Origin of the sequence: Marinobacter lipolyticus (assembly GCF_018424605.1) — a bacterium.
Lineage (GTDB): Bacteria > Pseudomonadota > Gammaproteobacteria > Pseudomonadales > Oleiphilaceae > Marinobacter > Marinobacter lipolyticus_B.
Window position 1 is genome coordinate 1 of record NZ_QTKT01000003.1, and the last position, 56,516, is coordinate 56,516.

At 60.8% G+C, this 56,516-nt stretch carries 58 protein-coding genes (1 of these 58 running past the window's edge); 41 read left to right on the plus strand and 17 right to left on the minus strand.

Annotated features, from left to right (window positions below; translation table 11 throughout):
• Positions 1–378, minus strand: a 378-nt coding sequence (locus DYI22_RS04710) for a transposase (protein ID WP_228300844.1), incomplete at its 3' end; no start/stop codon positions are given.
• A gap of 970 nt (positions 379–1,348) precedes the next feature.
• Positions 1,349–2,392 carry an IS110 family transposase gene (locus DYI22_RS04715; RefSeq protein ID WP_213476895.1) on the minus strand — a complete coding sequence of 348 codons (1,044 nt, stop codon included), beginning with the start codon at positions 2,390–2,392 and terminating at the stop codon, positions 1,349–1,351.
• A gap of 260 nt (positions 2,393–2,652) precedes the next feature.
• On the opposite strand from DYI22_RS04715, the gene DYI22_RS04720 reads away from it, so the two are divergent.
• From DYI22_RS04720 to DYI22_RS04730, 3 genes are all read left to right on the plus strand, one after another.
• Entirely contained in the window at positions 2,653–2,877 is a 225-nt protein-coding gene (locus tag DYI22_RS04720) for an addiction module protein (protein WP_213476896.1), read from the plus strand.
• Entirely contained in the window at positions 2,874–3,167 is a 294-nt protein-coding gene (locus tag DYI22_RS04725; RefSeq protein ID WP_213476897.1) for a type II toxin-antitoxin system RelE/ParE family toxin, read from the plus strand. Before DYI22_RS04720 ends, DYI22_RS04725 begins: the two co-directional genes overlap by 4 nt.
• A gap of 406 nt (positions 3,168–3,573) precedes the next feature.
• Positions 3,574–3,990, plus strand: coding sequence for a GNAT family N-acetyltransferase (locus tag DYI22_RS04730; RefSeq protein WP_213476898.1), 417 nt, complete (start codon positions 3,574–3,576; stop codon positions 3,988–3,990).
• Positions 3,991–4,013: 23 nt separating this feature from the next.
• On the opposite strand, the gene DYI22_RS04735 is transcribed toward DYI22_RS04730, so the two are convergent.
• Positions 4,014–4,172 (minus strand): type II toxin-antitoxin system CcdA family antitoxin, encoded by a 159-nt coding sequence (locus tag DYI22_RS04735; protein ID WP_416234553.1) that lies wholly within the window; start codon positions 4,170–4,172, stop codon positions 4,014–4,016.
• A 212-nt stretch (positions 4,173–4,384) separates the two neighbouring features.
• On the opposite strand from DYI22_RS04735, the gene DYI22_RS04740 reads away from it, so the two are divergent.
• From DYI22_RS04740 to DYI22_RS04760, 5 genes are all read left to right on the plus strand, one after another.
• On the plus strand, positions 4,385–4,888 hold the full coding sequence (locus tag DYI22_RS04740; RefSeq protein ID WP_213476899.1) for a hypothetical protein: 504 nt from the start codon (positions 4,385–4,387) through the stop codon (positions 4,886–4,888).
• Positions 4,889–5,169: 281 nt separating this feature from the next.
• Positions 5,170–5,427, plus strand: a complete 258-nt coding sequence (locus DYI22_RS04745) for a type II toxin-antitoxin system Phd/YefM family antitoxin (RefSeq protein ID WP_213476900.1) — start codon at positions 5,170–5,172, stop codon at positions 5,425–5,427.
• Positions 5,415–5,717 (plus strand): type II toxin-antitoxin system RelE/ParE family toxin, encoded by a 303-nt coding sequence (locus DYI22_RS04750; protein ID WP_213476901.1) that lies wholly within the window; start codon positions 5,415–5,417, stop codon positions 5,715–5,717. Before DYI22_RS04745 ends, DYI22_RS04750 begins: the two co-directional genes overlap by 13 nt.
• 420 nt (positions 5,718–6,137) lie before the next feature.
• Complete coding sequence (locus tag DYI22_RS04755; protein WP_213476902.1) at positions 6,138–6,626, plus strand: GNAT family N-acetyltransferase; 489 nt, start codon at positions 6,138–6,140, stop codon at positions 6,624–6,626.
• A gap of 24 nt (positions 6,627–6,650) precedes the next feature.
• Positions 6,651–6,926, plus strand: coding sequence for a hypothetical protein (locus tag DYI22_RS04760; RefSeq protein WP_213476903.1), 276 nt, complete (start codon positions 6,651–6,653; stop codon positions 6,924–6,926).
• Here the strand turns inward: DYI22_RS04760 and DYI22_RS04765 are convergent.
• Positions 6,910–7,101 carry a type II toxin-antitoxin system Phd/YefM family antitoxin gene (locus DYI22_RS04765; RefSeq protein ID WP_213476904.1) on the minus strand — a complete coding sequence of 64 codons (192 nt, stop codon included), beginning with the start codon at positions 7,099–7,101 and terminating at the stop codon, positions 6,910–6,912. The genes DYI22_RS04760 and DYI22_RS04765 overlap by 17 nt on opposite strands.
• Positions 7,102–7,151: 50 nt before the next feature.
• Between DYI22_RS04765 and DYI22_RS04770 the strand changes: the two genes are divergently transcribed.
• The 7 genes from DYI22_RS04770 (at position 7,152) to DYI22_RS04800 (ending at position 12,960) form a co-directional block, all read left to right on the plus strand.
• Positions 7,152–7,628 carry a hypothetical protein gene (locus tag DYI22_RS04770; RefSeq protein ID WP_213476905.1) on the plus strand — a complete coding sequence of 159 codons (477 nt, stop codon included), beginning with the start codon at positions 7,152–7,154 and terminating at the stop codon, positions 7,626–7,628.
• A 96-nt stretch (positions 7,629–7,724) separates the two neighbouring features.
• Positions 7,725–8,351 carry an FMN-binding negative transcriptional regulator gene (locus tag DYI22_RS04775; protein ID WP_213476906.1) on the plus strand — a complete coding sequence of 209 codons (627 nt, stop codon included), beginning with the start codon at positions 7,725–7,727 and terminating at the stop codon, positions 8,349–8,351.
• 118 nt (positions 8,352–8,469) lie between these two features.
• Positions 8,470–9,903, plus strand: a complete 1,434-nt coding sequence (locus tag DYI22_RS04780; protein WP_213476907.1) for an AsmA family protein — start codon at positions 8,470–8,472, stop codon at positions 9,901–9,903.
• A 205-nt stretch (positions 9,904–10,108) separates the two neighbouring features.
• Entirely contained in the window at positions 10,109–10,747 is a 639-nt protein-coding gene (locus tag DYI22_RS04785) for an esterase/lipase family protein (RefSeq protein WP_213476908.1), read from the plus strand.
• A gap of 67 nt (positions 10,748–10,814) precedes the next feature.
• Entirely contained in the window at positions 10,815–11,657 is an 843-nt protein-coding gene (locus tag DYI22_RS04790; RefSeq protein ID WP_213476909.1) for a peptidylprolyl isomerase, read from the plus strand.
• Positions 11,658–11,664: 7 nt separating this feature from the next.
• On the plus strand, positions 11,665–12,579 hold the full coding sequence (locus tag DYI22_RS04795) for a lipase secretion chaperone (RefSeq protein WP_213476910.1): 915 nt from the start codon (positions 11,665–11,667) through the stop codon (positions 12,577–12,579).
• Between the two features lie 90 nt (positions 12,580–12,669).
• Positions 12,670–12,960 (plus strand): YkgJ family cysteine cluster protein, encoded by a 291-nt coding sequence (locus tag DYI22_RS04800; RefSeq protein ID WP_213476911.1) that lies wholly within the window; start codon positions 12,670–12,672, stop codon positions 12,958–12,960.
• Positions 12,961–13,027: 67 nt separating this feature from the next.
• Here the strand turns inward: DYI22_RS04800 and DYI22_RS04805 are convergent, their stop codons facing one another.
• Together DYI22_RS04805 and DYI22_RS04810 are read right to left on the minus strand one after the other, a co-directional pair.
• Positions 13,028–15,088: a TRAP transporter large permease subunit gene (locus DYI22_RS04805; RefSeq protein WP_213477291.1), complete on the minus strand. Its 2,061-nt coding sequence runs from the start codon at positions 15,086–15,088 to the stop codon at positions 13,028–13,030.
• Positions 15,089–15,114: 26 nt separating this feature from the next.
• On the minus strand, positions 15,115–16,179 hold the full coding sequence (locus DYI22_RS04810; protein ID WP_228300822.1) for a hypothetical protein: 1,065 nt from the start codon (positions 16,177–16,179) through the stop codon (positions 15,115–15,117).
• Between the two features lie 244 nt (positions 16,180–16,423).
• Between DYI22_RS04810 and DYI22_RS04815 the strand changes: the two genes are divergently transcribed.
• Complete coding sequence (locus DYI22_RS04815) at positions 16,424–16,696, plus strand: HU family DNA-binding protein (protein WP_213476912.1); 273 nt, start codon at positions 16,424–16,426, stop codon at positions 16,694–16,696.
• Positions 16,697–16,752: 56 nt separating this feature from the next.
• Here the strand turns inward: DYI22_RS04815 and DYI22_RS04820 are convergent, their stop codons facing one another.
• The 8 genes from DYI22_RS04820 to gshB all read right to left on the minus strand — a co-directional run bounded on the left by DYI22_RS04820 (position 16,753) and on the right by gshB (position 23,646).
• A complete protein-coding gene (locus tag DYI22_RS04820) occupies positions 16,753–17,712 on the minus strand; it encodes a putative solute-binding protein (RefSeq protein ID WP_213477293.1) in 960 nt (319 codons plus the stop codon).
• A gap of 276 nt (positions 17,713–17,988) precedes the next feature.
• Complete coding sequence (locus tag DYI22_RS04825; protein WP_213476913.1) at positions 17,989–19,296, minus strand: dihydroorotase; 1,308 nt, start codon at positions 19,294–19,296, stop codon at positions 17,989–17,991.
• Positions 19,293–20,306 (minus strand): aspartate carbamoyltransferase catalytic subunit, encoded by a 1,014-nt coding sequence (locus DYI22_RS04830; RefSeq protein WP_213476914.1) that lies wholly within the window; start codon positions 20,304–20,306, stop codon positions 19,293–19,295. The genes DYI22_RS04825 and DYI22_RS04830 overlap by 4 nt, the downstream gene beginning before the upstream one ends.
• 24 nt (positions 20,307–20,330) lie before the next feature.
• On the minus strand, positions 20,331–20,840 hold the full coding sequence (gene pyrR / locus DYI22_RS04835) for a bifunctional pyr operon transcriptional regulator/uracil phosphoribosyltransferase PyrR (protein WP_213476915.1): 510 nt from the start codon (positions 20,838–20,840) through the stop codon (positions 20,331–20,333).
• Between the two features lie 8 nt (positions 20,841–20,848).
• Positions 20,849–21,274 carry a Holliday junction resolvase RuvX gene (ruvX, locus tag DYI22_RS04840; protein ID WP_213476916.1) on the minus strand — a complete coding sequence of 142 codons (426 nt, stop codon included), beginning with the start codon at positions 21,272–21,274 and terminating at the stop codon, positions 20,849–20,851.
• Entirely contained in the window at positions 21,267–21,833 is a 567-nt protein-coding gene (locus DYI22_RS04845) for a YqgE/AlgH family protein (protein WP_213476917.1), read from the minus strand. Before DYI22_RS04845 ends, ruvX begins: the two co-directional genes overlap by 8 nt.
• A complete protein-coding gene (locus DYI22_RS04850; protein WP_213476918.1) occupies positions 21,830–22,696 on the minus strand; it encodes an energy transducer TonB in 867 nt (288 codons plus the stop codon). Before DYI22_RS04850 ends, DYI22_RS04845 begins: the two co-directional genes overlap by 4 nt.
• Before the next feature lie 2 nt (positions 22,697–22,698).
• Positions 22,699–23,646: a glutathione synthase gene (gshB, locus tag DYI22_RS04855; RefSeq protein WP_213476919.1), complete on the minus strand. Its 948-nt coding sequence runs from the start codon at positions 23,644–23,646 to the stop codon at positions 22,699–22,701.
• 295 nt (positions 23,647–23,941) lie between these two features.
• Between gshB and pilG the strand changes: the two genes are divergently transcribed.
• The 12 genes from pilG (at position 23,942) to DYI22_RS04915 (ending at position 40,719) form a co-directional block, all read left to right on the plus strand.
• Positions 23,942–24,334 (plus strand): twitching motility response regulator PilG, encoded by a 393-nt coding sequence (gene pilG, locus DYI22_RS04860; protein WP_008175635.1) that lies wholly within the window; start codon positions 23,942–23,944, stop codon positions 24,332–24,334.
• A 32-nt stretch (positions 24,335–24,366) separates the two neighbouring features.
• The gene (pilH, locus tag DYI22_RS04865) at positions 24,367–24,729 is read left to right on the plus strand and encodes a twitching motility response regulator PilH (protein ID WP_213476920.1); all 363 of its coding nucleotides are present in this window, start codon (positions 24,367–24,369) and stop codon (positions 24,727–24,729) included.
• A gap of 20 nt (positions 24,730–24,749) precedes the next feature.
• On the plus strand, positions 24,750–25,295 hold the full coding sequence (locus DYI22_RS04870) for a chemotaxis protein CheW (RefSeq protein WP_213476921.1): 546 nt from the start codon (positions 24,750–24,752) through the stop codon (positions 25,293–25,295).
• 90 nt (positions 25,296–25,385) lie between these two features.
• Entirely contained in the window at positions 25,386–27,461 is a 2,076-nt protein-coding gene (locus DYI22_RS04875) for a methyl-accepting chemotaxis protein (RefSeq protein ID WP_213476922.1), read from the plus strand.
• A 27-nt stretch (positions 27,462–27,488) separates the two neighbouring features.
• Positions 27,489–28,388, plus strand: a complete 900-nt coding sequence (locus DYI22_RS04880; protein WP_213476923.1) for a CheR family methyltransferase — start codon at positions 27,489–27,491, stop codon at positions 28,386–28,388.
• An 11-nt stretch (positions 28,389–28,399) separates the two neighbouring features.
• A complete protein-coding gene (locus DYI22_RS04885) occupies positions 28,400–35,944 on the plus strand; it encodes an Hpt domain-containing protein (RefSeq protein WP_213476924.1) in 7,545 nt (2,514 codons plus the stop codon).
• Entirely contained in the window at positions 35,944–36,996 is a 1,053-nt protein-coding gene (locus DYI22_RS04890) for a chemotaxis protein CheB (RefSeq protein WP_213476925.1), read from the plus strand. The genes DYI22_RS04885 and DYI22_RS04890 overlap by 1 nt, the downstream gene beginning before the upstream one ends.
• 11 nt (positions 36,997–37,007) lie before the next feature.
• The gene (locus tag DYI22_RS04895) at positions 37,008–37,469 is read left to right on the plus strand and encodes a chemotaxis protein CheW (RefSeq protein ID WP_213476926.1); all 462 of its coding nucleotides are present in this window, start codon (positions 37,008–37,010) and stop codon (positions 37,467–37,469) included.
• Positions 37,470–37,551: 82 nt separating this feature from the next.
• Positions 37,552–38,043, plus strand: coding sequence for a Fur family transcriptional regulator (locus DYI22_RS04900; protein WP_213476927.1), 492 nt, complete (start codon positions 37,552–37,554; stop codon positions 38,041–38,043).
• Positions 38,036–38,830: a zinc ABC transporter ATP-binding protein ZnuC gene (znuC, locus tag DYI22_RS04905; RefSeq protein WP_213476928.1), complete on the plus strand. Its 795-nt coding sequence runs from the start codon at positions 38,036–38,038 to the stop codon at positions 38,828–38,830. Before DYI22_RS04900 ends, znuC begins: the two co-directional genes overlap by 8 nt.
• Entirely contained in the window at positions 38,817–39,629 is an 813-nt protein-coding gene (locus DYI22_RS04910; RefSeq protein ID WP_213476929.1) for an iron chelate uptake ABC transporter family permease subunit, read from the plus strand. The genes znuC and DYI22_RS04910 overlap by 14 nt, the downstream gene beginning before the upstream one ends.
• A 73-nt stretch (positions 39,630–39,702) precedes the next feature.
• Positions 39,703–40,719, plus strand: a complete 1,017-nt coding sequence (locus DYI22_RS04915; protein WP_213476930.1) for a PAS domain-containing protein — start codon at positions 39,703–39,705, stop codon at positions 40,717–40,719.
• 5 nt (positions 40,720–40,724) lie between these two features.
• Here DYI22_RS04915 and DYI22_RS04920 read toward each other — a convergent pair whose 3' ends face one another.
• Positions 40,725–40,970, minus strand: a complete 246-nt coding sequence (locus tag DYI22_RS04920) for a CDGSH iron-sulfur domain-containing protein (protein ID WP_213476931.1) — start codon at positions 40,968–40,970, stop codon at positions 40,725–40,727.
• A 130-nt stretch (positions 40,971–41,100) separates the two neighbouring features.
• Between DYI22_RS04920 and DYI22_RS04925 the strand changes: the two genes are divergently transcribed.
• From DYI22_RS04925 to arsJ, 4 genes are all read left to right on the plus strand, one after another.
• Complete coding sequence (locus tag DYI22_RS04925) at positions 41,101–41,871, plus strand: metalloregulator ArsR/SmtB family transcription factor (protein WP_213476932.1); 771 nt, start codon at positions 41,101–41,103, stop codon at positions 41,869–41,871.
• Positions 41,871–42,896: an ACR3 family arsenite efflux transporter gene (gene arsB / locus DYI22_RS04930; protein ID WP_213476933.1), complete on the plus strand. Its 1,026-nt coding sequence runs from the start codon at positions 41,871–41,873 to the stop codon at positions 42,894–42,896. The genes DYI22_RS04925 and arsB overlap by 1 nt, the downstream gene beginning before the upstream one ends.
• Positions 42,897–43,039: 143 nt before the next feature.
• Positions 43,040–44,044, plus strand: a complete 1,005-nt coding sequence (locus DYI22_RS04935) for an ArsJ-associated glyceraldehyde-3-phosphate dehydrogenase (RefSeq protein ID WP_213476934.1) — start codon at positions 43,040–43,042, stop codon at positions 44,042–44,044.
• A gap of 1 nt (position 44,045) precedes the next feature.
• Positions 44,046–45,260 carry an organoarsenical effux MFS transporter ArsJ gene (gene arsJ, locus DYI22_RS04940; RefSeq protein WP_213476935.1) on the plus strand — a complete coding sequence of 405 codons (1,215 nt, stop codon included), beginning with the start codon at positions 44,046–44,048 and terminating at the stop codon, positions 45,258–45,260.
• A 150-nt stretch (positions 45,261–45,410) separates the two neighbouring features.
• Here arsJ and DYI22_RS04945 read toward each other — a convergent pair whose 3' ends face one another.
• Positions 45,411–46,493, minus strand: coding sequence for a patatin-like phospholipase family protein (locus tag DYI22_RS04945; RefSeq protein ID WP_213476936.1), 1,083 nt, complete (start codon positions 46,491–46,493; stop codon positions 45,411–45,413).
• A gap of 174 nt (positions 46,494–46,667) precedes the next feature.
• Between DYI22_RS04945 and DYI22_RS04950 the strand changes: the two genes are divergently transcribed.
• On the plus strand, positions 46,668–47,738 hold the full coding sequence (locus tag DYI22_RS04950; protein ID WP_213476937.1) for a GGDEF domain-containing protein: 1,071 nt from the start codon (positions 46,668–46,670) through the stop codon (positions 47,736–47,738).
• A 9-nt stretch (positions 47,739–47,747) separates the two neighbouring features.
• Here DYI22_RS04950 and DYI22_RS04955 read toward each other — a convergent pair whose 3' ends face one another.
• Positions 47,748–48,668, minus strand: coding sequence for an alpha/beta fold hydrolase (locus DYI22_RS04955; protein ID WP_213476938.1), 921 nt, complete (start codon positions 48,666–48,668; stop codon positions 47,748–47,750).
• 199 nt (positions 48,669–48,867) lie between these two features.
• On the opposite strand from DYI22_RS04955, the gene folE reads away from it, so the two are divergent.
• The 8 genes from folE to DYI22_RS04995 form a co-directional block, all read left to right on the plus strand.
• Entirely contained in the window at positions 48,868–49,431 is a 564-nt protein-coding gene (gene folE, locus DYI22_RS04960; RefSeq protein ID WP_213476939.1) for a GTP cyclohydrolase I FolE, read from the plus strand.
• Positions 49,432–49,466: 35 nt separating this feature from the next.
• On the plus strand, positions 49,467–49,727 hold the full coding sequence (locus DYI22_RS04965) for a hypothetical protein (protein WP_213476940.1): 261 nt from the start codon (positions 49,467–49,469) through the stop codon (positions 49,725–49,727).
• A gap of 29 nt (positions 49,728–49,756) precedes the next feature.
• On the plus strand, positions 49,757–50,197 hold the full coding sequence (locus tag DYI22_RS04970; protein WP_213476941.1) for a CoA-binding protein: 441 nt from the start codon (positions 49,757–49,759) through the stop codon (positions 50,195–50,197).
• A 182-nt stretch (positions 50,198–50,379) separates the two neighbouring features.
• Positions 50,380–51,606, plus strand: coding sequence for an HD-GYP domain-containing protein (locus tag DYI22_RS04975; protein ID WP_323132875.1), 1,227 nt, complete (start codon positions 50,380–50,382; stop codon positions 51,604–51,606).
• Positions 51,607–51,679: 73 nt separating this feature from the next.
• A complete protein-coding gene (locus DYI22_RS04980) occupies positions 51,680–53,929 on the plus strand; it encodes a putative bifunctional diguanylate cyclase/phosphodiesterase (RefSeq protein ID WP_323132876.1) in 2,250 nt (749 codons plus the stop codon).
• Positions 53,930–53,980: 51 nt separating this feature from the next.
• Positions 53,981–54,295: a hypothetical protein gene (locus tag DYI22_RS04985; protein ID WP_213476944.1), complete on the plus strand. Its 315-nt coding sequence runs from the start codon at positions 53,981–53,983 to the stop codon at positions 54,293–54,295.
• 87 nt (positions 54,296–54,382) lie between these two features.
• Positions 54,383–54,814, plus strand: a complete 432-nt coding sequence (locus DYI22_RS04990) for a MerR family transcriptional regulator (protein ID WP_213476945.1) — start codon at positions 54,383–54,385, stop codon at positions 54,812–54,814.
• Positions 54,815–54,820: 6 nt separating this feature from the next.
• Positions 54,821–56,516, plus strand: partial view of a heavy metal translocating P-type ATPase gene (locus DYI22_RS04995; RefSeq protein WP_213476946.1) — the 5' portion only. 908 nt of this gene lie beyond the right edge of the window; only the first 1,696 of its 2,604 coding nucleotides appear in the window; its start codon is at positions 54,821–54,823; its stop codon lies off the right edge, out of view.

Consider the following 56,516-nt stretch of genomic DNA (forward strand, 5'->3'; position numbering starts at 1 on the left):
CATCGAGCCCATAGCTCCTGCTTCTGCTGATGGGTCAGCCCTCTGGTCTTTGATACTTGCTGCGGCATTTTGAAAGCCCCGATAGTTACCAGTGTGCATTATGTTGCATTGACCGGTTGAATCTACCGCGGCCTTTTTTAGTATGTCGCGTTCCTCCGTCACCCGGCGCAGTTCGGCCCGCAGCTGACGAAGCTCATCCTGCTGCTCCGTAATGTGCTGGTGCTGGCTTCCAGGATCGCCATACAGCTTGATCCACTTGTACAGACTGCCGGAGGTGATCCCGAGTCTCCGGCACACGTCGGATACCTTGTAGCCGCGCTCCGTGACCTGCTTCACCGCCTCGATCTTGAATTCTTCGGAGTATCGCTTTGCGCTCATCATCAACACCTGTAGATTTGCGTTTAGTGTAACGCTACCAGGCGTCTACTGTATCGGGGGCTTGCCAGCCCCAGCGGCCAGTTCATACTATGGTGAACTGGGTTACACGCACAATGACCGGTGCTGGCTTCTGGAACCGGGGGTGACCATTGGCAATTAACAAGTCAATTAAGTTCGTTCCGGCCTGCGGCCTACACCGGACGCCCCTGTCGGGGCGCCGCTTATTTTCGGCGTTAACTGTTTATGAGCTGGATAGAGAAACTCGACCATTACGGCGCCAACTTTCTGATAGATGAGCTAGTTTGGCATCTCAAGGAAGGGAGGGTGCCAGCTTCCGTCTCAATGGAAAGTTCACCCGTGCGTACCGGTGTTGTATTTCATTTTGTAGATGGAGGCACCGCATTCTTGACGGTCCCGGAACGAGCATTAGATGACCATTGGCGTGAGGCGCAAGATATCTCCTCGAAATTTAATGAGCTACGAGGCCTCCGTTTTGAGGCCAGTTAACACATATGAGCCTTCTCGGAATCAACAGGCAATAGTCATTTTTTTGGCCGCGCCAGCGGCCAACCTAAATCCATGAGCGAGAACGCCTGCTTCGCTAGTCTCGTTTGGCTGTCAGGCACTTACAGCAAACACATATAGGGGCTCTCTTACATGGCTTTAGGCCATTGCCTGACCGGTCGTTCCATCGGTGGGTCAGGGGCACCAGACATTCATCGGTTAACCGGTCACTGGCACTATTCAAGGTGGCGGGCTGCACGGCTCCAGTTAGTTCCAGGCTCAGGACCGGTGTAAGCGCACTGGCTCATGGTATTAAGGCACGCCCACGGGCTGGCTAATCAAAGCGTCTGGTTTCAACATCGGTGACAGAAAACCGCATGGGTATCGAATACCAGTCAGCAGACTCGCAGTCTTCAACGTCGTCCTTTCTGATCCAGTTAGACGTCATGCTCAGCCCGTGGCGTGACTAACCTTTCAGGAACCGTTGTTCATCGAACACCCGTTTGTCTTTGAGCATGAAGTACACCGCTCGTCCCAACTTGTGGGCCAGGGCCGATAGGGCCTTGGCCTTGTTCATCCGCTTCTGAAGTTTCTCAACGTAGCGCTTGGCCTTGTCGTTGTTACGGATAAACAGCACCGCTGCTTCCGAGAATGCCCACTTCAGATGGGCGTTGCCGATTTTGTTGCCCTGGGTACCGTAGACCTTGCCGGCGGATTCGGCTTTGCACTTCACCAGACGAGCGTAGGACGCGAACTTCTGAACGGATTCGAAGCGTCGAATATCTCCGACTTCATAAAGAATGGTCAGCGCCAGGATGCGGCCGACTCCGGGAATGGTTTTCAGCACGCTGAGTGAGGCTGGATCGTGCTGCTTGGCTTGTTGTTCCAGGTGCCACTCGAGCTTTTTGAGCTCGTGTTGATAACAGTCGACGATCGCAAGATCCAGGTCGACGTTACGCTGGACGTCTGGATCGCTAAAAGCCGCGGTCAGTTGTGATCGGCCACCGGGGTTGTTGAGGTTGGCTTTGCTGGGCGGCAGATTGTACTGACTCAAGGTATTCACGGCGTGAGCCTTGAGCATGGCCCCATGCTGGACGATGCGGGTGCGTCGGCGCAGCAGGTCGCGAGTGGCCCGCATTGCTTTGGGATAGACGTAGGCCACCGGGAAATTACCACCACGCATAAGCATCGCAATCTTGAAAGAATCGATGCGATCGTTCTTGGTCTTGCCACCGTGGATGGCCTTCATATAGAGCGCATGGCCCAGGATAAAGTGGATGCCATGGTCTTCGCACAGGTCTGATATCCAGTACCAGCAGTGCATGCATTCAACGCCAACCACAAGGTCATCGCGAAAGGGTTCGAGCAAGGCCAGTAGGGGTTCCGGGCGGGCTTTGATTTCCTTGTGCAGCAACACCTCACCCTGCTGGTCGATGATGCAGACGTACAGGCTGCGGGCGTGCAGATCGATTCCACAATAATGGCGGTGGGTGCTATGGTAAAAGTTCATTGAGTCTTCTCCCTTGTAGTGCTTGGTCGCCTTCCAGCTTAGCGGGCAACCGCTGGGCTGGGGAGAAGGCTCAATCAGTATCAAAGCAAATCAGTCTGACGGCTTTTCCGTTGCTCGTTTTGCGGTTTAACGCTACGCTACCGCAAAACAATCAACTACAAAGCCGCAGCTGTTTGCGGCGTTAAAGCAAAAACCGCGTCGTGGCACCCGGTACTCATCCGTGTCAAAATTGAATAATAAGCGAACGATAGGTTTCTTCCATGAATCTCCAGAAAATTGAAAATGAGGCCCTACACCTCTCTAAAGAGGAGCGAGCCCAATTGATCCAGCGACTGGTATTGAGTCTGGAGTCTCCGTCAGAAGAAGAACTCAGGTCAGATTGGTTGCTCGAGGCTCGCCGTAGAGGCGAAGAGCTCGATAATGGCTCAGTTCAAGCCGTGTCCGGTGAAGATGTCATGAGGAAGGCTAGAGCACTGATCAAATGAACTATTCTTTTCACCCGGCAGCGGAAGCCGAATTCCTGGAATCAGTTGGTTATTACGAATCAAAGGTTCCGGGATTGGGTGGTGCCTTCATAGAGGAATTTGAGGCCCTGGCCAACTTAATTGGCGAGTCTCCAAAAGCCTGGCAAGCTGAATTGTCGCCAGATATTCGTAGAGCGCCCCTTCACAGATTTCCCTTGTCTATCATTTACCGAGAGAGCCCGGATGGTTTTCAGGTTCTGGCTGTTGCCCATGACCGCCGGCGTCCGCAGTACTGGCTGGGAAGGCTTTAACAATCGGCTGCACAGCGACCGATTTTCCGCCGCTTCGCGGCTCCAAACCGGCGCGTGAGCCAAGCGTTAAATTGCAGGAATGTCATGCGAGTAGGGACCTATATTTTCATTGTTAATGGGCTGCTAGGCGCGTGTTTCAGCTTCATTGCATTGTCTGGAGCTGCGCTTCCCTATCCGGACCCAACGCCGGAGATGTTGGATCAGCAATCAAATAGCGTTCAATTTTGGGGCTACTCCCTGCTCGGAAACTTTTTACTTATCATCAGTGGTGGCTGGGGGTAGTGGCGTTTTCGCCGCAAGAATTAATCAAGTAGTTGTGGTCAGCTTGGGACTGCAACTTAACCAGGCGCATCAATACGCGACCGATGGGCGCTGTTGTGCGCGGCGTTAATTGCCAAGGAGAGGTATGGCTATCAGCTTCCAGGTGAATCACCCCATTACCACTGACCAGTTCATCGGTTTGCTGGAGAGTTCGACCCTTGGGGAGCGTCGGCCAATTCACGATCGAGACTGTGTGGAAGGGATGATATCCAACTCCAATCTCGTCGTAAGCGCGTGGGATGATGATTTGTTGGTCGGCATCGCTCGCAGCGTCACGGATTTTCACTATGCCTGCTACCTGTCAGATTTGGCAGTTCATCAGAACTACCAACGATCAGGAATAGGCAAACGATTACAGTCACTGACCCAGGAGCAACTGGGGCCACTCTGCAAATTGATACTCATCGCGGCACCTGCAGCCAATTCGTACTATGGTCAGTTTGGTTACACTCACAATGATCGCTGCTGGGTTCTGGATGCGGGGGTGACCATTGGCAATTAACAAGGCCCGGCACGCGACGTCTACTACATTGCGGCTTCGCGTTTCGAAAGCTCTTCTTTCAGAGCTCGTTCCAGGCTGGCAGACAAGTTAATGTTCAGTTCCCGGGTTTTACGCAGAAGATCGCTGTTGATTGAGAGGTTCACTGCTTTTTTGGGGGCGGCTGAGTTATAGAGTTCGGCCATGAGGGCCTCCCAGAAGGTATAGAATACAAAGTTTAATCTTATGCGCACGCAAGCATTTGACCAATGGCTGTTGTCGGACGTGCCTACGCTGGCGCTCCGTCACGCCGCAAATCTGCGCTTTGACGAGCAAAGGACATATGCGATTTCTGTGTTTTTACCCCATCAGCTTTTTTCTCTTCGTTTTCCCTGCGGTGCTTGTCGCGGCAGAGAGCTTGGACGAACGCTTATTCTCTGAACTGCGACTAATCAACCAGTCCATGAATAAGTTGGCTTCGGAAAACGAGTTGTTTATCAAAGAGCTGGACAGAGAGCGTTGCATGAAAGCAGCGCCTCAAAGAAATGCTCCAATGAGTCCATCCTGCGAGGAGCAATCACTGAAGCATTTGGCCACCTTGGACGATAGCAATCGAAAATCAGAAGTGTATGTGCAACAAATGGTTGAAGGGTGGGCCAAGGTCTACGGAATGTTGCGCGTCGCACACATGCAATGTGACCTAAATAGCATCAATTTTGAGGCGGTGCCGGCTTCTCTGAGAGCGCAATCTAGATTAGTCGAACTAGATCCGGACGATGTTCTCTTGAAGTACATTGAGGCATCTGAAGGCACATTGGATGAGGATCTCAATGAACTTGATTGCGATGCGATCAAATCGTTTACTGACACTGTTCAACAGATAGTTATCGCGGCACGTCGGGCACAGGAAAGAATGCGTTAGCCTGTGCAGGCACGGCAATTCGAGCTAAGGGCCTTGCTGATGAATCCTTACTCGCAGAATTATCAGACGAATTTCGGGAGCAAACGGACCCCAAGCGGTTTGGTTGGGAGTAAAGTGCCGAACCAAGTGTTCCCGTTTGTTCCGAGCCAGACGATTCTCCACCGGACAGCCTTGTCGCCGCTTCGCTATGCCAAAGCCACTGATAGCTGGCGCTAGCTGTGATTGCCCCACCCACAAAGTGATACTATAGTGGCACTATCAATTTAAGTCAGGGTGAGCCCATGAAAGTTGAGCTTGTTACAAATCTTAAGCGCCAAGCTACAAAAATCCTGGCAGACCTGCATCTATCTAAAGAACCGGTACTGATCACTGAACATGGCCAGCCATCGGCTTATCTTGTTGACGTGCAGGATTACGAGTTCATGCAGCGTCGGCTTGCGCTGCTTGACGGGCTCTCACGAGGAGAGCGTGCTGTACTTGAGGGAAGAACGTACAGTCAAAGTGAGGCCAGGGAGAAAATGAGTAAATGGCTGAAGTAATCTGGACTGAGCCGGCCCTTCAAGAGTTGGATGCCATTGCCGAGTACATTGCTCTGGATAATCCTACGGCCGCTAGTCATCTGGTCCAGGAAGTTTTCGAGAAGACCGAGCGTTTGGAGGACTTCCCCCAATCCGGGCGGATTCCTTCAGAGCTCCCTAACTCAGTATACAGGGAAATAGTTGTTCCACCGTGTCGCATTTTTTATCGTGAGGATGAGAAGCGGGTTCTTGTCCTCTATGTCATGCGAGACGAGAGGCAGCTTCGTGCGTACATGCTTGGGAGCAGCTAACCAAGCCCGTGAGCCGGGCGTTATGAGTCTTGAGCTATGAGTATGGATTGCCCAAATTGTAGCAAGCCAGCTACCAGTGCTATTGCTAAATGCTTTGGGCAAGTGGGGTCGATTTACTGCAAAAGCTGTAAATCGAATTTAGGTATCCCGCTCGCCAGAAATATGAAAAATGTAGTCGTCGGGCTCATTCTGTTTGTCTTCAGTTATGTCATATCAAGCAGCTTGCTAGGTGCGTCAGCTCTATCTTCTTTGTTGTTGATATATTTGACCTTTAGGGAGCCTTTCGTTGCATACGACTCATAACCATGCCAGTCACGGCGACAGCTACTACATTGCGGCTTCGCCTCCATTCCGTAGCAGCGAGTGCTGAGCGGCGTTAGGCACCCGAGTTATCCATGAATAGTAGACAGGGAGTAGTCGATGGTAATCAGGGACGTGTGTTTTCCCTCGGATAGCAGGGAACTCCGACAGTTAATTTATGAGTACGCTGATTGGCTTGGCATTGATCTTTCTTTTCAGGATTTTGAAGGAGAGATGGCCAAGCTAGAAACACTCTATACTCTACCAAGCGGGCAATACACGTTCGCAATGATGGGTTCTGTTGTCGCTGGGGGTGTTGGTTTCAGGAGAATTGACGAGCATACGGCAGAGGTAAAGCGCTTGTACGTCCGTCCGGACCATCAGGGGAAATCTATCGGCTGGTCACTTATGGAAAACCTTCTGCTGAAACTGAAAAGCTTAGGCTATGACCGGCTCGTTCTGGACGCAGTCCCTCCCACGAGAAAAGCCCAGGCCTTGTACGAGAGAATGGGGTTTACCGAAATTGAGCCCTATTTCCACAACCCGGTACCTGACACCAAGTTCTACGCATTTGATCTCCGCAATCAAGCTGTAGAGCAAAGTGCTTAACAAACGCGGTCAAGGGAGTTTTCGGTGAGCAAAGAAGAACTTTCCCCAGAGGACCAAACCTACTACAAGCGTTTTGAGGTCAAGCCGCTACGAGTATTGCTGTATTTCCTGGCAGTGGTTTACTTGGTGCTTGTCTTTGCGGTTGGTGGTGCTCAGTTCAGCGGAGGTTTTTTCAGCGGGGCGGTCGGGAGCTTTATTCTGATTCAAGGGATCGATCTCGCTAACAGGAGACTTACCGTAATTGGTGGGTTCCTGACAGTTGTGAGCGTCTTACAGACGATATCTATGGCGTTGTTATGAAGTGCGCGCGCAGAAGGTATGCAGTTTCTTGCAGCGCCTCGTAGTCCTCCAGGGAGATCATTACAACAGACTGCGCCTTGCTCCGGGCGATGATCACCGAGGAATGGTCCTCACAGACCTGCTCCATGGTTTTTGCTAGATTGGTTCTGGCAGCTGTGCAGCTAATGGCATCCATAACGCCCCTCCTGTTCAGGATGTTGATCATGTTCAGGATGCCATACGCCTATGGATGTAAAAGTTGGCCGCACAGCGAATGCCCTTTTCGCTGCATTCCAAGGGCGCCGCTGCGCTTCACTTTATGCACAGGAAACGAGTTTGATCAAAAAGCTGTTCACAGAAAAACTCTACGTGAAAATCTCGCGAAATCATTTTGAGATCGTAAAGGTCTCAGGTGATCTTGTTGTCGAGGTTGTTTCTTCACCGGAACCCTTCAGCACATCTCGACTTCTGATAGGGGAGTTCCGATTAGCCGAGCACCATTTGTCGAAAGGCATAAAGAAAGTTTTGCCCAGGCAACTTCTCAAAAAGAGCCCGGAAATACTGATGCATCCGCTTGAGATGACGGAGGGTGGATTGTCTGAAGTAGAGACAAAAGTCCTGCGGGAAATCGCTCTTGGTACTGGGGCACACAAAGTGGAAATATGGTTGGGGGAAGAACTTACACCCCAACAAGCAGCACAAAAATTGGAAAATGCACAATAAGGCCAGTTACCGCGATATCTACTCCGTTGCGGAATCCGTAATGCATGGCTAATCAACGGGTGAAGTCCAACGCACTCTACTCAGGAGCATAAAAGGATGTATATCCCGAATCACTTCAAAGAAGACGACCAGGAAAAGCTTCAACAGTACATTCGCGATTATAGCTTCGGGATGCTCGTCATCGCCGACGATAAAGGAATTGAGGCCAATCACGTTCCCTTTCATCTGAGTGCTGGTGAAAACGGCTGTCTTGGTACTCTTCAGTGTCATCTGGCTCGCAATAATCCCGTCTGGCAGCGCATGCAGGGCGGAGCTTCAGTGCTTGCGGTTTTTCAGGGGCCAGATGCTTACGTTTCACCCTCATGGTACCCGACCAAGGCTGAGACAGGCCGGGTCGTCCCCACATGGAACTATCTGGCTGTCCATGCACAAGGTAGCGCCCAGATTATTCAGGATCCAAACTGGTTGAAGCATCATCTCCATCAGCTTACAGACCAACATGAAGCGCAAATGGCCGCTCCTTGGTCTGTTGGTGATGCGCCAACGGATTTCACTGATCGTTTGGTGCAGGCTATTGTTGGTGTAGAGATTAAAATTGAAGCTTTGACGGGTAAGTTGAAAGCCAGTCAGAATCAGCCAGAGAGGAATCGAACCGGTGTCAAAGCTGGCCTGGAGACCGGAGCAGGAGCGCATAACCGTGCCATGGCCAAGCTCATCAGCTAACCATGGGCTGTAAAGTCCCCGGGTGAACTGGTCCCCGTGCTCTGAGCTTGTATTGCAGGTACCTCGTGTTTCCCGACTCGATGCAGCCCACACAGGAAAGGAGAAGCCAGGCTCTGTCATGGCCCACACACTGATGACTACCCACAGGGGAAAGGCGGCTTTGATCGCTCTGGTGTTGGCGGCGCTGTTGCTGGTGGCCATCCTTGTTGCCTGGCTGGCAATCGATACCGGCCAGATACGGTCGCGGCTGGCGGTGGGGCTCGGTGAGGCGCTGGGCATGCAGGTGCAGATCCGGCAGCCTCTGGAACTGAACCTGCTGCCGCGCCCGGGGGTTACCGTCGAGGGCCTGGAAGCGAGCAAGGATGGGGAGGTTGTGGCAACAGCCGCCAGTGTGCAGGTGGGCTTTGCGTGGTCCCGCTTGCTGACGGGCAATCTCCAACCGGTGACTTTTCACATCCGGCAACTAGAGCTGGCCGTGGAGCGCTCCGCCGCCGGCGAACTGAACCTCCCGATGCAGCAGGCCGGTGAACTCGACCCCTTGTCGCTGGACAGGGCGCAGGTGTCCGATGCCCGAATCACCTACCTTGACCGGTCCAGCGAGCGGGAGTGGCGGTTTGAGCGGTGCGCGCTGAATCTACATGACATCCGCCATGGCGGTGGCACGCAGCAGCAGGTGCTGGAATCGCTGGCCGCCGAGGGTGAGATCCGCTGCAATACCTTCAGCCAGGACCGTTTCCGGGTAGCCGACCTGCTGGTGCGGATACGTGGGGAACGCGGCGCCTTAGAGCTCGATCCGGTGTCCGCGACCGCCTTCGGGGGCGACTTCTCCGGGCGGATCAAAGGCGACTTTTCCTCTGAAACCCCGACCTTCAGTCTGGACAGTACCCTGTCCGGTTTCGAATTAAGCACCTTCATGAACGTGCTGAACCCGGATCAGCAAGCCACCGGCCAGATCGATATGGAGTTGGCCCTCGAGGCCCGTGGCGGAAGCTGGCAGGCCCTCCGGCAAAGCGCCGCCGGCAGCTTCGGTATGCACTCACGCGAGCTGACGTTCAAAGGCTACGATCTGGATGAGGAGCTGAAGGATTACGCCGAAACCCAGAGCTTCAACCTGGTTGATGTTGGCGCGGTGCTCCTGGCGGGCCCCGTCGGCCTTGCGGTTTCCCGGGGCTACGAATTCACCGGCTTGCTCGGCGACTCCGAAGGCACCACCACCATTGAGCAGATGGTGTCGGAGTGGAAGGTTGACCAGGGTGTCGCACAGGCCAGCGATGTCGCCTTCCGCACTCCCCGGCACCGTCTGGCACTGCAGGGCGCCCTGGACTTCGGCAATGTCAGCTTCGAGAACCTGCGGGTGGCGGTGGTCGACGCCGACGGCTGCGCGGTGGTCGAACAACAGATCACCGGCCCGTTCCACGATCCCGAGATCCAGAAGCCCAATGTGCTGGTCGCGGTCACCGGCCCGATGCTCGATCTGGTTCAGCGCGGGGTGCGGGCAATTACCAACCGCGACTGCGACACCTTCTACAGCGGATCGCTGCCCCATCCCTGACGCCGGCACTTCGTGAAGCCCGTCACACTTCTGTGCCCCCTCCCCCATACGGGCGATGGCTGCTCCCGCCGCAGCCGGTCTAAATTTGACCACCTGAAATGGCGTTGAAGCCCCGTATGCGGGCCGCCGTACCCATTCCAGAGTTGTTGATCCAGAGCCTCAGAACACACACGTGTTCACAACAAATACAACAAAGGTCAACCTTATGAACAATCCCATCAGAAAGCTGTCCATGCTGGCATTGCTGGCATCCCTGCTGTTCGCCGGCTCTGCGCAGGCGGCCTGTAACGCAGACCCGATCGTGTTCGTACACGGTTATTCAGGCTGGAAATCCCAGTTTGACGTGATGATCAACCGCTTCAAGAACGACGGCACCCCCGCCTGCGCCTTGTACAAGTTCGGGTACAACAGCCTGGGCAAGAGTAACAAGACCAGTGCCAGGGAATTGAAGTCGTTCGTTAATAACATTCGGCCGAACCACGGCTGGCGCAAAGCAAAGATCATCGCCCACTCCAACGGTGGTCTGGTCTCGCGCTGGTACCGGGTGTTCGAAGGCGGCTCTGCCGCAACCAGCCGCCTGGTCACCCTCGGCACGCCCCACAAGGGTACCGCCTGGGCCTACGGCTGCTGGAGCCCGGCCTGCTCCGAGATGCGTTACAACTCGTCGTTCCTGCAGTCCCTGTCCGGGCGCGGATGCGACGTGTCGCTGTGGTCTGCCCTGGATGAAATCATCATCCCGCAGAGCAACGCCAAATGCGGCAATAGCCTGCGCACCTCCAGTGTGGGTCATCTGACCCTGATGATCTGGAAAGGTGTCTACGACGACGTCCGGCGCTTCCTGTAAGCCGTCGTTGGCCGTGCCTGATTGGAACCATCAGGCACGGCCAACCCTCCTCTCCTCGAGGCATTCCATGAAACACACAATGCTGATGCTGACGCTCTCCCTGCCGCTGGTGTTCTCCGGCCTCGCCCAGGCAGATGAACCGGTGAGTGCCGCCAGCCATGACAACATCGGCGATCCGGACGTGTTCGCCACCGTCAATGGCACCACACTAGGCACCAACCTCTACCACTTCCTGTTGGGTACCCGGGCCGCGGAACATTCGGAACGACTCGCCTACGACGATGGCTTCGATGCCGAGATGAACCGCCAGCAAACCGCCAAAGATCTGGTGATGACGGAGGTTCTGGCGCAACAGGCAACCCGGCTGGGGATGCACGAGTCCGAGCGGGTAAAAGTGGAAATGGCGATGGCGGAGAAAACCCTGCTGGCGCAGCTGTATGTGAAACAGCTGATGGACACCATAGCGATCGACGAAACCGAGATACGCCGGCACTACGACCAGCAACGTGAACAGGCGATGTACCGCTTCATGATCTGGCGCACGCCCCATCAGGCCCACGCGGTGGAGCTCCTGAACGCACTGAAGGCCGGCAACGACCCGGGCGCCAGCGGGGAGGATATGATTGAAACGCCCTGGTTGCGGGATACCGATATCGCCCCGGAAGTGAACGACCTGGTGCGGCAGCTGGGCGTGGATGAGTTTGCCAGCGAGCCGGTGTTCCAGGACGGCTACTGGAAAGTGGTGCAGGTGATTGACAGTCAGGTCATGGCGAAGCAAAGCTACGAAGAAGCGAGGGACATCATCAGAGCAGAACTGGTGAGTCTGAAGCTGGACGAAAAACTTGCAGAACTCGCCGACAACGCGGCGATCGTTTTTAACGATCAATACGCGGTGCGGCCAACGAACTGACCCGAGCATGGCAACTACAGTCCGGTCAAAAGGAATACTGCCTGGCCTCGCCCTGCTCGGGGCCGGCGTCGCATGCCTGCTGTTTGCCTATGTCTTTGTTGCCGGGCCGACCAAGAACGACAACTCATCGGCAGCAGCTCCGGCCATTCAGCCCGAGACAGCTGCGGCAGCCCCTGCCGAGCCCCCGGAGCGAGACGCCCGCGTTGAGGCTGGCCCTACGGGTTTTGCGGCGGCTCCGGCCTACCGGGCCCCGGATGATACAACCCCTGAATCCCAAACCCAGTTGCAGGAAGCGGAACTGGAACACCTGCGTGAGGTGTTTCAGAACAGCGTCGCCCCGTCATTCCAGTACGATTTCCAGTTGAATCGCGAGGGGCGTTCGGCCATTGATGCGTTCGTTGCCAGCATGCCGGAAGATCTTGGCAGCGCCGACCTGGACACCCTTTCAACGATGATTGAAAGCCAGCTTTCCACTCCCGCGGCGGCGGATCTGGCGTTCATCATCACCCACCAGTATCGGCTTGAGCGGGAAGAGGCCCGCCTGATGAAAGAGATCGGGCCGGTGACCACCATGGCCGGCCAGCAGGAAGTGCAGGCGCAGCTTGCCCAGTTACGGGAGGAGTGGTTCGGGCCGGAACTGTCCGGCCGGCTGTTCGGGGAGGCCGAAGAAGGCCAGCCCGTCGCAGCGGACGACAACACCGGCGAGGCGCCGCAACCGCGGAGCGAGGAACAGGCCGAACTGGCGTCGATCGAAACCCAGTGGCAACAGCGATACCAGGCCTTCCTTGCGGAAAAGCACTTCATCGACAACGCCGGCCTGGACCGCACCGAAAAAGACCGACAGATCGAGGCCTTACTGCAACAGCACTACGCCCCCGACGAACTAGAGGCGGCCCGCGCGTTTGATCAACTGGAACCGTAGCGGCACGATAATCCCCACACGTGCGGCGCGTCGTTTTGATAGGATGGCGGACTACCAAGCCCATACCGCGCCTGAGCCGATCCTGCATCCATGACGATTCCCCTGAAAGACATCACCTCCCCGGAAATTTCCTGCTCAAGCTGTCAGGCGTGTTGCTGCCGACTGGAAGTGATGATCATCTCCGACACCGGTGTTCCCGAGCGCCACATTGCCTTCGATGAATGGGGCGGGGAAACCATGAAGCGATTGGAGGATGGCTGGTGTTCGGCACTGGACCGGGAAACCTTCCTGTGCACGATCTATGAGAACCGCCCCTGGATTTGCCGGGAATTTGAAATGGGGTCCTATGAGTGCCGGGAAGAACGGGCGGAACTGCTGTAGGTACGCCGGAGCCGTGGTATCAGAAAACCGGCTCCGGAATACCCGCTAACCCACGCCTCACGATCAATCAGGCGTAGAACAGCAGCGGTACAAACGCCACCAGCACCAGCGAGATGCCCATGGCAATCAGCGGCATGATGATGCGCTCATGGCGCTGGTAGAAGGTGCCCTCTTCCTGCTGGGCCGCCAGCACTTCCGCTTCCCCCACTACCTGTCGGGTCAGCAGGTGGTTCAGTGCCACCGGTGGGCTCAGGTAGCCCAACTCGAAGGCAACCAGCGTGACCATCCAGAAGTGAACCGGGTGGATGCCGCTGCTGTAGGCGATGGTGGCCACGGTGGCGGTCACCAGGATGACTGCGCCGAAGGCGTCCATGATCATGCCCAGAATCACCAGGATGACCACCATCAGCAGCATCGCGGACCAGGCGCTGTCGAAGGCCTGGGGGAAGGATTCCATGATGTGGGAGCGTTCGATCACCCCGCCAATACTGACCGACAGGCCCAGCAACAGCAGCAGCGCGCCGATTTCCGCAGTGGTGTCGTTGGTGGCCGAGCGCATGCTGCGTTCCAGCCCCTGATGGTGGATCTCACCACGGGTACGGCCCTTGCGGCTCTTCAGGGTTACGTGTTCGTACACCAGCAGCGCCAGCATGATCACCGGCAACAGCCGCGGCGCGGAGAATTCGTCCATCTTCACGTCCAGCGCAAAGCGGTACAGCAGCACCACGCCAGCAATAACCAGGGCGTAGGGAACCAGCGGTCGCAGCGCCTGCATCATGGCCGGGAAGGCGTGGGACGATGGCGCCAGGTTGAACTCGCTCTGGCGGTTCACAGTCAGCGCCACGAAGGCAAACATGGTGGCGGTCAGGACAAACACCCAGATGCCCCAGCCGAACAGTTCGTCGGTGGTCACTTCGCGGTTGAGGTACGCGATCACGACCACCAGCAGGCAGGGCCGGAGCACCACGCCCAGGGAGCCGGACATGGCCGTGGCGGCCAATGCCAGATGGCGACGGGCACCGGCTGCGCGCAGTTCACTGTAAATCACCGCCCCGGCGGCAATGACGAAAATCCCCGAAGCGCCGGTGTAGGCGGTGGGTATGGCGGCGACGAGCACCGCCACCAGCGCGAGCATTTCCGGCGGCATTTTCCAGGGCCGGAACACATTGAACACCAGCGTGGCCAGGCGGGTCTGCTTCAGCATCATCCCTACCCACACATACAGCCCCACGTTGAGGAACATGTCGGACAGTTCCATCATCTTGCCCAGGTAGATACCAATGCCGGAGGCGTGGCCAATCAGCGCAAAATAGGTCCCGGAGATCAGGCACATCACGGTGTACAGGGGCACTGCCAGGAATGCCCGGTTCAGGCTGCCACCTTGCGGCAAATCCTCCGGCACCCGCATCAGGCGGTAGAGGCTGGCGAGGGTCAGGCAGGCAAAACCGGTGATCCACAGGTTGTGGAGCAGCATTTCCTCGGCGGACATCAGGGTGTCGCTGCCCATGCTCGATTGCCGGAAGATCACGCTGGAGCCCAGCAACATGGCATTGGCGATGGTCTGCAGGGTATGGGAGACGGTGTAATCCAGACGGGTCTCCATGGCGCGCATGGCGATGTGATGGCGGGTGAGCGTGGCGGTCACCGCGCACAGCATCACCAGGATCACCAGAATGAACCGCTGGGACTCCAGCCCGAACGCGATCAGGTCCGCCACGAACAGCTCCACCGCGCGGTAGGCTTTTACCCCCGGGGTGAGCTTGTCCTTGAGGATTTCGTAGCTGGCGTAACTGGCCTGGCAGTTGGCCACGGAGCGCTCGATGGCCAGGCGCACGTCCGCCGGGTCTTTCTCCACCGAGCCCAGCAGCGCAGCCATGGGGTCGTCGGAATTATCCTGCGCCAGCTCCTGCTGAACCGCGGCGTCGATGTCCCGGTTGGGATTACAGGTGGGCTGAACCGGGTCTACCCGTAGCTTGTAGTAGCCGCTCCACAGCTGTTCCCCACCCCGCAGCATCTGATTGTGGATGTCGCTGCTGGTGGAGAACAGCACCACCGACAACAACAGCAGACACGCGGGCAGAGAGGAAAACCACTCCAGCCCGCTGCGACGAAAACCGACCTGAGACACAACTGCGCGTTCTGATGACATAGTGGTTACAGCAAATCGTCCAGATCCATGGTTTCGACCGCGTCGGCCTTGTCATCCCAGAAGGTGCCCAGCTGGCCCATGGGGGTGCGGTAGCCGTTGTGCTCGACCCACAGCCGGTCGGAGATCGCCACGATCATCTGGGTGGCCATGGCATCCACAAAGCGCCAGTTGTCATTGGACGGCGTCTCGTCGAGGGATTCGGCATGGCTGCGGATGACCTCGCGCAGGCGCTCGTTGTCGCCCTTGTTCTGGGCGGCAATGGCGTGGAACACGTGGCTGATGCGTACGCCGGCCTCTTCGCCCTGCTCATCGGCAATCTCGAGACGCTGGAAGGGGTCCTCACCCTCCGGGGTGGCGCCGGGAATCATCGCCCAGACCGTGGCCCGCAGGGCCATGGGAGCGCCCCACCACTTTTCGTTGTCGAGGCAGCTGGTGGCACGGGCCACCACGGAACCGACGTTCTTGGGCACGCCGATGGACGAGGTGGACTGGATCTCGGCATTCAGCGCCTGCAGGCCGGACAGCAGACCCGCCAGGTAAATGAATTCATCCAGGTCGTCGTCGAAATCCGGGCACTCGCCGTTGCCAGGTTCGCCGTAGAAGGTGTTGTGGTGCTGCCAGCCACGGAAGTAGCGCTTGGCGGCGGTGGCGTGGGCGCGTTTCTGGCGGATCATGGCGTCTTCGGCGGTGTCTGCGTTCATCGCGCGCAGCGCCGCCAGCCCCTGCAGCTCGTATTCCCGCGCCTGCTCTTCGGCACAGCCGCCGGCGGACAGGTACAGCATGACGGCGAGCTGGTCCGGCTCGCTGGTCACCCGGCCGAAAGACATCAGCAGCGGGGCGGTGGCTTCGCTCATGGCACAGCCCATGGCCAGGTCACTGCTTTCCAGCAGATAAGGCACGGTGTGGTTTTTCGAGAACCCCTGCATGACGTCGCCGGTGGTCTTGTACATCACGTGATTCACCGCGCTGCACCCGCTCAGCGCCACGCTGGCCACCACGGCTGCAGTCAGGCCCCGCAACTTGGCCATTCCGGTCAACCGCTGACCGGCTGCGTTCTGGAGTTCTGTCATAACGTCTGTACCTCGTATTCTTGTTGTTCGGGTGCCGCCCGCCCCCTGTTACATTCTGTAACCTGAAGCGCATTATGGCGGACAACCCCGTGTTTTTATGCGAACCGCACCGCAATTGCCGGTGAAGACCGGCCCCACCGGTGCCTTGGGGGTTTGCACAATTGTGCAGGAACCACTATAGATGGATTCAGCCAGCGGCCCGCGCCGCCGGTGCACGACCAAAAACGACAATAAGGAGTACCCGATGCGCAAACCTGAACTGGCAGCCGCCGTTGCCGACAAGACCGGACTGACCCGGGAGAAGGCCAGCGAAGTGATCACCGCCTTCACCGATCAGATTTCCGCCGCCGCCTCCCGTGGTGAAGACACCACCCTGATCGGCTTCGGCACGTTCAGTATCCGCACCCGCGATGCCCGGGACGGTCGCAACCCCCAGACCGGCGCCACGATCCGCATTCCCGCCAGCAAGACGGTCGGCTTCAAAGCCGGCAAAGGTCTGAAAGACGCGGTCAGCTGATCGAATCGGGCCCGCGACCGCGGGCCCTGTTTACCGTTCTGGCCGCTCGCGACGGGTCAGGACGCGCATTCCGACCGGGCACCGTCCACCCGACACCGAATAGCCTTCATCAGTTTGATGGCGCGCTCGTCGTAAACCCCATCCTCAAGCAACGACAGGCGCACCTTGCGCAACATCTTGTCGTACTCCGCCATGTCTTCCTGGGGCAAGTGCATCCACACATCTTCGGGAATCTCGGCTTCCGCCTGGGCAATGATTTCGTAGGCCTCGTCGATGCGCTTGATGGACTGGTCGCGCACCATCTGGCCAGCCGCGTCCGGGAAGCGATCGCGGTGGATGATGACCTGGAAGTTCATGTAGGCCAGCGCGTACTTGAAAACGCCACCGTTGGGCGTCACACCCTTGTAGAGTTCCAGCGGGGTATAGGCCACCGCCGGCGCATAGGCCAGATCCACGCTGCCGTTGTTGAACTTGCCGGCAAAGTTGGCGGAGTTGGAGCCCACCACCGAGGCACCCACGTGGCGCACCATGCGCACCGAGGCGCTGTCGAAATCCAGGGTGGCAATGCGCTTGCCCTGCAGCTTTTCCACTGAGTCGATGGCGCGATCGCGGGTGTGCAGGTAGACCGCACCGCCCGGGAACACGCCCGCCACTTCGTAGGGGCCATCAATCAGGAACGGACGGGCCTTGGGCTGGCTGAGGGTGTTGTACAGCAGGCGCATTTCCTCTTCGCCGGGCACGGCGCCCATGGCCTCGAGGGTGCCGGTGAACTTGTTGAACTCGCGGGCACGGGTGCCGGTGAGCAGCACGGCGTCGCACTGGCCGGCCTTGAAGTCTTCGGCGGCCACTTTTTCATCCGTGTAGGCGCGCAGATCCAGCTTGATGCCTTCCTTCAGGGCCACCGGCTGGAAGGTTTTGGTGATGGCAAACAGCGGGCCGTTGGCGCCCACGGGATCAAACACACAGAAGCTGCGTTCGAGCGGTGCTTCCTGGGCCTGGCTGGCCGGCGCAAACATGAGGCTGGCGCACAGCGCGGCGGCCGCGGCCACCCTGTGCGGGAGGTTAGCTGATTTCACGGGGATGACTCCTGAATTATTATTGTCAGACGCCGGTCACTTCCGGGTGCACCTGTCACGTCATGAGGTCCTTGGCCGAGGTTAGGTCGGTCCCCACAAGAATACGTTGGCACAGGTGCCTGCCTTCAAGGGCTTTTCAGCAAAAAGGTGAGAATCTGTGATGGGTTCGACAGAGGCGGGGCAACCTCTGCCGCATTTCCGGGCGCAGCGGCTGGCTCAGCGGGATTCCGCGCCCCAGGCCACCTTGCCGTTACACAAGGTCAGCCTGACCACACCCGGCAGCGCCTGCCCCGCCGAGGGCGCATGGCGACCGGCCGAGATCAGCGAGTGCTGATCCGGCGTCCAGGTGGCTTGCGGATCAAACACGCACAGGTCTGCAGCGGCACCTTCACTGAGGGTGGCGGTTTCGCCCAGGATGGCCGCCGGGCCGCTGGTCAGGGCCGCCAGCAAGGTGGTCAGCGTCAGTTCACCACGGTCTACCAGCAACAGCCCCATCGACAGCGTGCTCTCGATGGTGGACAGGCCCGGCTCGGTGGCCCCCAGGGGTGCCTGTTTCGCGGCGGAGTCATGGGGCTGGTGCTGGCTGACGATAGCGTCGATCACCCCGTCACGGACGGCAGCGACCAGCGCCTGCCGATCGGACTCGGACCGCAGTGGCGGACGTACGTGGAAACGGCTGTCGAAACCCGCCAGCGCATCCTCGGTGAACAGCAACTGGTGCATGGCGACGTCGGCGGTCACGGTAATCCCGCGCGCACGGGCAGCCGCCACCATCTCCACGCTACGGGCACAGGAGAGCTGGCTCAGGTGCAGGCGCACGCCGGTTTCCTCCGCCAGCAACAGCATTTCCATGACGGCCGCGGTTTCCGCGACTTCCGGGATGCCCAACAGGCCAAGGCGCGAGGCCACCAGGCCATCGTGGGCGTAACCGTCGGCCGCCAGCGCCTGATTCTCCGGGCTGAACATCACCGTCAGCCCGAACGTCTGGGCGTAGGCCATGCAGCGACGCAGGATGCGGGCGTTGCGAACTCCGCGGCTGCCGTTACCAAACGCGACACAGCCGGCGGCGGCCAGCCCGGCCATATCACTGAGCAACTCCCCTTCCAGCCCCCGGGTGATTGCGCCCACCGGCAGCACGCGGATGGGTGAACGGGCCTGGGCGACGTCGCGGATCAGATGGGTGACGGCGCCGGAGTCGTTGACCGGCGAGGTCTGCGGCGAGGCGCACACGGTGGTAAATCCACCGCGCGCCGCCGCCCGGGTTTCCGAGGCAATATTGCCTTTTTGGCCGTTGCCGGGCTCCCGCAGGTTGCAGCACAGATCCACCAGCCCCGGCGCCACCACGGCACCGGCGGCGTCAAAGGTGGTTGCGGCGTTGGCGTGTTCAGCGGCCTTGCCGATGGCGGTGATGACGCCATCGGCGACCACCAGCGAGGCGTCGGTCAGCCCGTCGCTGCCCGGCAGCACCAGCCGGCCGTTGATGATTTTCAGGGATTGCCCGGGGGTGTTGTTGAACTCTGTCACGCCTGCTTACTCCCGGCCTGTTGCTGATTACGTTCCGATACCTGCCCGCCCATGGCCATCGACATCACCGCCATGCGGATGGCGATGCCATTGGTGACCTGGTCCAGAATCACCGACTGGGGGCCGTCGGCCACCGCGGATTCGATCTCCACCCCACGATTGATCGGCCCCGGATGCATCACGATGCACTCCGGATGCGCCAACGCCAGCTTGTCCTGATTGAGTCCGTAGAGGCGATAGAATTCCCGCTCGCTCGGCAGCAGCGCACCTTCCATCCGTTCTTTCTGCAGCCGCAGCATGATCACCACGTCGAGGTCTTTCATGCCCTTGTGCATGTCGTATTCCACCGTGCAGCCCAGGCTTTCCACGTCCCGGGGCAGCAAGGTGCCGGGGGCAATCACCCGCACTTCCGCCGCACCCAGTTCGTTGAGGGCGCGGATCTGGGAGCGGGCCACGCGGGAGTGCAGTACATCGCCCACAATGGCCACTTTCAGACCTTCGAAGCCGCCCTTGTGCTGGCGGATGGTGAGCATGTCGAGCATCGCCTGGGTGGGGTGGGCGTGGCGACCGTCGCCGGCGTTGATGATGGCCACCCCCGGGGTCACGCTCTCGGCAATGAAGTGCGGCGCACCGCTCTGGGAATGGCGCACCACGAACATGTCGCTGGCCATGGCTTCGAGATTGAGCAGGGTGTCGGACAGGGATTCGCCCTTGGAGGTGGCGGAGGTATTGATGTCCAGATTCAGCACATCCGCCGACAACCGCTTGGCCGCCAACTCGAACGTGCTGCGGGTGCGGGTGCTGGATTCGAAAAACAGGTTCACCACCGTGCGCCCCCGCAACAGTGGCACTTTCTTGATGCTGCGCTCACCCACTTCGATGAACGAATCGGCGGTGTCGAGAATGTCCGTCAGCAGGGCGCGGTCGAGGCCATCGAGGGTGAGAAAGTGACGCAGCTGACCATCCGCGGTCAGCTGCAGGGATCGGTTGGATGCTTGGTTTACAGTCATGGGTCGCCTGTTTGCCTGATGGTGTTACTGCCCGGTTTCCTGCAGCTCGATGTGGAGCGGATCGGGACCACGGAGCTTCACCCGCTGATGACTTTCCAGCGTGAGCACCTTGCCCACCACATCCGGCTGGATCGGCAACTCCCGTGCGCCAAGGTCAACCAGGGTGGCGAGAATGATACTGGCCGGGCGACCGTAATCGAAGATCTCGTTCATCGCAGCGCGAATGGTGCGCCCGCTCATGATCACGTCGTCGATCAGGATGATGTCGCGATCCTCGGTGCTGAACGGCAGGCTGGACGGCTTCACTTTCGGGTTCAGGCCAATGCGGCTGAAGTCGTCCCGATAGAACGAGATGTCCAGCTCGCCGAACGGCTCCTCCAGCCCCAGACGCTTGCGCATCACGTCTGCCAGCCACACCCCGCCGGTGCGGATACCAATCAGCGCCGGCGACGTCACGCCGCGGTCGGCAAGAATCTCACGCAGACCGGCTTCAAGCTCGTCCAACAGCCGGTTCATATCAAGCAATGCGGTCATTTATTTCCTCACTGTTGGCGAAACCAGGTTTCCAGAATCAGAACGGCGGCGCGGTCGTCTACGCCATGGCGGCCGAAGTCACGGCTGCCGCCGCTGGCCATTACCTCACCCTTGGCTTCGAAGCTGGTCAGCCGTTCATCCACCATCTCTACCGGCACGTGGAAGCGGCCGTGCAGCCGCTTGCCGAATTTGCGGGCGCGGGCGCACATGTCGTTCTCGCTGTCGTCCATATTCAGCGGCAGTCCGACCACCACCAGATCGGGCTGCCATTCCGCCAGCAACTGGCCGATCACCTCCCAGTCGGGGATACCATCACGGGCAGGTATCATGGCCTGGGGCTGGCCGGTGCCGAGCATCTGCTGGCCGGTGGCCACGCCGATGCGGCGGGTGCCGAAATCGAACGCCATCACCCGCTGGTTCGCCGCCTCAGGCATGGCCGATGGACTCGCTCAGCTGGTTCAGATCGATACCGATCAAGGTCAGTACCGCCTTGTAGCGGTCCTCCCAGGGGGTGCGGAACAGGATGTCGGTGGTGGCCGGACAGGTGAGCCAGGAGTTACTGCCCAGCTCGTCTTCCAGTTGCCCCTCGCCCCAGCCGGAATAGCCGAGGGCGACCAGAAATTCCTGCGGGCCCTCACCGCCGCCAATGCCTTCGAGAATATCCCGCGAGGTGGTTAGCATGACATCGTCGTTCACCTGCGCGGTGTTGTGCCAGCTGGTGCCGGGGTTGTGCAACACGAAGCCGCGCTCGGGCTGCACCGGGCCGCCGCTGAACACCGGCAGGTCAAGTTCGCCACCGTCCATATCCAGCTGTTCCAGGATTTCGCCCAGGTGAATGTCCAGCGGCTGGTTGATCATCAACCCCAGCGCGCCGTCGTCGGAATGCTCGCACAGGTAGATCACCGCGCCGTGGAAGCGCGGGTCCTCAAGATAGGGCGACGCCACCAGAAAGTGGTGTCGCAAGCTGTGGGGAGAGTGTTTCGATGCCGTCATCCTGATGTCAGCCCCCGCCGCTGGAAAGACCAGGTTCGAATGATTTCCAGTTCATCCACGTCATCCCGCATGTCGTCCGGGAAGGGCGCAAACGGCGATGCCATGCGAACGATGCGGATGGCCGCATCGTCCAGCACGGTGCTTCCGGACGACTGCAGGATGGCCACTTCCTTGATTGTGCCATCCTTCTTCAGGGAAACCAGCATTCTGAGCGTGCCGTAAATGCCGGCCCGCCGGGCTTCCGTGGGGTAATTGATGTTACCCACCCGGGTCACCTTGCTGATCCAGTTCTGCACGTACCAGGCGTTGCTTGACGCCAGGGTGGAGGCGGCGGTTACCCGCATCACCCGCGGTTTCTTGGCGTAGGCCCGGCGCTGGGCATCAAACCGCGCCTCCAGACTGGCAATCTCCAGGCTACGCTCCATCAGACTCTTTTTCTCACGCACCGGCAAGGGTTCTTCGGTGGTTTCCTCGGCGCTTTCCGGCTGACGCACCTGCCGGCGGCTGTCGCTCTCGGTCTGTACCACCACCTGCTCCTGGCGGGTGACCGGTTCGGTACGGGACGGCGTCTCCGGCTGCACCTCGGCGATCTCCGGCTGGCTGACGTCGGTGGGCTGGGGCGAGGTCATTTCCTGCGCCTCTTCCAGCGTCCCGCTGCCCTGCTGGCTGGTCTGGGCGAGAAAATCCGCCTCTTCCGGATCGGTCTCGTCGTCAAACTGGGACAGGGTGATTTCCATGGTCTGCGCCGACGACTGCGGGGATTCCGGCGCAAAAGTAATACCCAGCACCACCACCGCGTGCACCGCCAACGCCATGAACAGCGTGAAGGAGAACCGATCGAAATCGCTGACCTGACCTGCCATGGTTACTTCAACCGCTTCTCGATGGCGTCCATCAGCTGACCGGCAATGTCGATGCCGAACGCCGAATCCAGTTCACGAATGCAGGTGGGGCTGGTGACGTTGATTTCGGTCAGATAATCGCCAATGACATCCAGCCCGACAAAGATCAGGCCCTTTTCCCGGATGACCGGTGCCACGCGCTCGCAGATTTCGCGGTCCCGGGCGGTCAGTTCGCGACCTTCACCGCGACCGCCGGCCGCCAGGTTGCCGCGGTTCTCACCGTGGGAGGGAATTCGGGCCAGCGCGTAAGGCACCGGTTCGCCGTCGATCAGCAGGATGCGTTTGTCGCCGTCGCTGATTTCCGGGATGAACTTCTGCGCCATCGCCTGGTGGGCGCCGTGCTGGGTCAGGGTTTCGATGATCACTCCCAGGTTGGCGTCGTTTTCCTTGATACGGAAAATCGAGCGGCCGCCCATACCGTCCACCGGTTTCATGATGACGTCGCCGTGCTCGGCGTAGAACTCGCGGAAACGGGCGGAGGAGCGAGTGACAATCAGCGGCGGCGTGAGATCCTCGAACTGGGTGGCAAACAGCTTCTCGTTGCAGTCCCGCAGGGTGGCGGCCGGGTTCACCACCAGCGCGCCCTGTTGCTCCGCCGCCTCCAGAATGAAGGTGGCCATCAGGAATTCACGGTCCACCGGCGGGTCCTGGCGCATCAGGATGACGTCGAGATCTCCCAACGCCCGATCCTGGGAAGCGCCGAAGGCGTACCAGTTTTCCGGATCCAGGTGCACCGTCAGGTCGCGGGTGTGGGCGCGCGCCTGACCGCCCTTCAGGTACATGTCCGGCAGCTCCATGTATTCAATTTCCCAGCCGCGCTGTTGCGCCGCCAGCAACATCGCCAGCGAGCTGTCTTTCTTGAAGTGGATCTTCTCGATGGGGTCCATCACGATCCCGAGTCGGACTGTCATAAGGCGTCTTGTGCTCCAGGGTTGAAAAACACGAACCGGTCAGCAGAGTGCAGGACATAGAAAGTGCTATGCTGTGACCACAGATGGTATTGTACCCGAGCTTTGAATGCATCCGGAGAAATCCACTGTGTGTAACGTGATTTTGCGGGCAGAAGTACATTTGGTCACAAAGTAGTACTTTTTATCCGGCGATCGATCCTCTATAAATGAGCGGGTTTTATAGAACAACCTTGGGGTTTGTGTTAAAACCCCGGTTTAAAATAATGACAGTCGCAGAGCGCAAGGCAGTTGGACAATGGATGACAACTTCGAGAATCTGAAGATTATGGTGATCGACGACAGCAAGACCATTCGTCGCACCGCTGAAACCCTTCTGAAAAAGGTCGGCTGTGAGGTCATCACCGCAACTGACGGCTTTGACGCTCTGGCGAAAATCGCCGATTCCCAGCCGGACATCATTTTTGTCGATATCATGATGCCACGCCTGGACGGCTATCAGACCTGCGCACTGATCAAGAACAATTCCTCTTTCAAAAAGACGCCGGTTATTATGCTCTCCAGCAAAGACGGTCTGTTCGATAAAGCCAAGGGCCGTATCGTCGGTTCCGACCAGTACCTGACCAAACCGTTCAGCAAGGACGAGCTACTCAACACCATCCGCCAGTACGTTCCCCAAGCGGAACAGTAAATCTGCCGAAGTAAAGAAACATTGAGGAAATCATGGCCCGCATTCTGATTGTTGATGACTCCCCCACCGAGGTTAAGAAAATCTCCACCATTCTGGAAAAGCACCAGCACGAAATTCTGACTGCTGATAACGGTGCTGACGGTGTCGCCAAAGCCCGCGCCGAAACTCCGGACCTGGTGCTGATGGACGTAGTCATGCCCGGCCTGAACGGCTTTCAGGCCACCCGGCAGCTCACCCGCGCGCCGGAAACCGCCTCTATCCCCGTGGTTATCGTGACCACCAAGGATCAGGAAACTGACCGTGTCTGGGGTACCCGTCAGGGCGCCAAAGGCTATCTGGTCAAGCCCGTCAACGAAGATGATCTGATCAAGACCATTAACAGTCTGATTGCCTGATCCCCAACCGTGGAGTAAGCATGTCCGCCCAGGCCGCCCCTTTTGCCGTTCTGACGGATATCGCCCAGCGCAGCCGGTCCATGGCGGCCGGTCTGCCGGAGCAACAGGAAGCCGTTGAGCTTTGGAACGGCATCGGTTTCGTTCTGGCGGGCGAGCGCTACGTGGCGCCCATGGGTGAAGTCACTGAAATTCTCCATGTTCCCCGGTTTACCCATATTCCGGGGGTTCAGCCGTTCATGATGGGCGCCGCCAACGTGCGTGGCCGCCTCCTCCCCCTCGTTGACCTCGCCGCTTTTTTCGACATTCCCCGCTCTTCACGCAGCCTGCGTGAGCGCCGGGTACTGGTGGTGGAACAGGGTGACGTATTCAGCGGACTGGTCGTCGACAGCGTGTCCGGTATGCAGTATTTCGCCAGGGACACCTTCGTGGCGTCGCCCGAAGGTGTCCCTGGCAGCGTTCAACCGTTCGTGAATGGCGGTTATGAACGGAACGAAGAAGTCTGGAAAGTGTTCTCCGCCGCCGATCTGGTGGACGACGAGCGGTTTCTGGATGTCGCGCAGTGGTAAGGATGATGACAATGGCAGGAGCATCATCCCTGCTGCCAAAGCCCGCAGAAGCAAACTTGCCAATATAATGAAAAGGCCGGGAGCCAGAAAATGAAAAACACAGCCGGAAGATTCAGTATGGGACAGGGAGGCAACAAGCTTGTTGCCGGCCTGATTGCCGCACTGATTGCACTCACCGTCCTGCTTGTTGTGGTTCTGTTCATAATCAACAAGGACAGCCAGAACGACCAGGAATACATCGCCCACGCCTCCGAGCTGAGGGTGCTGTCACAGGAAATCGCCAAGAACGCGACCGAAGCCGCCGGTGGTACCGCCGAGGCCTTCGACCAGTTGCGTCGTTCCCGTGACGAGTTCCAGCAGCTGTGGTCGTACGTGGTGGACGGTAACCCGGAAACCGGCCTGCCTCCCAGCGAGATTGCCCAGGAAAGCAGTGTTCAGGCGAACTGGAACGCGGTTCGTGACAACGCCGACAGCATCCTGTCCACCCGCGACGCGGTGCTTGGCCTGCACGAAGTGGCGCGCACCCTGAACGAAACCATCCCGCAGCTGCAGGTCGAGTACGACGATATCGTACAGATCCTGCTGGACAACGGCGCGCCGGCGGAACAGGTGGCACTGGCCCAGCGTCAGTCACTGCTGGCCGAGCGTATCGTGCGTTCCGTCAACAACGTACTGTCCGGTGACGAAGATGCGGTTATCGCGGCTGACCGCTTCGGCCGCGACGCCAGCCTGTTTGGTCGCGTTCTGCAGGGCCAGATGGAAGGCAACCCGGCCATGGGCATCTCCCGCGTGGATGACGAAGACGCCATCTACGGCCTGGAAGCGGTTGGCGAACTGTTCGAATTCGTTTCCCAGAACGTCGATGCCATCCTTGAAGCTTCTCCCGACCTCTTCAAGGTACGTACCGCCGCTTCTGACATTTTCCAGAACTCCCAGATCCTGCTGGACGACCTCTCGGTCCTGGCCAATCAGTTTACCGGGCAGGCCGGCTCCCGCCTGATCGGCCCGACCCTGGCCTTCATCATCCTCGCCGGCATGGTGGGTATTGTTGTCCTGATCGGTGTGGTGCTGTACCGCGAAGCCCAGGAGCGACTGGCAACCACGCAGGAACAGAACGAGCAGAACCAGAACGCGATCCTGCGACTGCTGGACGAACTGGCCGACCTGGCGGATGGTGACCTGACCACCGAGGCCACGGTTACCGAGGACTTCACCGGTGCCATCGCCGACTCCATCAACTACGCGATCGACCAGATGCGCGGACTGGTACAGGCGATTCGTGGTACGGCGGTACGGGTAGCATCGGCGGCCCAAGAAACCCAGGCCACGGCCATGCACCTGGCGGACGCTTCCGAGCACCAGGCCCAGGAAATCGCCGGCGCCTCTGCCGCGGTGAACGAGATGGCGGTGTCCATCGACCAGGTATCCTCCAACGCCGCCGAATCCTCCGCGGTTGCCGAGCGGTCGGTTGCGATCGCCAAGAAAGGCGCGGAAGTGGTACAGAACACCATCCGCGGCATGGACAACATCCGTGAGCAGATCCAGGAAACTTCCAAGCGGATCAAGCGTCTGGGTGAGTCTTCCCAGGAAATCGGTGACATCGTATCGCTGATCAACGACATCGCCGACCAGACCAACATCCTGTCCCTGAACGCCGCGATCCAGGCCTCCATGGCCGGTGACGCGGGCCGGGGCTTCGCGGTGGTTGCCGACGAAGTTCAGCGCCTTGCGGAACGTTCTTCTGCAGCAACCAAGCAGATTGAAGCGCTGGTTAAGACGATCCAGTCGGACACCAACGAAGCGGTTATCTCCATGGAACACACCACCGCCGAGGTGGTCCGTGGTGCTCGCTTGGCACAGGACGCGGGTATCGCGCTCGAGGAAATCGAGAACGTATCCATGTCTCTGGCGGAACTGATCCAGAACATCTCCAACGCCGCGCGTCAGCAGTCGTCGTCTGCGGCGCACATCTCCAACACGATGAACGTTATCCAGGAAATCACCTCCCAGACGTCGTCCGGTACCAACGCGACCGCGAAGTCGATCGGGAACCTGGCAGAAATGGCGTCCGAGCTGCGGTCTTCCGTTGCCGGCTTCACCCTGGCGGAAGAAGACGGTGCCGAACAGCACGAAGAGGAAGACAGCGACGTCCCGGTGGTGGGCTGATCGAACTTCCAAGGCGACTGACGGTTTATGGCTGAAACACGCAACGACCTGTCAACTGCCGAGGGCATCTGGTCCCTGCGCCGACTTCCTGACATGGATGAGGCGCAGTTCAGCCAGTGGCAAACACTGCTGGAGCACCGAACCGGGATCACGCTGTCCTCCGGTCGCCGCTCGTTTCTCGAAACCAACCTCGGGATCCGCATGCGGGAAATCGGCTGCAGCAGTTATCAGGCCTATTACGAGAAAATTGTCTCCGGGCCTGACGCCATTGTGGAATGGGCGACCCTGGTTGACCGCCTGACCGTTCAGGAAACCCGGTTCTTCCGGGATCCGGACGCCTTCCGGTTCGTTTCGGACTTTGTGCTTACCCGGCCTCGGGAGCAACTGAAAAAGCGGCCCATGGAAGTCTGGAGCGTCGGGTGCTCCACCGGAGAAGAGCCCTACACGCTGGCGATGGTACTGAACGAGTGCATGAATCAGCTCGAACTGCCGCCGCTGTTTGGCGTGACCGGATCGGACATCAGCAAACCCGCCATTGAGAAAGCCCAGAAGGGGCTGTTCAATCCCCGCAAACTGGCGGGCATGAACGACGAACTCAAGGCCCGGTACTTCCGGCCGGCGGAGCGGAATTCCGTGGAAATGGTCGAAGGCATCCGTGATCGGGTGTGCTTCACCAGACTGAATGTGCTGGACCTGAATCAGGCCCCCATGCACGGCATGAATATTATCTTCTGCCAGAATCTGCTGATTTATTTCCGGCGCTGGCGCCGGCGGGAAATCGTAAAGCGACTTGCAGAGAGGCTGGCGCCCGGGGGGTTGCTGGTTCTGGGCCAGGGAGAGCTGACCGACTGGCAGCCTCCGGGGTTACAGAGAGTCCCCTCGGAACATGTGCTGGCGTGGATCAAACGCCAGACTGACGAAGAATAACCGGAGTGGTTATGGGCAATCACCATGACAGCATCGCCCTGGACTGGGTTCGCGGCGAAATACAGGACACGCTGACCCAGGGTCAGCAGGCACTGGAAGCGTATGTCGAGAATCGCGACGATACCGCGCGGCTGCGCTTCTGCCTGAACTACCTCCATCAGGTGCATGGCACCCTGCAGATGGTGGAGTTGTATGGCGCTGCCCTGCTGACCGAAGAAATGGAGAAGCTCACCCAGGCGGTACTGAACGAGTCCGTCGCCAGCGTGGACGATGCCGTTGAAGTGCTGATGCAGGCCATCCTGCAGTTGCCCCAGTACCTGGAACACCTTGCCAGCAGCAAGGACGATTTCCCGATGGTACTGCTGCCGCTGCTCAACGACCTGCGCGCCGCGCGTGGTGAAGCCCTGCTGTCCGACACCTCCCTGTTCAAACCCGATCTGGCGCCCTCGCGCCAGCGCGCCGCGGCCAATGCGTCGCAGCGGTTGCAGGCCCCCAAGGTGCTCGGCCACATCCGCAAGCTGCGGCAGATGTACCAGTTCGCCCTCGCCGGCGTGGTACGCGAGGCCGATCTGGACGCCCATTTCGATTACATGCAGAAGGTCATCCAGCGGCTGATCCGCCTGTGCCAGAACACCCCCCGGGGTGAGCTGTGGAAGGCCGCCGGCGCTTTCGTCGAGACCCTGCAACAGCACGCCAATCCGGTCAATACCGCGGTGAAATCCCTGCTGCGGGAGCTGGACGCGGAAATCCGTCGGCTTACCGACGAGCACGTCGACATTCTGCAGCAGGCCGTACCCGAGGCCATGCTCAAGCACCTGTTGTATTACGTGGCCCGTGCCCGTGACCTGGATACGCCCCGTGTGACCGAACTGCGCAAGCGCTATCAGCTGGACCAGGCGCTGCCGTCCGAAGACGATGTCGACGCCGCCCGCACCCGGGTCTCCGGCCCCGGACGGGAGGCCATTCATTCGGTGGTCAGCGCGCTCAACGAGGAACTGGCCAAGCTCAAGGATCAGCTGGATCTGTTCGTACGGGCCGAGCTGCGCCAGAACGACGAATTGAAAGACCTGCTGCCGGGTCTGAAACAGGTTGCCAACACCCTGGCGGTGCTGGGCCTGGGCATTCCCCGCAAGGTAGTGAACGAGCAGATCGATCTGGTGGAGCGGCTGTCGGCACAGGCTGACGCCGTCGACGACGGCACGCTGATGGATATCGCCGGCGCGCTGCTCTATGTGGAAGCCAGCCTGGCGGGGCTGGACAGTGACCGTTACCAGGAAGCCGGCGATTCCGCCGACGGTGAGCAGACCATCAATCTGGGCGGCCGCGAACTGGGCGAAGCCAGTGGCGCGCTGCTGCGGGAATCCCGCAACACCCTGGAGCAGGTCAAAACCGCCATCGTGAATTTCATTGCTTCCCAGTGGGATGTGCGGGAAATCGAACACGTGCCGGGCTTGCTGCACAGTATCCGCGGCGGCCTCAGCCTGATTCCCCTGGACCGGGTCGCCGACATGCTCGGCTCGGCAGAACGCTACATTACCGACGTGCTGCTGGGTGGCCGTCAGGTACCGGACTGGAAACAACTGGATACGCTGGCCGACGCCGTCACCAGCATTGAGTACTACCTGGAGCGTCTGGCCGAGGGCATCAGCGACAACGACAGTATCCTCCATGTGGCGGAAGAGAGCCTGGCCTCACTGGGCTTCCCGGTGGGCGCAGAGCCAACCTGGCAGCAGCCAGGCGAAGACGATATCCCGGTGGTCGACAGCGAAGTTCCGGTGCTCGAGGATCAGCCCGTGGCCTCCGAGGCCAAGGGGTCGGACCAGGAACTGCTGGACGATGAAATCCTTGGCATTTTCGTGGAAGAGGCGGAAGAGGTTCTTGAGACCATCCACGAGTTCTACCCTCGCCTGCGCCAGAATCACGACGACCGCGAAGCGCTGACCGAAGTCCGTCGTGCCTTCCATACCCTCAAAGGCAGTGGCCGTCTGGTGGGTGCAGCCAGCATTGGTGAACTGGCCTGGTCGGTGGAGAACCTGCTGAACCGGGTGATCGACCAGACCATCAAACCGAACGATGACCTGTTCGCCCTGATTGACGACGTGAATGCCCGCCTGCCGTCACTGATTGGCGAGTTCCGTGACGGCCAGACCGGCGGCGATGTGGCACAGTTGATTGAGCGCGCGGAAGCCATGTCCACCACCCGCAAGGCCGATGGCGATCAGCCTGCTGCGGTCAGTGCCGAAGACGACGAACCCGCCGCCGAAGCACCGGTGGCCACCGACGAAGCCAGCGCGGCAGACGATGACGACCTCATTGACGACGAGATCCTCGAAATCTTTATCGAGGAAGCCGGCGAGGTTCTGGACACCATCCGCGAATACCTGCCGATGCTGCTGCGCCAGCATGACGACCGCACCGCGCTGTCGGAAGTCCGGCGCGCGTTCCACACCCTCAAGGGCAGCGGGCGCATGGTGGGCGCGCTGATTGTCGGTGAACTGGCGTGGTCCGTGGAAAATATGCTGAACCGTGTGATTGACGGCAGCATCTTTATGAATGACGACATTGCCAGCCTGCTGGACGATGTCACCGCCGTGTTGCCGGCGCTGGTCGAAGACTTTGAAAAACGCCGCGCCCCGAGCCTCGACACGGCGGCGCTGGAAGCCCGCGCCCATGCCCTGGCCAGCGGTGAAATCCCGGACGCCGCCAGCATGCCCGCGTCCGAGGCCACAGACACCCCGGTGCCGGAGCAGGCGGATGTACCGGAAGCGGTCGACCTGGAGTCTGACGACAGCTGCGTTGATCCGGTACTTCTGGATATTTTTGAGAGTGAAGCCGAGACCCATCTGCAGACCCTGCAGGCGTTCCTGGAGAATGCCGGCGACAAGGCCTCGGTGGCCTATACCGACGATCTCTCAAGGGCGCTGCACACCCTCAAGGGCAGTGCTCACACCGCCGGAATCGCGCCCATTGCCACGGTTATCACGCCGCTGGAGCGCTTCGTCAAAGAAGCCCGCGCCCAGAACAAACGGGCCGATCGCGACGTCACCGGCCTTATCGCCGACGCCTGCGAGTTCCTGACCCAGGGCCTGGGCCAGCTCCGACGCGACCCGCAAGCCCCGCTGGCGGGAACCGACGATTACCTTGAGCGTCTGGACCGGATAGCCGCCGACACTCTGCGCACCCACGCCAGCGTCGATGATACCCGTGCCAGCCAGCCGTCGGCACCGCAGCTGGTGCAGCTGTTCCTCAATGAAGGGCTGGACATCCTGCTGGATGCCGACCGGATTCTTGATAACTGGGCGGCCAATCCTTCCGACACCTCAGCGGTGGAAACCCTGCGCGCCGAGCTGCAGCAACTGACCGCCGGCGCAAGAGACGCCGGGCTTGCCGATGTGGCCGGGCTGTCCGCCGCGCTGTCGCAAACCTATGACCGCGCCGCCGCCAGCGGCGGCGCCCCGGACGATGGCTTCTTCGCCGCCGTTCGGGCCGCCCACGAACAGCTGATCAATATGATGGATCAGGTGGCTGCCGGGCTGGCGACGGAATCCGGCGATGCGTTGATCGCCGAGCTCGAGGCTCTCAGCGGTAACACCGCCGCGGATCTGCCGGCCGAACCCGACCCATTCGAACAGGAATTCACCGGCGATCTGGAAGAGATTGATCTCAGCTTCGACATGGACGAAGCCGAGCTGCCGACCCTCGAAGCGGAAGAACCTGTCGAGGCTGCCGCGGCTGAACCCGCCGACGAAGCCGCTGACAGCGACGACGACATGGATCAGGAACTGGCGGAAATCTTCCTCGAGGAAGCCCGCGACCTGATCAACAGTTCCGCAGAAACGCTGCAGAGCTGGAGCGAGAGTACCGACAATCTTGACCTGCTGAGACTTCTGCAACGGGACCTGCATACCCTTAAAGGCGGCGCGCGGCTAGCCGACATACCGGCGGTGGGGGATCTGTCCCACGAGCTGGAAACCCTGTTTGAAGGCCTTACCGAACAACGGCTGTCGATCACCGAGGCACTGTCGGACCTGCTGTTCCGCTGCCACGATCGCCTGGCCGGTATGGTTGACGCTCTCGAGGCACAGGAAACCCCGCGGCCGGCACCGGATCTGATTGGCGAAATCCATCAGTATATGGACAGCGCCACCGGAACCCGTCCGGTGACCGATGTCAGCGCCCCGGAACCCGAGGCGGATGACGATGCCTTGCCGCTGCCGGACATGGAAGAGGCGCCGGCAACGGACGACACCGACAACGCCGATCAGACCGAGGCGGACGAGGAGTTGCAGGCCACCGACCTGTCCCACCTCGATCCGGAGCTGGTCGGCATCTTCCTGGAAGAAGCCTACGACCTGATCAACTCCACCGGCAGCGCGCTCCATACCTGGAGTGAAGACCCCGCCAACCGCGAGGTGGCCGCGGAACTCCAGCGCGACGTTCACACCCTCAAGGGCGGTGCGCGCATGGCCGGCGTGGACGCCATTGGCGACCTCACCCACGTGCTGGAAGATCTGTTCGAGAAAGTGGCGGAAGGTCAGCTGGCCGCCAGCGACGCCATGAACGATCTGCTGTTCGCCTGCCACGATCGCCTGGCACAGATGGTGGAACAGGTTGCGACACAGCGCCCCTGCCCGCCCGCAGACGAGCTGGTGGTCAGGGTCAAGGCCATCCTGGCCGGAAAACCCCTGCCCGAGCCGGAGCAGTCCGATACGGCCGAGCCGGACAACCTGCCCGAGCAGGCCGACGTATCACCAGCGTCGGAGACCGACGACGACACGAATACCCCCGCCAGCATGGCCGACGCCATTCCGGAAGCCAGTGACGACGAACTGATCGGCATCTTCCTGGACGAAGGGCTGGAGATTCAGGCCGCCATCAGCGAGTGCCTGGCCCAGTGGCGCGAGGAACCCGATGAGCTTACCGGTGTCACCCAGCTGCAGCAGGAACTGCACACGCTGAAAGGTGGCGCGCGGCTGTCCGACGTGGATGCCATCGCCGATCTGGCGGAAGCCTGGTCCGATGCGCTGGACCCGCTGATCAGCGGCACCAGTAACCAGACCATACTGCTGGCCCTCAGTGACCGCGCGCTGGCCGCCCTGAAAGTCATGCTGAACGCTCTGGAGGAAGGTGGTAAACCCGCCGCCGACCCGGAACTGCTGCGCCAGTTCCGCGACGCCCACCAGGCTGGTCAGGACGACGCTCAAGAGACTGCCGCTTCAGAGACTGACGACGCCGAGGTGGACCCCGAGGTTCTTGAAATCTTCCTCGAGGAAGCTGGCGAGATTCTGGACCAGCTTGAGCAGTTGCTGGATGACTGGCGTAAGGAGCCGGCCAACCATCACTTCAATCAGGAAGCCCAGCGCGCACTGCATACCCTCAAGGGCGGCGCGCGCCTGTCTCAGCTGCGCGAGCTCGGCGACAAGGCCCACGGGTTTGAGACCCGGCTGATCGATCTGGGCGGCAACGCGCCGGATGAGGCCACCTGGCAGACCATCACCGCTGACCACGACGGCATTGTCGCGCTGGTCAACGACATCCGCCAGCGCGCCGAACAGGGCGAGCCGCTGCCGGCCAAAGAGTCCCCGGCGCCGGCTCCGACACCCGAGCCAAGCGCGGAAGCACCGGTCCCCGTGGCGAAGAAACCGGAGCCCACACCGGCGCCACAACCCAAGAAAGCCGTGGCCAAGCCCCGCAACAAGGCGGCCGAGGCCCAGCGCGCCGCCCAGGAAACCATCCGGGTGTCGGCGCCGCTGCTTGATGAGCTGGTCAACCTGGCGGGTGAAACCAGTATCACCCGTGGCCGTCTGGAACAGCAAAGCAGTGATTTCAGCCATACGCTGGACGAAATGGCCGCCACCATCGAGCGTCTGCGAGAGCAGTTACGCCGCATGGAAATTGAAACCGAAACCCAGATCCTGTTCCGCGCCGAGAAAGAACACGGCCCGGACTACGGCGACGATTTCGACCCGCTGGAAATGGACCGCTACTCATCCATCCAGCAGCTGTCGCGGGCGTTGACGGAATCCTCCTCTGACCTTGCCGACCTGCGGGAAACCCTGGCAGACCGGGTGCGGGATACGGAAACGCTGCTGGTGCAGCAGTCCCGCATCAACACGGAACTCCAGGAAGGTCTGATGAAGACCCGGATGATTCCGTTCTCGTCCATGGTGCCGCGCCTGCGCCGGATTGTTCGCCAGATCAGCGGCGAGCTGGGCAAGAAGGTGGAGTTCGATGTCCGTAACCCGGAAGGGGAAATGGATCGCAACATCCTCGAGCGGATGATCGCCCCGCTGGAGCATATGCTGCGCAACGCCCTCGACCACGGCATTGAAACCCCGGCCGATCGCAAGAAATCCGGAAAACCGGACACCGGTGAGGTTACCCTGTCACTGACCCGCGAAGGCGGTGACGTGGTGCTGCGAATGATCGACGACGGCGCCGGCATTCCCTCCAGCGTCATCCGCGACAAGGCAATCCGCCAGGGTATGCTATCGGCGGACGAAGACCTGAGCGAGCGGGAGATCCTGCAGTTCATCCTGCAGCCGGGCTTCTCCACCGCCCAGCAGGTGACCCAGATTTCCGGCCGTGGTGTGGGCATGGATGTGGTCGCAAGCGAGATCAAACAGCTCGGCGGCAGCCTCGACATCGACTCCACCGTCGGCAAAGGCACCACCTTTACCGTGCGGCTGCCCTTCACCGTTTCGGTGAACCGGGCATTGATGGTGTCCACCGGCGAGGACTTCTACGCCATCCCGCTGAACACCATTGAAGGGATCGTGCGGGTCAGCACCTACGAACTCGAGGAATACTACAAGCCCGACGCGCCGATGTACGAGTACGCCGGTCAGCAGTACCGCCTGCAGTACCTGGGCAGCCTGCTGAACAGCGACCACCATCCGAAATTGCAGGGGCAGGCCCTGCCCCTGCCGGTTATTCTGGTTCGCGGGGCGGAGCAGCCCATGGCCCTGCAGGTGGACAACCTGATGGGCAGCCGGGAGATCGTGGTGAAATCCCTCGGGCCGCAGTTCAGCTCGGTGCGGGGCGTGTCCGGCGCCACCATTCTGGGTGACGGTAATGTGGTGGTGATCCTGGACCTGCCGGCGATGATCCGTTCCGACATTCTGTCCGAGCGCCAGCGTCTGGCCAGCCTCGAGCAGGCACGGGAATCCGCCCGCTACGAGGAGCGGGCGACCATCGTGATGGTGGTGGATGATTCGGTCACCGTGCGCAAGGTGACCTCCCGCCTGCTGGAACGCAACGGCATGGAGGTGGTCACCGCCAAAGACGGTCTGGACGCGGTGGCACAGCTGCAGGATCACAAGCCGGATATCATCCTGCTGGATATCGAGATGCCGCGGATGGATGGTTTCGAAGTGGCGAGCTTTGTGCGCCACGATGACAACCTGCGGGATACGCCCATCTGCATGATCACCTCGCGTACCGGGGAGAAACACCGCGAGCGGGCACTGGCCATCGGGGTGAACGAGTACCTCGGCAAGCCGTTCCAGGAAACCGAGCTGCTGGACACCATTTCCCGGCTGACCGGTAATCAGTGATGACCGGCCTTCCGGGCCGGCTCAGGGTCGGGATCGTGTCGGATATTGTGCTGCAGCGGCATCGTCTGCAGGCCGCCACGACCCGGTTCGGCCTGGAGGTGTGCTTCTCCGGTGATCCGGAGCGGTTGCAGGTCTACCCGGAATTTCCGCAAGCGAACCTCTGGCTGATCACCCTGGAAGACGAGGCGGATCACCCGGTACTGTTCGACCACCTGCTGGAAAATACCGAAGCGCCGGTGCTGTTCGGGCTGGACCCGGCCCCCAAGCCCGGCACCACCGATTATTTTCGCTGGGAACGCCGGCTGCTGGGCAAACTGGAGCAGCAACTGGGGCACTTGGAAGAACTGGACAGCGAAGCCGCCCTGGAAGAACTGGCGGAACAGCGCCCGACCGAGGCCCGGTCACCGTCGCTGCCGCACTGGATTACCCCGGCCGCCCCGGGCTCCATTGCCGAGGATATCTGGATTCTCGGGGCATCGCTGGGTGGGCCGGCCGCCATCAAGACGTTTCTCGATCACCTGCCGGCGGGCCTGCCGGTGGGTTTTGTTTACGCCCAGCACATTGACGGCAACTTCACCGAGGTACTCACCCGGGTACTTGGCCGCCACGCCCATTACCAGCTGACCCGGGCGGAGCCCGGCTATCGGGTGCGTAACGGGGATGTGGTGCTGATGCCCGTGGAGCGGGAGTGGACCCTCGACGAGAGCGGCGCACTCAGCGAAACGGACCGGCCCTGGCCGGGCCCCTACGGACCGTCCATCGACCAGGTTCTGCTGAACGTGGCCGATCATTTCGGGGCGCGCTGCCATGCTATCCTGTTCTCCGGCATGGGCAACGACGGCGCGATCGCGGCGCCGATGCTGAAAGCCTACGGCAGCAAGATCTGGGTACAGGAAAGCGGCAGTTGCGGTAACAGCTCCATGCCGGACTCGGTGGCGGCCACCGGCTGCACCTCGTTCTGCGGGACACCGGAACAGCTGGCCCGGGAACTGGTTAAAACGATTGAAGAATCCTGCCTGCTCAAGGGCCGGCAAAACAGGGATTCCGCCTGAGGACATGAGTGATGAGTGAAAACAGCCAAACCCTCTCCTGCGTTATCATCCCGATGAACGGCCGGCAGCTGCTGCTGCCCAACGTAACCATTGCCGAAGTGGTGGATTACGCCAGTTCCGATGCCGGCGCCAACACCCCGGAGTGGCTGGTGGGGCATCTCAACTGGCGCGGCCTGGAACTTCCGGTGATTTCCTACGACGCCGCCAACGGCGCGGCGCTGACCATCCCTGGCGATAACCGGGGGCGCATTGTGGTGCTGAACACCATCGGTGACCGTCATCAGCAGGTGCCTTTCATGGCACTGGTCACCCAGGGCATTCCCAGCCAGGCCCGCCTCACCGACGAGCAGATCCGCACCCTGGACGGCGAGACCGGCCCGGCGGACCTGATGCAGGTGGAAGTGGAAGGCGACACCGCCTGGATTCCCAATCTTGAGTACCTGGAGTCGCTGGCGGCGGAAGCCGTCCGCTGATTGATCCCCCGAGCGGTCAGGTCGGCATGGCACTGTCTTATGCAAATGTTATAATGTTGCAAATTTTCCAGGACAGTGCCCCATGGCCGCCAGCGCTATTCCCTACCGTCCCCACAATCACGACGCCTGTGTTGCCCAGGCCCTGGCCGACGCGCGGGCGATCTGCCAGCGCCATAACGCACGGCTGACGCCAACCCGCGAGCGGGTGCTCGAGCTGATCTGGCAGTCCCATAAGCCACTGGGCGCCTACGATGTGCTGGCGGTGCTGGCGGAAGATGGTCACAACGCCGCGCCGCCCACGGTGTACCGCGCACTGGATTTTCTGCAGCAACATGGACTGGTGCACCGCATCGCCTCGCTGAACTCCTTCGTTGGCTGCACCCACGCCGGCAAAAGCCATAACGGTCTGTTTCTGATCTGCCGCGGCTGTGGCAATGTGCTGGAACTGACCGCGCCTGCCGTGGCGCAGGCGGTGTCCGACGCCGCCCAGGCGCAGACCTTCGAGCCCGAGGACACGGTGATCGAAGTCGCCGGGCTGTGCCCGCGCTGCCAGGCGGACCATCGCGATGACTGAACCGCTGGTTACCCTGGAGCAAGTCACTGTCGCATTTGATGACCGCCCGGTCGTGGACCGGGTCAATCTGCGCCTGGGCCGTGGCGATATCATCACCGTGATTGGCCCCAACGGCGCCGGTAAAACCACCCTGATCAAGGCCATCCTGGGAATACAGAAACTCACCTCAGGTTCGGTCACACTGGCGGAGCCCCTCACGGTCGGTTACGTGCCACAACACCTGAGCCTGGAGACCACGCTGCCGTTGACCGTGCGCCGCTTCATGGCGCTGAGCGGGCGCAGCCAGGACGAATGCCAGGCGGCCCTGAACAAAACCGGCGTCGGCCACCTGATGGGCTCATCCATCCACCACCTGTCCGGTGGCGAACGGCAACGGTTGCTGCTGGCGCGGGCGCTGGCCCGCAAGCCGGACCTGCTGGTGCTTGATGAACCGGCCCAGGGCGTCGACATCAATGGCCAGGCCGCCCTCTACGACCTGATCCGCCAGCTGCGGGACGACCTGCACTGCGGCGTGATCATGATTTCCCACGATCTGCATCTGGTGATGGCCGCCACCGACAAGGTCATCTGTCTGAATCAGCATGTGTGCTGCAGCGGCTACCCGGCGGATATTTCCCACGACCCCGCCTTCATCGAAACCTTCGGCCAGCCGGTGGCGGAGAGCCTTGCGGTCTACCATCACCATCACAACCACCACCACGACCTTCACGGTGACGTGGTGTCGGGCCAGGCATCCGCCACCACGGTCAGCGACAGCCATGGGGAGTGCGGCCATGCCCATCATTGACGCGGTACTGGACGACTTTTTCTGGCGAGCGCTGATCGGCGGTCTCGGCGTGGCGCTGGTTGCCGGCCCGCTGGGCTGTTTCGTGGTATGGCGGAGGATGGCCTATTTCGGCGACACCCTGGCCCATTCCGCGCTGATGGGCATTGCCCTGAGTTTTCTGATCAGTGTGCCGCTGAACGTGGGCGTGATCATCACCTGCGTGGTGTTGGCCGTTGCCCTGGTGCTGTTTTCCCGCAGCCGCGCGCTGGCCACCGATACCCTGCTGGGCATCCTGGCCCACAGCGCACTGGCCATTGGCCTGGTCACCCTCAGTTTCATGCCCGATGTGCGGGTAGATCTGACCGGACTGCTGTTCGGTGACCTGCTGGCCATGAGCCGCGACGACCTGCTCTGGATCTACGGCGGCGCGGTGGTGATTCTGGCGCTGCTGGCGGCTTTGTGGCGGGGGCTGTTGATGAGCACCATTCATGAAGAGCTGGCGCGGGTTGAAGGGATTCCAGTGGAACGCCTGCGGCTGGTGCTGATGCTGATGTTTTCGCTGGTGATTGCCGTGGCCATGAAGATTGTCGGGGTACTGCTGATTACCGCGTTGCTGATTATACCGGCCGCCACCGCCCGCCGGCTGGCCCACAGCCCGGAGCACATGACGTTTCTGGCCATGGCGTTCGGCTTCGTCTCGGTCGGCGGCGGGCTGACCCTGTCCTGGCACCTGGACACCCCCGCCGGCCCGTCCGTGGTGGTCACGGCGTTCTGCGTGTTCCTGCTGATCTACGGTGGCGCCCGCCAGACACGTTCCTGAACGGCAACGTTTCACAGACTGCGGCATTGGTCTAAAGTGTAGGTCATCGCTGATCGCCAGGACGGACCCGGCCATGGACAGCACACGTTCCGACCGCAGCCCGGTACATCGCATTCGTTCCCTGTGGCGCCCCTTCCTGTGGGTGCCGTTGCTGGTGCTTGTTGCCGGGCTGGTCGTCACCGCAGTGACCGCGCGGGTCATCGCCGATCACACCCGCACCCTGGCGGAGCAGACCTACCACGCCCAGCACGACGCGCTGATCAGCCGTCTCCATGCCCGCGCGGCGATAAACTCACCCGAGGGCCAGCCGGCGCAATGGCTGGCGGCGGTGTTGCCGGATCCTGCACCCAACCTGCTGGGCATCCGCGTCGATACTCTGGAGCGACACAGCAAGACCCCACTGTTCCAGACCGGCATCGCCTCCGTCCTCGACGGTGCCGCGTCGCTGCGCACGGAAGTCAGCCTGCCCGAGCACCACTGGCTGGTCACCACCGTGCCAGACCCCGCGGCACTCAACGCCAGAACCGACAAGGCACGCGTCGCCACCTGGCTCGCCGGTTCAGCTATCACCTGCCTCGGCGTGACCCTGACCCTGCTGCTGTGCGCGCGGATCCATCGCCTGCGCACACAACTGGACTGGCAACAAGGCGCTGCGGAAAAGCTGGAGCAGCAACTGGACAACAGCCAGGTAGAAAAATCCATATTGCGGCAGGCGCTGAACGACAGCGAACAACGGAGTCGGGATCTGGTGGCGCTGTCAGGGGCAATCATCGGCGAACTGGACGAACAGGGCAGGCTCGGCTTCGTGTCCGCCGACGTGGCGGAGTGGCTGGGACGGGCTCCGGCCGATCTGGCCGGCACCCGGTTCGAGGAACTGGTCAGCCCCCCTTACCGCACCAATCTCCAGCGGGCGCTGGAGGACGCGCGCACCGAGAAAACCCTGCAGCGGATCGATCTGGATCTGCTGCCCGCCGATCCGGAGTCCAGCGCCATTCCCGTTACCCTTCGAGTGCTGGCCCTGCGAGACCCGCTGCACGGGTTAATTGGCTACCGTGTCAGTGCCCGGCCGGGCATGCTGGTGCGTGCCTGAGGTAGTCAGAGTGTCTTGTGGGTGCCATCACACAGGGGCGGTGTGCCGGTGTGTTTGCAGCCACAGAACCACACCCACTCCTTTTTCTGTGCGGTGTACTTCACCGGCGTGAAGTTGGTGCCTTTGTGGGAGCCATCGCAGAATGGTTGGTTCCCACTGCGTCCGCAGGCGCACCAGAAATAGTTCTTGCCGGCTTCCACCAGCACGGAACAGGGGGTGGTTCTCGGAATCTCGGGTTTGTCGTCCGCCATGGGGGACTCCTCTCTCATCCGCAACGGGCACAATGCCCATCCCAGTATAGCGCCTGAAACCCGAGTCGTTGCCAGGCCGAGAACATTCATCTATCATTATATGCAGTTTATCGTATATATGGTGAAAACAATGTCAACGCGCAGAAAAGTGCTTTTTGTCTGTACCGCAAACAGTGCCCGCTCGCTGATGGCCGAAGCCCTGCTGCGCGAGTTGGCCGGCGATCAGTTCGAGGTGGCCAGCGCAGGAACCCGGCCGGAACAACCCCACCCACTGGCGCTGCAGTGCATTCGCGAGGCCGGCCTCAACCCCGACACGGTCAGCAGCAAACCCCTCAGCAGCGTCATCGATCAGCAGTGGGATTACGTCATTACCCTCTGCGACAAAGCGGCGCAGGAATGCCACGACCTTTGCGAGCCCGCGCAACGCCTTGCCTGGGATTTTCCCGACCCGGCGGTCCGCAACAGCCACGGCGCCTTTGCACTGGTCATGAAAGAGCTGCGGGAGCGCCTGAGCCTGTTCGTGATGGTGCATCAGAAAACTACCAGCCAGGCCGCCAGCTACGACCCCGCCGCCGTGTTCAAGGCTCTGGGAGACGACAACCGGCTGGCCATTTTGCTGATGATTCACCAGCAGACCGAGCTCTGCGTGTGCGAGCTCACCACCGCCCTGGACGCCCCACAGCCCAAAGTCAGCCGCCACCTGGCGCAACTGCGCGAACTGGCCCTGCTGGATGACGAGCGCCGCGGCCAGTGGGTGTACTACCGCTTGCATCCGGCCCTGCCGGACTGGATTCACCGGGTGCTGCGGGACACCGCCGAGGCCAATGAGCTCTTCCTCAAACCCAGCCTGGCGCGGCTGGCCACCATGCCGGACCGCCCGGTAAAAATGGACTGCGCCTGATGGGTGTGTTTGAACGTTACCTGAGCCTGTGGGTGGCCCTGGCCATCCTGCTGGGCATCACCACCGGTACCCTGCTGCCGGGTCTGTACGAGTTCGTCGCCAACCTCACCTACGCCCACGTCAACCTGGTGGTGGCGGTGTTCATCTGGGCGATGATCTACCCGATGATGGTGCAGGTGGATTTCACCGCCATCAAAAACGTCGGCCGCAAACCTCAGGGGCTGATCCTGACGCTGGTGATCAACTGGCTGATCAAACCCTTCACCATGGCAGCGTTGGGCTGGCTGTTCTTCAAGGTGCTGTTTGCCGATCTGGTGGACCCGGCCACCGCCACCGAATACATCGCCGGCATGATCCTGCTGGGCGTTGCGCCGTGCACCGCCATGGTGTTCGTTTGGAGCCAACTGACCAAAGGTGATTCTGCCTATACCCTGGTGCAGGTGTCGGTGAATGACCTCATCATGATTTTCGCCTTCGCCCCCATTGCCGCGTTCCTGCTGGGCCTGTCGTCGATCACTGTGCCCTGGGAAACCCTGCTGCTGTCGGTGCTGCTGTACGTGGTCGCCCCGCTGATTGCCGGCATCCTCACCCGCCGCCACCTGTTACGCAGCGGTCACAAAAGACTGGAACACTGGCTGCAACACAGCAAACCAACCACGGTACTGGGACTGCTGGCCACCGTGGTTCTGTTGTTCGGCCTGCAGGCCGACCGGATTCTGGACAATCCCTATGCCATCGGCCTGATTGCCATTCCGCTGCTGATCCAGAGCTACGGGATCTTCTTTATTGCTTACCTGGCTGCGCGCAAAATGGAACTGCCCCATAACGTCGCCGCGCCGGCGGGACTGATTGGCACCTCCAACTTTTTCGAGCTGGCCGTTGCCGTCGCCATCAGCCTGTTCGGACTGACCTCCGGCGCCGCATTGGCCACGGTAGTGGGGGTACTGGTGGAGGTTCCGGTCATGCTGTCACTGGTCGCATTCGCCAACCAAACCCGACACTGGTTCCCACAACCAGCGGCCTGATAAACAGGCAATCACAGCGTCGGAGGCGGCTGTTGGGGTAAGGGGTCAAAAACGTTCAAGGAAGCCACGGTTCCTGTTTTTGACCCCTTACCCCAACAGCCGCTATCACCCAATTCGAATTACCAGACTTCAGGAGAGCACCCATGAGCAAGATCAGAGTAGGCATCAACGGCTTCGGCCGCATAGGTCGGCTGGCACTGAGGGCGGCCTGGGAATGGCCGGAGATGGAGTTTGTCGCCATCAACGATCCGGGCGCGGATGCCGGCACGCTGGCCCACCTGCTGAATTTTGACAGCGTGCACGGTCGCTGGGAGCACGAGGCCAGTTCCGACGGCACCCACGTGGTGATCGGGGAGCAGCGTATCCGTGTGACCCATAACAAAACCATCGGCGAGACCGACTGGTCCGGCTGTGACCTGGTGATTGAGGCCAGTGGCATCAACAAGAAGGTCAGTGTTCTGCAGGCCTATCTGGACCAGGGCGTGAAGCGGGTGGTGGTGACAGCGCCGGTGAAAGAAAAAGGCGCCAAAAACATTGTGGTGGGCGTGAACGACGATATTTTTGATCCCGCCAACGATCGCATCGTGACCGCCGCTTCCTGTACCACCAATTGCCTGGCACCGGTAGTCAAAGTGATCCATGAAAAGCTTGGCATCAAACACGGTTCCATCACAACCATTCACAGCCTGACCAACACCCAGACCATTATCGACGCCCCCCATAAAGACCTGCGCCGGGCGAGGGCCTGCGGCAGTTCCCTGATCCCCACCAGCACCGGCTCCGCCACGGCCATCATCGAGATCTTTCCGGAACTCAAGGGCCGCCTGGATGGCCATGCGGTGCGGATACCACTGACCAACGCGTCGCTGACCGACTGCGTTTTTGAAGTGGACACGCCTACGGACCGCGACACGGTGAACCGGTTGCTGAAAGAAGCGGCGGACGGCGAACTGAAGGGCATCCTGGGCTACGAGGAGCGCCCGCTGGTGTCCATCGATTACAAGACCGACCCGCGCTCGTCGATCATCGATGCCCTGTCCACCCTCGTGGTCAACGGCACCCAGGTAAAACTCTACGCCTGGTACGACAACGAATGGGGCTACGCCAACCGCACCGCCGAGCTGGCGCGCCGGGTGGGTACCGCCTGACATGACGGCCGCCATCCAACAGTACCTGGTCATTACCGGCAATTACTGGGCTTTCACCCTGACCGACGGCGCCCTGCGGATGCTGGTGGTGCTGCATTTCCACCAGCTCGGCTATTCACCGCTGGAAATCGCGCTACTGTTCATCTTCTACGAGTTCTTCGGCGTGGTGACCAACCTGGTGGGCGGCTACCTGGGCGCGCGCATGGGTCTGAACCGCACCATGAACATCGGATTGTTCCTGCAGATCCTGGCCCTCGGCATGCTGGCCGTACCCGCCGCCATGCTCACCGTGCCCTGGGTGATGGCGGCCCAGGCGTTGTCCGGAATCGCCAAAGACCTCAACAAGATGTCCGCCAAGAGCGGCATCAAGCTGCTGGTGCCGGACGAGCAGCAGGGCAAGCTGTACAAATGGGTGGCGATCCTCACCGGCTCCAAGAACACCCTCAAGGGCGTGGGTTTCTTCCTCGGCGGGGTACTGCTGATGGCCGCCGGCTTCACCGGCGCGGTGATCATCATGGCCGTAGGTCTGGCCGTGGTCTGGCTGGCCAGCCTGTTCCTGTTGAAGCAGGAGCTGGGCAAGAGCAAGGCGAAACCGAAGTTCCGTGAGATCCTGTCGAAAAGCCGTGCGATCAACGTGTTGTCCGCCGCGCGCATGTTCCTGTTCGGCGCCCGGGATGTGTGGTTCGTGGTGGCGCTCCCGGTCTATCTGCACACGGTGTTCGGCTGGGATTTCTGGCAGGTGGGCGGCTTCATGGCCAGCTGGATCATCGGCTACGGCTTCATCCAGACCATCGCACCCAGAATCACCGGCAGCAGCAACACCCATACCCCCGGCCGTGGTCCCGCCGTTGCCTGGGCGGCGGCACTGGCGCTGATCCCCGCGGGCATTGCTGCAGGCTTAACCGCCGGTCTCCCGGCGCAACCCGTGATCATTGGCGGCCTGCTGCTGTTCGGCGTACTGTTCGCCGTTAACTCGTCCCTGCACAGCTACCTGATCGTCAGCTTCGCCCGCGGCGACGGTGTCTCGCTCGACGTGGGCTTCTACTACATGTCCAACGCCGCCGGCCGGTTGCTGGGCACCGTACTCTCCGGCTGGGTCTACCAGAACCACGGCCTGGAAGCCTGCCTGTGGATGTCCGCAGCCCTGGTAGCCACCGCCGCCGCCCTGGCCGCCGCCCTGCCAGAAAAACAGGCAGTTCAACCCCAACAAGCCTAAAACCAAAGGCGGCCAGACACCCAGGCCCAGACAAGGGCCGTTGGGGGCCACCGCGTCAAAAAATTAAAAGAAACCACGTTTCTCCTTTTTGACGCGGTGGCCCCCAACGGCCCGTAACACCCAGTCAAAACCCCAGACCAGGCGAAAAAATCAGAGCGGCCGAACCACCTCAGCCACACGCCCCCGCTCAACCAGCTCCATAAACTCATCCCCCAGCCGGTCACTCTCCGCAATCGCCCGCTGCCAGGCCCGTTCCCGCCCGGCATCATCGCCCGCGTACTTCTCGAAATCCTTCCGGTCCGGCAACTTGCGATCCGGCAACGACGCCAGATACTCCCGCGACGGCGCCACCAGCAACACATCCTGCAGGCGCGTGCCATCGCCGCGACGCCAGGGCAACGATTTGTCGAACCAGCCCGGCACCACCTTATCGGTGAAATGGGGGTAGAGGATGACCCCCGGCTGTTCGTAAGGTAAATCCAGATGGTAATCCAGCAGGCCGCCGTCGCGATAAACGCCTTCCGGCGCACCGGGGATGTTACGCACCCCGGACATCACCATGGGAATGGAAGCCGATGCCAGCAACGCCGGCATCAGGTTCTCCCGCGTCAGCGCCACCTCATGACTGGGGAAATCCACCAGCTTCGACACCGGTGTTTTCAACCGCGCGTCATAAATAATGCCACGCTCCATGTAGCGCCCGAGATGGCGCCGGCTCACCATATTGGCACTGATGGCGTTCATCAGGCCGAGGCTCAGCCGCCCGCGGGTGTCGTGCTCAAGCATGCCGCGACTGCGCACCACCACCACATTCAGGCGGTAGAACGGGTGGTTCAGCAGATAGTCTTCATGGCCGCCCAGCAGCTCTTCAAGAAACAACACGCTCTTGCGACTGACCTCGGCCGCGCTGACCCCCTTGGCAAACCGCTGGGAGGTGTACAACTCGGCAAGCTTTGCCAACTGGGCCTTGGGGTCGTCGGTGGACGCCACCGCGGCAAAGCGCCAGCTGCCGATGGAGGAACCGATCAACGAACGCTCCTGAGGCGCGCCCGGCAACCAGTCGCCGAAAATGGCCTTATCGAGACCCGAAAGCCCCAGCGCCTTGGGGCCACCCGCTGCCCCGGGGATGACATGAACGTCCGCCGCCGACAGTGGCTGGTCGTGCAGTCGCTGCAAGGCACGGCGACCGGCGCGAATGGTGAGTGCCGGCGCTCGCGTGTGAATGGCTGTCATAGTGGCTCCCCGCTGAATTCCCCGGGAGTTTAACGAACTGCTCGTCCGGCAGCCAGCGCCCGCATACTGAACGAATGGTCAAAAACTGCTTCAATCGGCGACACGTCATGCTAGACTTTTTGGGTCCGACAACGGAAGCGGACGCCATTACAACAAGAACAGCGGGAGTATGCTGTGAATCTACGTTCCTCGGCAGACAAGCTGGCTTCCAACCCAACGATCGCGGTTCTGGGCTTTAAACGCCAGCTGGTATACCACCTTCACTTCTGGGCCTGCCTGGCCGTTGCGCCCCTGGTGTTTGTGCAATGGAATCAGGGTAATACCCTGTTGTCCGGCCTGTTGGTTCTGTTCTGCCTGAACGCGCTTCTGGTGATCGCCTTTCTGCGGTTTCGCCGTCACTATTTCCTGAAAGGCCGACTTTTCCCGCTCCTTGCCGTTATCTGCGCTACCTATTCCACTGCGATCAATGGTCACGCCGGGCTTTACTGGGCCTACCCGGCCGCTGCCGCCCTGTTCTTCCTGCTGCCGCTGCGTGAAGCCACGGTCACCAACCTGCTCTTTGTCACGGTGATGGCAGTGGTGTCCTTCGTGCGCTTTCCGGAAGAGGATTTCTGGCGCATTACCTTTTCTCTCGGCCTGACCTGCCTGTTTGCCATGATTTTCGCCTGGCTGGTGGGCCGGCTGCAGGAAGAGCTGACCCGCCTGGCCACCACCGACCCGCTCACCGGCTGCCTTAACCGGTCTCAACTGGCCGATATTCTCAACAGTCAGATCCAGTTACGGGAACGTTACGAGCGGGTCTCGAGCCTGATCCTGCTGGACCTGGATTTCTTCAAGAGCATCAACGATCGCTGGGGGCACCTGGCCGGGGACAAGGTTCTGACCGAACTCTCTGAGCGCATCCGCAGCCGGCTGCGGGAGAGTGATCAACTGTTTCGGATAGGCGGGGAGGAGTTCATGCTGGTGTTGCCGGAAACCCGACAGCGTGACGCCGAGACGCTCGCCCAGGAGTTGTTGGCGAGCATCAGCGCCCACCCCTTTATTGACTCGATCGAGGTCACCGCCAGTGCCAGTGTGGCGGAAGTGGCCAGGGGGGAAACCTGGTCAGTATGGCTGAACCGCGCCGATCAATACCTCTACCAGGCAAAATCCCGTGGCCGCAACCAGGTGGTTGGCGCCCCTCGACCCGCCACCGAGCCCGGCGTCGTATTCAGCCGCGATCGGCAGATTGCAGCGGGCGACTGAGGGGCAGGCTCACAGCTGTCGGCGGAAATCCCGATAGGCGGTGAACACCTCCCAGGGGCTTTCGAAATGGGGGTAATGCCCCACGTTACGCAGGCTGACCACATCCGCATCCGCAATCAGTTCCCGGTAACGCCGGGCCATGGCCGCCCCGGACACCGGGTCCGCCACGCCTGAAATCAGACGCATTGGCTGGGTGGCCCGTTGAAGCGCGCCCACCCAACGATTGCGGTGACAACGCCGCTCCTCCATGAAATGAATCAGCCGGTGGAGAATGCCGCGGCCGTTGTTGTAGGTCAGCAGGTGCCAGAAGTCGTCCATGTCCTGATGGTCTGGCGGGTTCACCGGGCCCAGCAGGCGGCGGAAGTTGCGTTCGAAGGCCCGGCGACTCAGGCCGCGACTGATCAGCCCGCCCAACGGGCTGCGCAGCAGCTTCTGGATCAGCAGTGGATTGTGCACTTCCGGAAACAGCGCGCCATTGAGAAAACACACGCTGAGGATGTGAAACGGCAAAGCGCCTTCCTGTTCCCTGGCAAGCAGCTCCTGGGTCACACTGCAGCCGTAGTCATGGGCGAACAGATGCACACCACTCAGCCCCAGGCCCTCAATCCAGCCGGAAAACAGGTCCGCCTGATCCTCAACGCTGTAGTCGTAATCAGACGGTTTATCGGAAAAGCCGAACCCCAGCATATCCAGCGCCAGTACGTTGTATTGCTGGGTAAGCATCGGCCATAACCGGTTCCAGTCCCAACTCGCGGTCGGAAACCCGTGTAGCAGCACCAGCGGTTCACCCTGGCCCGCCATGCGACTGAAAATGGCATGGCCCTCGTAACTGAACCACTTGCCGCCCTGTTGCCACCACTCCAGTGTGCCGGCCTGTTCCTTGCTCTTGCTGGAGGTAGCCGTGGTATTGCCGGCAATCACCTGATCCATCGGTTCTTCCTGGAAAACATGTGCAGCCTGAAACTCTAGAACAAACCACCGGGCCCCGCCATAGCCGCAGGTTTAAATTGCGTGCGTCATCCCGGTCAGCGGTGGTCTTTTCCGGCGCGACGACCGTAAACCGTAGAGATACCCGGCAATTTCCCTTAAGCTTTCGCCCTGAATCAGACACTGAACACCGGAACCGATTATGAGCAACTCCCTAGACGACCTGGCGGGCCACTACCGCGCGATCATTAACGGCCTCGGCGAAGACACCGAACGCGAAGGCCTGCAGGACACGCCGGCACGGGCCGCCAAGGCGATGCAATTTCTCACACACGGCTATCAGCAGGATCTGGGCGATCTGGTGAATAACGCCGTGTTCGAATCGGCCATGGACGAAATGGTGGTTGTTCAGGACATCGAACTGTACAGCATGTGCGAACATCACATGCTGCCCTTTATCGGCAAGTGTCACATTGCCTACCTGCCCCAGGGTCGGGTTCTGGGGCTGTCGAAGTTCGCGCGCATTGTCGACATGTACGCCCGCCGCCTGCAGATTCAGGAAAACCTGACCCGCCAGATTGCGGAAGCGATTGAAAGCGTAACCAATGCCAAGGGCGTTGCCGTGGTGATCGAGGCCCAGCACATGTGCATGATGATGCGGGGTGTGGAAAAGCAGAACTCCCGGATGAAAACCTCGATGATGCTGGGGGCGTTCCGCAAGTCCCAGGCAACACGCACGGAGTTCCTGAATCTCATCAGCCGCTGAGGCGGCGCCATGAAATCAGCCAGTCAGGAGCGCTCATGTCCGACGTGACCGGAAATCACCAGGCAACGGTACGCATCAAGAATCTCCTCCTGCGGGCCTATATCGGCATCAAGGAGGAAGAAATCAACAACCAGCAGGATGTACTGATTAACGTACGCCTGACCCACGAGGTGCTGGCGATCGTCATGGAGCACGAGGCCGTGACCTGGGCCGCGGTGGAAATCGACAAGCCCCATGCGCTACGTTATGCGGAATCGGTGTCGGTGACCCTGGAAGCACACCGGGCCCGCCCCTGAACCACCCAGTACAAGAGATCCACTGCACTATGTCCCGATCCAATCCTGACCGGATGCGGCAGATTCTGGAATCCGTTCGCACCATTGCGCTGGTTGGCGCCAGCGACAAAGCACACCGCCCCAGCCACGAAGTCATGTCCTACCTGCAAAGTCGCGGCTACCGGGTACTGCCGGTCAATCCGAAACTGGCGGGGCAGACGTTGCTGGGCGAAACCGTGTACCCGGATCTGGCCGCGCTGCCGGTGGCGGTTGATATGGTCGATCTGTTTTTGGCCCCGGAGCGCACCGGCCCGGTGATCGACGCCGCGATTGCACTGCGGGTGCCGGTCATCTGGCTGCAGATTGGTGTGATCAACGAAGACGGCGCAGCAAAGGCAGAAGCAGCCGGGCTGACCGTCATCATGGACCGTTGCCCGAAACAGGAAATCCCCCGCCTCGGTGTTGCACCGGTGCCCTGTCGCACCGCCTGAGCCCCGCCGTGCAGTGCAGTGCCCGGATGTGACGCGCTGACTGTTCGGATAAGCAGCGTTCTGCCATACTTGTCGCACATAATCAGAAGACTGGCAGAGCCATGTGGTTCCGACGTAAAACCAGCAGAACATCGCCCACCCGCCACACCGCGTCGGCCGCAACACCAGCGGCACGGGCTCGTGTGGAAACGTCCCTGCATCGCGCCCGCCTGCCCGTCGACCTGATCGAACAGGGCATGAGAATTGTCAAACTGGATCGCCCCTGGACTGAAGTGCCCGTGCTGTTTCAGGGCTTTACCCTGGAGCGCCCGGCAGAGGCCCAGATCCTGCGCCAGTATTGTGAATGGGTGGTGGTGGAAGACGAAGAAACCCGCCTCAGCCCTCTGATCTCGAAAGCGGCGGTCCTGAAAAGGCGCACCACCGAACCGATGGCGGAAACCCGCTCCGTGGCCGGGGAGATGCCTCGCGCGGCCGCAGCCTGGGACAACGCGCAAGCCTTTGTGGAACACCTTACCCGGCAGATCGAAACCGGCAACGACCTGAACTTTCAGGACGCGCGCCCGGTGATCCGCGCCTGCGTTGAGAGCATCAAGGCCAACGCCAGCGCCATGCTGTGGATGAGCCGCATCAAATCCCGCGATGCCTACACCGCCGAGCACTGTTTGCGGGTGGCGATCTTCACCGTGGCGTTCGCCCGCTTTCTCGGCATGCCGGACGAAGACCTGGAAGTGGCCGGCATGTGTGGGCTGTTGCACGACATCGGCAAACTCAAGGTGCCCGACGAGATCCTCAACAAACCGGGCGCCCTCAGTCCCGAGGAGTTCCGCATCATGCGGGAGCACACCACGCTGGGCTACCAGCTGCTGAAAACCGACCCCACGCTTGACCCGATCATCAGCGACGTCACCTGCCACCACCACGAGCGCATGGACGGTCGCGGCTATCCCCGGCAACTGGCGGAATGGCAGATCAGCCGGTTTGCACGTATGGTCTCCATTGTCGACGCCTTTGACGCCATTACCAGTGACCGCTGTTACCGCGACGGCCTGTCCACCTCCGATGCCATCCGCATTCTCTACCGCAACCGCGGTCAGCAGTTCGATGCCGGCATGGTGGAAGCTTTTATCCGTATGGTCGGTGTCTACCCACCCGGAAGTCTGGTAGAACTAACCTCCGGCGAGGTGGCGCTGATTGTCGCCACCCACCCGGGCAAAAAGCTCAAACCACGGGTGGAAATCCTGCTCGACGGGGACAAGAAACCGGTCACCCCGAGGCTGCTCGATCTGTCGGCGGCCGAGACCAGCGCGGTTCCCGGTATTGCCCGGCCGCTGCCAGATGGTGCTTTTGGCATCTCGTTACAAGAACGCATACAACAATTGGTGGTCGGTAACAGCGTTTCACACTCATAATCAGGCAAAACCTGCCGATATGTTACGTTGTTGATGTACCGGAACGGAGCCCAGTGTGGAGAAACCAGAATCAGTGACAAACCAAGTCGTCCGGGGGCTGCTGCATCCAGTTTTCCCGGTTGTGATTTTTCTGGTGTTTCTCGCCATCGCCTCAGGACTGAAGTACGGCATCGACAAGCAGGACCGTGAACAGATTCAGGCCAGCCTCGCCAATGAAGCGCAGGCCATGGCGGACAACCTGGAACGGGAGTTTCTTGTTCATCTGGAAGCCATCCGCCGCATGGCACAACGGATGGAAGCCAACCCGGATATGCGCGAATCCACCTGGAGCCAGGACGCCCGCAATTATCTGAACGACTTCGGCGTCTATCAGGCCATCGAATGGATTGACCGCGACTTTGTCATTCGCTGGCTGGAACCGCTCTCCGGCAACCGAGAAGTAGTCGGCTATAACGTCGCCTTTAACGCGGAACGCAGGGCGGCCCTGGAGCAGGCCCGGGCCAGTGGCACCATCGACATTTCAGGCGTCATCGACCTCCGCCAGGGCGGACAGGGCCTGGTCATCTACGTGCCGATACACGCCGGGGCAGACAACAACGGCTTCATGGCTGGCGTTTTCAAGATGGAAACCCTCGCCCGCCAGTTGCTGACCAGCCGGGTACTGGACGCCTTCCGTATCCGCATTACCGACGGCGACGACCTGGCTTACGAACTCAACACCTCCAGCGAGACGGCGCGGGGCTTCGCGCACACGGCCCCGGTGGAATTGCCCACACTGAACTGGGCGTTGACGGTCACCCCTTCCGCGGCTTGGGTCGACTCCCAGCGCAGCCTCTGGCCATCGGCGACGTTCGTTTCCATGCTGTTCATGGGCATTCTCACCAGCCTGACCACACTGCTGGTGCAGCTGATCCTCAAGCGCAATCGCGCGCTGCTGAAAACCCGCCGCGAGCTGGAGTCGGAGATTGACCAGCGCAAAGCCATCCAGCAGGACCTCGCCCGCCTGGAATCCACCGACGCCCTGACCGGCCTGGCCAACCGCCGCTTCTTCATGGAAGACCTGACCCACACCCTGACCATTGCCGATCGGCAAATGCGCCAGGTCGCCCTGGTGATGATGGACCTGGATCGCTTCCAGATGCTGAACGACTCCCTCGGGCACCAGTTCGGCGATGAACTGTTGATCAAGGTGTCGGAGCGGCTCAACCGCCTGAGCAGCGAAAAAGTGCTGGTAGCCTACTCGGGCGGCGACGAATTCATGGTGTGCCAGCAGCACGTGGACGAGCTGGACGATGTGATCAATCTGCTCGGCCAGATCAAGCAGAGCTTTGCCGAACCCTTCGAAGTTCAGGGGGAGGCCCATTCGGTCACCGCCACCATGGGCATTGCGGTCTACCCCCAGAGCGGCCTCGATGCCGACACCCTGCTGCGAAACGCCGACGTTGCCCTCTACCGCGCCAAGGAGCAGGGCCGCAACACCTACCAGTTCTATACCGAGGGCATGCAGGACCGGGAAGTTCTGCGCCTGGAGCTCGACAAGGATCTCAGCCACGCCCTCGCCAACGACGAATTCGTGCTCTATTTCCAGCCTCAGGTAGACCTGGAAAGTTCGGAAATTCGCAGCGTGGAAGCGCTGATCCGCTGGCAGCACCCGCGCCGGGGTCTGTTGCCGCCCGTTGAATTCATCCCCCTCGCCGAGGAAAGCGGACGCATCACCGAAATCGGACGCTGGGTGGTGATGGCCGCCTGCCGACAGCTTGCCCAGTGGCAAGGCACCGAGTTCGAGCACCTGAGAATAGCGGTCAACCTGTCCGGCCGTGAACTGGACGACGAAAGCCTGGTGGATCACATCCGCGACGCGCTCGAAGCCAACAGCGTTCCGCCACGGCGACTGGAAGTGGAGCTCACCGAAGAGATTTTCATCCAGAACATCGAGCACAACCTGGATCAACTGTCCCGCCTCCACAAGCTGGGCGTGCACCTGGCCATCGACGATTTTGGCGTCGGCTACTCCTCGCTGGGTTACCTGCGGGACTTTCCGGTGGATCTGCTGAAAATCGACCGCTCGTTCATCACCGACGTGACTGAACGCCACGACGACGCCGTGATCACCCGGGCGGTGATCAACCTGGCCCACAATCTGGGCATCCAGGTGGTGGCCGAAGGGGTGGAGACCATGGAGCAACTGGTGTTCCTGAAGAATCACCGTTGCGACCTGGTGCAGGGCTACCTGATCAGCCGACCGGTGCCGGCCGCCACCCTGGAAAAAGCGCTGCGCGAAGGCACCATGATCACCGGGGTTGCGGTGGACAGCGGATTGTAATCTCGAGGTTTGTTCGCCAGAATTCCGCTATCGCCAGCAGGGACCCAAGACATGACACAGACCTATCTTACCCCGCAGCAGGATCGCGCCATCCGGCGCTGGGAGCGCTGGAACCGCAATTACTTTGTGTTTGCGTTCATCGCCCTGGTGATCCTGCTGGTTTTCAGCAGCCAGCTCGGCCTGTCCAGCGGCGACAGCTGGGGCCCCCTGGGCGTGCTGCTGGCCGTTCTGGTGGCGCCGATCATCGCCCTGCAGCTTCGCCTCGCCTGCCCGGCCTGCGGCCACCGCATTGGCTGGCAGGCGAAACTGATGGCCCCGGATCAGTGCCGCAACTGCGGTGTTTTCCTGCGCGCCAGAACCCCCTGAGATCCATTCCCGCTGCCGATACTTGACCTGTGAGTTGCTCACAGGTTTTAGTCTATACTCGTATGACACCACGATACGGGTAGCACGATGAAAGTCATCGACATCGCCAAGGCGGCGGGGGTCAATCCTGACACCGTCCGCTTCTACACCAGAGAAGGTCTGCTGAACCCGGAGCGCAACCCGGACAACAACTACCAGCAGTTCGACAGCGAAGACCTGCGCCGCTTGCGGTTCGCCCGCAAGGCCCGGCAGCTGGGCTTTTCGCTGCCGGAGATCAAATCCATTCTGCATCAGGCCGACGATCACCACTCCCCCTGCCCACTGGTGCGGGAAGTGTTCGAGCAACGGTTGCTGGAGGTTGAGCGGGAAATCCGCGAACTGAACCAGCTGCGCGATCGCATGACGTCGGCGCTGTCGGCATGGCGGGCCATGCCGGATGGGACTCCGGACGGACACACCATCTGCCGCTTGATCGAACACTGGGATGAGCCCGCCAACGCTGACGGCTTGAGGGAGTAACCCGAGATGAATCAGACCATCAAATTACGCCCGGCCCTCACCGTCTCCGGTGCCACCTGCCAGGGCTGCGCCAGGAAAATCCGCACCGCGTTACAGCCCCTGGTGCCGAACGCCGACCACGTGGCGATCAATCTTGAAACCCGGATCGTGGCGTTACCGGAGGACGTTGATGCGGAGCAAGCCGCCCGGCTGGTCAGCGACAGCGGCTATCCGGCCAAAGCCCTGTCGGCGCAAACGGACCGGCACGCTCAGGCCGTGGGCAAAGAACCTGAAGAACCGGCGTGCCCGCCCGATCAACCTCCGGCGGCCGAGACAGAAAGCGATGAGCCAGAGCAAGCCACTGCCACCCCATCGGGCGCAGACCAGCAGATTCACCTGGCGGTGACCGGCGCCACCTGCGCCTCCTGCGTCAACACCATCGAGAAAGCACTGACGTCGGTACGCGGGGTGACCGCAGCGCACATGAACCTGGCGGACAACACCGCCACGGCCAACGGTGATGCCGACCCGGCGGCGCTGATCAGAGCCGTGGAGAGTTCCGGCTACGGTGCCAGCGTGATCGAAGACGAGGACGAAGCCGACGACCGCCGCCAGCAGGAAGATCGCAAGCAGTACAAGACTTTGCTGGTCAAAATGGGCATCAGCCTGGGCCTGGGTGTGGCGCTGATGGTCTGGGGCATGGGCTTCGGATCCATGATGGTGACCGCGGACAATCAGGTCACCTGGCTCAACCTGGGCGTACTGACCCTGGGGGTGATGATGGCCACCGGGGGCCATTTCTTTGTCGGCGCCGGGAAAGCCTTCCGCCACCACAACGCCAACATGGACACCCTGATTGCCCTGGGCACCGGCACGGCCTGGCTCTACTCCATGGTGGTCGCCAGCATGCCGGACGCCCTGCCGGAAATGGCACGCCATGTGTACTTCGAAGCGTCCGCGATGATCATCGGCCTGATCAATCTGGGGCAGGCGCTGGAATTACGGGCCAAAGGCAAGACCTCCGAGGCGGTTCGCCGGCTGCTGGACCTGCGGGCGAAAACCGCGCGGGTGATCCGCGATGGCGAAGAACGGGACGTGCCGGTGGAAGACGTGCGCAAAGGCGATCGGATCCGCGTGCGACCCGGCGAGAAGCTGCCGGTGGATGGTGTTATTGCCGAGGGCAGTACCCGCATTGATGAAAGCATGCTGACCGGCGAGCCCATGCCCGTGAGCAAAGGCGAAGGCGACGAGGTGTCCGCGGGCACCCTCAACACCCACGGCTCCATTATTTATGAAGCCACCCGGGTGGGCAGCGACACCGCCCTGGCCCAGATCATCAAGCTGGTGAAAAAGGCCCAGGGCTCGAAACCGGCAATTGGCCGCCTGGCGGACAGAATCTCCGCGGTGTTCGTGCCCAGCGTGATGCTGATTGCCGTGGCGGCGGCCCTGGTGTGGTACAACGTCGGCCCGGAGCCTGCCGTGGTGCACATGATGGTGGCCGCCACCACCGTACTGATCATTGCCTGCCCCTGCGCGCTGGGGCTGGCCACGCCGATGTCAGTGATGGTGGGCGTGGGCAAGGCCGCCGAGTACGGCGCACTGATTCGTCAGGGCGATGCCCTGCAGACCGCCGGCAAGGTAGATCTGGTGATCCTCGACAAGACCGGCACCATCACCGAAGGGCATCCGGCGGTGACCCGGATGCACGCCAGCGATGGCGATG

Excerpts from the sequence above, each read along its gene's own strand:
- DYI22_RS04715 (WP_213476895.1), bottom strand. The coding sequence starts at position 2,392 with ATGAACTTTTACCATAGCACCCACCGCCATTATTGTGGAATCGATCTG.
- DYI22_RS04720 (WP_213476896.1), top strand. The coding sequence starts at position 2,653 with ATGAATCTCCAGAAAATTGAAAATGAGGCCCTACACCTCTCTAAAGAG.
- DYI22_RS04725 (WP_213476897.1), top strand. The coding sequence starts at position 2,874 with ATGAACTATTCTTTTCACCCGGCAGCGGAAGCCGAATTCCTGGAATCA.
- DYI22_RS04730 (WP_213476898.1), top strand. The coding sequence starts at position 3,574 with ATGGCTATCAGCTTCCAGGTGAATCACCCCATTACCACTGACCAGTTC.
- DYI22_RS04735 (WP_416234553.1), bottom strand. The coding sequence starts at position 4,172 with ATGGCCGAACTCTATAACTCAGCCGCCCCCAAAAAAGCAGTGAACCTC.
- DYI22_RS04745 (WP_213476900.1), top strand. The coding sequence starts at position 5,170 with ATGAAAGTTGAGCTTGTTACAAATCTTAAGCGCCAAGCTACAAAAATC.
- DYI22_RS04750 (WP_213476901.1), top strand. The coding sequence starts at position 5,415 with ATGGCTGAAGTAATCTGGACTGAGCCGGCCCTTCAAGAGTTGGATGCC.
- DYI22_RS04755 (WP_213476902.1), top strand. The coding sequence starts at position 6,138 with ATGGTAATCAGGGACGTGTGTTTTCCCTCGGATAGCAGGGAACTCCGA.
- DYI22_RS04765 (WP_213476904.1), bottom strand. The coding sequence starts at position 7,101 with ATGGATGCCATTAGCTGCACAGCTGCCAGAACCAATCTAGCAAAAACC.
- DYI22_RS04770 (WP_213476905.1), top strand. The coding sequence starts at position 7,152 with ATGGATGTAAAAGTTGGCCGCACAGCGAATGCCCTTTTCGCTGCATTC.
- DYI22_RS04775 (WP_213476906.1), top strand. The coding sequence starts at position 7,725 with ATGTATATCCCGAATCACTTCAAAGAAGACGACCAGGAAAAGCTTCAA.
- DYI22_RS04780 (WP_213476907.1), top strand. The coding sequence starts at position 8,470 with ATGGCCCACACACTGATGACTACCCACAGGGGAAAGGCGGCTTTGATC.
- DYI22_RS04785 (WP_213476908.1), top strand. The coding sequence starts at position 10,109 with ATGAACAATCCCATCAGAAAGCTGTCCATGCTGGCATTGCTGGCATCC.
- DYI22_RS04790 (WP_213476909.1), top strand. The coding sequence starts at position 10,815 with ATGAAACACACAATGCTGATGCTGACGCTCTCCCTGCCGCTGGTGTTC.
- DYI22_RS04795 (WP_213476910.1), top strand. The coding sequence starts at position 11,665 with ATGGCAACTACAGTCCGGTCAAAAGGAATACTGCCTGGCCTCGCCCTG.
- DYI22_RS04800 (WP_213476911.1), top strand. The coding sequence starts at position 12,670 with ATGACGATTCCCCTGAAAGACATCACCTCCCCGGAAATTTCCTGCTCA.
- DYI22_RS04810 (WP_228300822.1), bottom strand. The coding sequence starts at position 16,179 with ATGACAGAACTCCAGAACGCAGCCGGTCAGCGGTTGACCGGAATGGCC.
- DYI22_RS04815 (WP_213476912.1), top strand. The coding sequence starts at position 16,424 with ATGCGCAAACCTGAACTGGCAGCCGCCGTTGCCGACAAGACCGGACTG.
- DYI22_RS04820 (WP_213477293.1), bottom strand. The coding sequence starts at position 17,712 with ATGTTTGCGCCGGCCAGCCAGGCCCAGGAAGCACCGCTCGAACGCAGC.
- DYI22_RS04830 (WP_213476914.1), bottom strand. The coding sequence starts at position 20,306 with ATGACTGTAAACCAAGCATCCAACCGATCCCTGCAGCTGACCGCGGAT.
- pyrR (WP_213476915.1), bottom strand. The coding sequence starts at position 20,840 with ATGACCGCATTGCTTGATATGAACCGGCTGTTGGACGAGCTTGAAGCC.
- ruvX (WP_213476916.1), bottom strand. The coding sequence starts at position 21,274 with ATGCCTGAGGCGGCGAACCAGCGGGTGATGGCGTTCGATTTCGGCACC.
- DYI22_RS04845 (WP_213476917.1), bottom strand. The coding sequence starts at position 21,833 with ATGACGGCATCGAAACACTCTCCCCACAGCTTGCGACACCACTTTCTG.
- DYI22_RS04850 (WP_213476918.1), bottom strand. The coding sequence starts at position 22,696 with ATGGCAGGTCAGGTCAGCGATTTCGATCGGTTCTCCTTCACGCTGTTC.
- gshB (WP_213476919.1), bottom strand. The coding sequence starts at position 23,646 with ATGACAGTCCGACTCGGGATCGTGATGGACCCCATCGAGAAGATCCAC.
- pilG (WP_008175635.1), top strand. The coding sequence starts at position 23,942 with ATGGATGACAACTTCGAGAATCTGAAGATTATGGTGATCGACGACAGC.
- pilH (WP_213476920.1), top strand. The coding sequence starts at position 24,367 with ATGGCCCGCATTCTGATTGTTGATGACTCCCCCACCGAGGTTAAGAAA.
- DYI22_RS04870 (WP_213476921.1), top strand. The coding sequence starts at position 24,750 with ATGTCCGCCCAGGCCGCCCCTTTTGCCGTTCTGACGGATATCGCCCAG.
- DYI22_RS04875 (WP_213476922.1), top strand. The coding sequence starts at position 25,386 with ATGAAAAACACAGCCGGAAGATTCAGTATGGGACAGGGAGGCAACAAG.
- DYI22_RS04880 (WP_213476923.1), top strand. The coding sequence starts at position 27,489 with ATGGCTGAAACACGCAACGACCTGTCAACTGCCGAGGGCATCTGGTCC.
- DYI22_RS04885 (WP_213476924.1), top strand. The coding sequence starts at position 28,400 with ATGGGCAATCACCATGACAGCATCGCCCTGGACTGGGTTCGCGGCGAA.
- DYI22_RS04890 (WP_213476925.1), top strand. The coding sequence starts at position 35,944 with ATGACCGGCCTTCCGGGCCGGCTCAGGGTCGGGATCGTGTCGGATATT.
- DYI22_RS04895 (WP_213476926.1), top strand. The coding sequence starts at position 37,008 with ATGAGTGAAAACAGCCAAACCCTCTCCTGCGTTATCATCCCGATGAAC.
- DYI22_RS04900 (WP_213476927.1), top strand. The coding sequence starts at position 37,552 with ATGGCCGCCAGCGCTATTCCCTACCGTCCCCACAATCACGACGCCTGT.
- znuC (WP_213476928.1), top strand. The coding sequence starts at position 38,036 with ATGACTGAACCGCTGGTTACCCTGGAGCAAGTCACTGTCGCATTTGAT.
- DYI22_RS04910 (WP_213476929.1), top strand. The coding sequence starts at position 38,817 with ATGCCCATCATTGACGCGGTACTGGACGACTTTTTCTGGCGAGCGCTG.
- DYI22_RS04915 (WP_213476930.1), top strand. The coding sequence starts at position 39,703 with ATGGACAGCACACGTTCCGACCGCAGCCCGGTACATCGCATTCGTTCC.
- DYI22_RS04920 (WP_213476931.1), bottom strand. The coding sequence starts at position 40,970 with ATGGCGGACGACAAACCCGAGATTCCGAGAACCACCCCCTGTTCCGTG.
- DYI22_RS04925 (WP_213476932.1), top strand. The coding sequence starts at position 41,101 with ATGTCAACGCGCAGAAAAGTGCTTTTTGTCTGTACCGCAAACAGTGCC.
- arsB (WP_213476933.1), top strand. The coding sequence starts at position 41,871 with ATGGGTGTGTTTGAACGTTACCTGAGCCTGTGGGTGGCCCTGGCCATC.
- DYI22_RS04935 (WP_213476934.1), top strand. The coding sequence starts at position 43,040 with ATGAGCAAGATCAGAGTAGGCATCAACGGCTTCGGCCGCATAGGTCGG.
- arsJ (WP_213476935.1), top strand. The coding sequence starts at position 44,046 with ATGACGGCCGCCATCCAACAGTACCTGGTCATTACCGGCAATTACTGG.
- DYI22_RS04945 (WP_213476936.1), bottom strand. The coding sequence starts at position 46,493 with ATGACAGCCATTCACACGCGAGCGCCGGCACTCACCATTCGCGCCGGT.
- DYI22_RS04955 (WP_213476938.1), bottom strand. The coding sequence starts at position 48,668 with ATGGATCAGGTGATTGCCGGCAATACCACGGCTACCTCCAGCAAGAGC.
- folE (WP_213476939.1), top strand. The coding sequence starts at position 48,868 with ATGAGCAACTCCCTAGACGACCTGGCGGGCCACTACCGCGCGATCATT.
- DYI22_RS04965 (WP_213476940.1), top strand. The coding sequence starts at position 49,467 with ATGTCCGACGTGACCGGAAATCACCAGGCAACGGTACGCATCAAGAAT.
- DYI22_RS04970 (WP_213476941.1), top strand. The coding sequence starts at position 49,757 with ATGTCCCGATCCAATCCTGACCGGATGCGGCAGATTCTGGAATCCGTT.
- DYI22_RS04985 (WP_213476944.1), top strand. The coding sequence starts at position 53,981 with ATGACACAGACCTATCTTACCCCGCAGCAGGATCGCGCCATCCGGCGC.
- DYI22_RS04990 (WP_213476945.1), top strand. The coding sequence starts at position 54,383 with ATGAAAGTCATCGACATCGCCAAGGCGGCGGGGGTCAATCCTGACACC.